This window comes from Nonomuraea sp. NPDC050394 (assembly GCF_044459065.1).
GTDB lineage: Bacteria > Actinomycetota > Actinomycetes > Streptosporangiales > Streptosporangiaceae > Nonomuraea.
Window position 1 is genome coordinate 112,199 of the sequence record NZ_JBITIO010000011.1, and the last position, 57,671, is coordinate 169,869.

Here is a 57,671-nt window from a genome sequence, read left to right on the forward strand (position 1 = left end):
GGCGCCGCCAGGTCCACCAGAACTGCGGGAAGCCGTGCAGCAGCAGGACGAGCGGCCCTTCACCGGCCTCCACGACGTGGAAGCGGGTGCCACCGGCGTGTACGCCGCGGTGCGTCCAGGGTCCCTCGATCTGGACGAACGCCTCGTCAGGTGCCATCTGGCTTCACCGGCTCGCGATGTGTGCCCTCCAGGCCCGCGGTCGGCACCTGGCCGTCGTCCGGGTCCGCGATCTCCTTGAGTCCCTTGATCGAGCGCGCGGTGCGCTTCATGCCGGACAGCCCCTTGAGCCTGCGCATGCCGATGAACACCAGCAGTCCCGCGGCCAGCAGGTAGAAGACGGTCACGATGAGGAAGGCGGCCCACGTCGGCAGCCATTGGTCCAGCACGTACGCGATCGTGAACGAGATCAGGATCAGGCACAGGTGGGCCATGAACGCCGCGGCGGCGAACAGGCCGGCGGCCGTGCCGACACGTTTGGCGTCGAACCTCAGCTCGGCCTTGGCCAGCTCGATCTCCGAGCGGACCAGCGTGGAGATCTGCTGGCTCGCCTGGGCGACGAGAGAGCCCAGGGATTCCTCTTCCGTGGTCTGCTGCATGAACGTCTCCTATCGGGGCCTGGTGGCCATGTCAAACATCATCCAGCGCCCTGCGGCGATTGCGTACCCGGAGGTTGAGGAGCACCGCGGCCAGAACCGAGGCGATGAGGCTGGCCGCGAGGATCCCCGTGGTGACGGCGTCGGCGCGCTGCGGATCGTGTCCGTAGGCAAGGCCGCCGATGAGCAGCGACACCGTGAACCCGATCCCGGCCAGCAGTGACACCGCCGCCATGTCCCGCCAGTGCAGCTCTTCCGACAGTCTCGCCAGGCCGAGCCGTACCGACAGCCAGGCGCCGCCGAAGACCCCGAGGAACTTGCCGAGCACGAGACCCGCCACCACCCCCAGAACTACCCGATCGGAGAAGATACCGCTCATGCTTGACGCGTTGAGTTGCACCCCCGCCGACAGAAAGGCGAAGACCGGGACGGCGAAGCCCGCCGAAAGCGGCCGGATGTAGTGGTCGGCGGCCTCCGACGGGGAGCGTTCCTCGGAGTCGTCCGCCCACACGCGCGTGAGCAGTCCCAGTGCCACGCCGGCGACGGTCGCGTGCACGCCGCTGACCTCGACGAAGTACCACGCCAGCACGGCCAGCGGCAGATAGATCCATACCCCCTTGACCCGCTTGTACTGCAGGAACCCGTACACGCAGATCAGCGCGACCCCGGCCGCCAGCATGATCAGGTCGAGGTTCTCCGTGTAGAAGATCGCGATGATGGAGATCGCGCCGAGGTCGTCGACGACGGCGCTGGTCAGCAGGAACGCCCGCAGGGCCGCGGGCATCGCGCTGGCGGTGACGGCGAGGACGGCCAGGGCGAAGGCGATGTCGGTCGCGGTGGGAATCGCCCATCCTCGCCCGGCCTCGTGCGAACCCCAGCTGACCAGCAGGAAGATGGCCGCCGGAACGATCATGCCGGCGATGGCCGCGATGATCGGCAGGGCCGCCTTGCGCAGGTTGCTGAGCTCGCCGTGGACGAACTCCTCCTTGACCTCCAGCCCCGCCACGAAGAAGAAGATGGTCAGCAGGCCGTTCTGGGCCCATTTGACGAGTTCGAGATCGAGATGGAGCGCCGCCGGTCCGATCTTGGTGTCGCGGAGGGCGGCGTAGCTCTCGTAGGACGTGTTGGCCCAGACGAGCGCGGCCACGGTGGCCACGAGCATGACGATGCCGCCGATCGTCTCGGCGCGCAGCGCTTCGGCGAGCGTGCGGGCGTAGCGGACGGTGGGCCGGAACGGCCAGACCTCGGCGGCGCGGCGCAAGGTGGTTCCCCCTCGGGAGTGGCGGTTTTTGGGGTCGGTTCCCCCTGTCGCCGACCAGACTTCCCGGCACACCCGTGATTAATGTACCCGCATGCAGGAGGAAGGCCCCCATAGGGGCTATGGGGGCCTTCCTCTATCTCTCTGTGCTCAGTCCTCGCTCTTGGCGGAGGGCAGCTTCTCCGAGATGAGGTTCATCACCGTGCTGTCGGCCAGCGTGGTGACGTCGCCGACGCTGCGGTTCTCCGCCACGTCGCGCAGCAGGCGGCGCATGATCTTGCCGGAGCGGGTCTTGGGCAGCTCGGGCACGACCAGGATCTGGCGTGGCTTGGCGATCGGGCCGAGGGTCTTGGCCACGTGGTCGCGCAGTTCGGTGGCGATGTCCGCGCCCTCCTCCGCGGTGCCGCGCAGGATGACGAAGGAGACGATCGCCTGGCCGGTCACCGGGTCGGTGGCGCCCACGACCGCCGCCTCGGCCACCTTCGGGTGGCTGACCAGGGCGGACTCCACCTCCGTGGTGGAGATGTTGTGGCCGGACACGAGCATGACGTCGTCGACCCGGCCGAGCAGCCAGATGTCGCCGTCCTCGTCGCGCTTGGCGCCGTCGCCGGCGAAGTACATGCCGGGGAAGCGCGACCAGTAGGTGTCGACGTAGCGCTCGTCGTCGCCCCAGATCGTGCGCAGCATCGACGGCCACGGCTCGCGGATGGCCAGGTAGCCGCCGCCTCCGTTGGGCACGCTCTGGCCCTGGTCGTCGACCACGTCGGCGACGATTCCCGGCAGCGGGCGCATCGCCGCGCCCGGCTTCGCGCTGGTCACGCCGGGGAGCGGGCTGATCATGACCGCGCCGGTCTCCGTCTGCCACCACGTGTCCACGACGGGGGTACGGCCGGCGCCGATGTGCTCGCGGTACCAGACGTAGGCCTCGGGGTTGATGGGCTCGCCCACGGAGCCGAGGACGCGCAGGGATGACATGTCGAACTTCGCGGGGATGTCGTCGCCCCACTTCATGAACGTCCGGATCGCGGTGGGAGCGGTGTAGAGGATCGTGATCTTGTACTTCTGCACGATCTCCCAGAACCGGCCGCGGTGCGGGGTGTCGGGGGTGCCCTCGTAGATGACGCTGGTGGCGCCGTTGGCCAGCGGGCCGTACACGATGTAGGAGTGCCCGGTCACCCAGCCGATGTCGGCGGTGCACCAATAGATGTCGGTCTCGGGCTTGAGGTCGAAGACCGCGTTGTGGGTCCAGGACGTCTGGGTGAGGTAGCCGCCGGTGGTGTGCAGGATGCCCTTCGGCTTCCCGGTGGTGCCGCTGGTGTAGAGGATGAACAGCGGGTCCTCGGCGTCGTGCGGCTCGGGGGTGTGCCGGTCGCTCTGGCGCTCGACGATGTCGGCCCAGAAGACATCCCGGTCGTACGTGGAAATTTCTTGATTTGTCCGGCGGACGACGAGCACGTGCTCGATCTGCGGGCACTCGGCCACGGCCTCGTCCACGGTCGGCTTGAGCGCGGACGGCGCGCCCCTGCGGTAGCCGCCGTCGGCGGTGATCACAAGCTTGGCGTCCGCGTCGTCGATGCGGCTCTTGAGCGCGCTGGCCGAGAAGCCGCCGAAGACCACCGAGTGGATCGCGCCGATGCGGGCGCAGGCCAGCATCGCGATCGGCAGCTCGGGGATCATCGGCATGTAGATCGCCACGCGGTCGCCCTTGGCGACCCCCAGCTCCTGGAGCGCGTTGGCGGTCTTGTTGACCTCCCGCTGCAGGTCCGCATAAGTGAGGGTACGGCTGTCGCCCTCAGGCTCGCCCTCCCAGTGGTAGGCGACCTTGTCACCCCGCCCGGCCTCCACGTGGCGGTCGACGCAGTTGTAGGCGATGTTCAGCCGGCCGCCGACGAACCATTTCGCGAACGGCGGGTTCCACTCCAGCGTGGTGTCCCAGCGCTTGTCCCAGGTCAGACGGTCTGCCGCACGCTCCCAGAACCCGAGACGGTCGGCCGCCGCCTCGTCGTAAGCGTCGGCGGTCACGTTCGCGGCCGCGGCCAGGTCGGCGGGTGGTGCGAACCTGCGGTTCTCCTGCAGCAGGTTCGACAGCGCCTGGGGCTCGGTGCCAGGGGTTTCCGGGGCCACCTGAGTGCTCCTTCTATGGCCAGATTGGTTAGGTCGTGTCCCACTTCACCAGGTGGCGGGCGGCTCAAGCAAGAGGTCTAGACAGGTCCGTACCGGCCGTGGCGCTTATCGCTCGTCATTACAGTCGCTATTGAACCGTTGTCATCTTGAAATCATAGAATGATGGAACGCGCCAATTTGTCGGGGTTTATGGGCCCCCTCAGCCGCCCCGCGAGTTACCCACAGGTAAGGTCGGACGCGTGAGTGACCCTCTGGCCGCAGTCGCGAAGCTTCCCGGCGTTCCCGAGGCCGTCGACGAGGCCCGTGAAGCCGTCGACCGGCTTTACCGGCATCGAGTGCTGCGCCGGGCCCGTCCCGCGGTGTCCACCGAGTCGTCCCTGCGTGGCGCGCGGGCCTCGGCCGCCCTTGAGGGCGTGGACGTCACGCTGGACGCGCTGCGCCGCGACGAGGTGTCCGACCCGCTCGTGCAGGGCGCGCTGCGGGCTTCGGCGGAGGTCGGCAGGCTGGGCCCGACCTGGCGCAAGGCTCCCCGGCAGGTCATGGCCCGCCTCCACTCGGTGGCCGCGGCCGGTCTCGTCGGCCCGGACGCGCTCGGGCGGCCCTCGGCGGGCGGACCGCGGCTGGACGCCCTCTTCGGCCTGCTGGAGACGCCCACCAAGGCTCCGGCCCTGGTCCTGGCCGCGATCGTGCACGCCGAGCTGGCTGTCCTGCGGCCCTTCGGCAGCGCGGACGGGGTCGTGGCGCGCGCCGCGGAACGGATCACGCTGGTGGAGTTCGGCCTGGACCCGAAGTCGATCGTCGCGGTCGAGGTGGGACACCTTGAGCAGGACTACCAGGCCGGTCTGAAGGCGTACGTGGACGGCGGGGTGGCCGAATGGGTACACCAATGTGCCGCCGCGGTAAGCCTCGGTGTCCGGGAGACGACGGCGATCTGCGAGGCCATGCAACGCGGCTGAACATAGCTGACGGCGCCTCGCTTGTGAGACGCCGTCTGCCGTGCATCACACCGGGTTACCAAGCGTGCACCTCAATTCGTCGGATCGGGTCAAGCCCGTCTCGACGCGCCTCCCGCGGCTGGTCGCGCGTGGGTACCCGGCTGACGCACCCGGACAAGTGGTCCGTGTCCCCTTTCTACGTCGGATTCGCCCTGATGGGAACCCCTGGGACCAAGACCTTTACTGCGGCGTGGGGCATCGGTCCGATCTCTGCCGGCCGTACGGGCGGGGCCGCGGGGTGACCTTCCCGTGATGATCACGCTGAGTGATCTCCTTTATGTGATCGTTAGCTTCCGGGGAAAAAACTTAGCGAAAATGCGAGATTGCTCCTCGACGAAACTCGAGTCGATCGGGCAGCATACGGTGGTATCTCCCGAAACTGGAGCGACTGTGCATGGGTTTGCATTGCAAGTCCCTTGCCATGCTCTGGTTAAGTGTTGAAAGCTTTCTTCTGAAACGGGACCGGCTCTACCCCCCCGGAGCCGGACCGATCAGGCGACCCCCGCTCTCCCCCCCGGCGGGGGTCGCCCCTTTTCCACAGTCGGCGGCTCCGTCCACAGAACCCCGCTCGGCTCCGCGCGCCGCCCGCGCCTCCCCGCATGGTTGTCCTCCCAACCCGCCCCGGGAGGCATCCGATGCACCGTCCCCTGGTCATCACCGAGGACCAAGACCTCCTCGACGACCTCGTCCGCGTGGCCGCCGCGGCCGGAACGCAGCTCGACGTCGCCCACCACCCGGCCGTCGCCCGCCCCTACTGGGGTATCGCCCCGGTGGTCGTGGTCGGCGACGACCTGGCGGGGAAGGTGGCGGAAACCGCCCCGCCCGCGCGCGAACGCGTCTTCCTGGCCGCCCGCGAACCCGCCGACCCCGGAGCCTGGCGCCGCTGCGTGGAAGTGGGCGCCCAGGCCGTCATGGACCTACCGGGCGACGAACGCCGCCTGGTGGAGGAGTTCGCCGAGGCCCTGGAGCCCGCCTCCCGCGCGGGCGTGGTGGCCTGCGTGGTCGGCGGCCGCGGCGGCGCCGGCGCCAGCGTCCTGGCCGCCTGCCTGGCCCTGAAGGCCTCGGCCGACCGCCTCGCCACCCTCCTCGTCGACGCCGACCGGCTCGGTGGCGGCATCGACGCGCTGCTGGGCCGCGAGGAGGCCCCGGGCGCCCGCTGGAGCGACCTGCTGGCCAGAGAGGGGCGCATCAACGCCGGCGCCCTCTCCGCCGCCCTGCCCGCCTTCGGCGACCTGGCCCTGCTGAGCTTCGGAAGAGGACGGGCCGCCCCGGTCCCGCCGGCCGCCATGCGCGCGGTGCTCGAAGCGGGGCGGCGCGGCTTCGACCTCGTCGTGGTCGACCTGCCGCGCCACCTCGACCCCGCCGCCGCGGAAGCCCTGGCCAGGGCCGACACCACGTTCGCCGTCGCCACGGCCGACGTGCGCGGCGTCCTGGCCACCGCCCAGGTCGTGCACGACGTGGCCGAGCACACCGCCGACATCAGGGCCGTGGTCAGGCCGGGCGCCCTCGACGAGCGGGCCGTGGCCCACAGCCTCGACCTCCCGCTCGCCGGCACCCTCCCCGACCATCCGAAGCTCTCGGCCACGCTCAACCGCGGCGAACTCCCGCGCCTGGGCCCGCGCACCGCCCTCGGCGGCCTGTGCGCCACGCTCGTCCACACGCTCGCCCAGGACCGCTGATGGAGTCCCCGCCCGCCGACCTCGTCGAGGCCGTGCGCGCCCGGCTGGCGCGCACCGGCGTCGAGCCGAGCGCCGCCCAGGTCGCGCTCGCGCTGCGTGCCGAGAAGTCCGTGTACGGCGACGCCGAGATCCTGGCCGTCGCCCGCGCCCTGTGCGCGGACCTGATCGGCGCGGGGCCGCTGGAGCCCCTGCTGGCCACGCCCGACGTCACCGACGTCCTGGTCAACGGGCCCCGCGAGGTCTGGGTCGACGACGGCCTGGGGCTGCGCCGTACCCGGGTGGCCTTCGCCGACGACGCCGCCGTGCGCAGGCTGGCCCAGCGCCTGGCCGCCGCGGCCGGCCGCCGGCTGGACGACGCCTGCCCGTACGTGGACGCCCGGCTGGCGGGCGGCGTACGCCTGCATGCTGTGCTGCCGCCCATCGCCTCCGGCGGCACGTGTGTCTCGCTGCGCCTGCCGCCGCGCCGGACGTACACGATGGACGCCCTGGTCCGCGCGGGCACGCTGGCTCCGGAGGCGGCCGCGATCCTGCGCCGCATGGTCGCCGCCCGGCTGGCCTTCCTGGTCACCGGCGGCACCGGCACCGGCAAGACCACGCTCCTGTCCGCGCTGCTGTCACTCGCCGATCCCGGCGAACGCCTGCTGCTGGTCGAAGACTCCGCCGAACTACGCCCCGAACACCCGCACGTGGTGCGGCTGGAGTCGCGCCCGGCCAACCTGGAGGGCGCGGGCGGAATAGGCCTGCGCGACCTCGTACGGCAGGCGCTGCGCATGCGGCCGGATCGCGTGGTGGTGGGCGAGGTCAGGGGCGCCGAGGTCGTCGATCTGCTCGCGGCGCTCAACACCGGGCACGAGGGCGGCTGCGGCACGCTTCACGCGAACGCGGCGGCCGACGTGCCCGCGCGGCTGGAGGCGCTGGGGTGTGCGGCCGGACTGAGCAGGGAGGCCGTCCACAGCCAGCTGGCGGCCGCGCTCGACATGGTCGTGCACCTGGCCAGGAGCCGCGCGGACGGGCGGCGGCGGGTGGCGGAGATCTGCCTGCTGGCCCGGACGCCGTCCGGACTGGTGGAGGCACGCACGGCCATGACGTTCCACGAGGCCGGGGCCGTGGAGCTCGGGCCTGCTTACGGGCGTCTTGAGGAGGCGTTGTGAACGCCCTCGTCGTGGCCGCGATGGCGGCCGGCGGGCTCGTCTGGATGTGGACCGGGTCCCGGCACGCCGCCGAGGTCCGGCTGGCGCGGGTTCTGGGGCGGGGGTCCGGGGCCCGGCTCCGGTGGGAGTGGATCACGCGTCTGGTCCGGCGGCGGCGCCCGGTGGCCGACGAGTGGCATCGGGCCTCCATTGAGCTTTGCCACGCCTTGTCGGCTGAGTTGCTGGCCGGCCGTACGGCGGGGGAGGCGTTGGCGCGGGCCATCGCCTCGGTGGACGTCCCCGGTGACCTGCGCGAGGTGACGGCCGCGGCGCGGGACGGCGGCGACGTCGCCGCCGCCCTGGTCGCCGCCGCTCCCGAACAGGGTGGCGAGGGGTTGCGGCGGCTCGCGGCCTGCTGGAGCGTCGGGGTCGGCGTGGGCGCCGGGATGGCGGCGCTGGTGGAGCGGGTGGCTCACGCGCTACGCGCCGCCCGGGCGCATCGGCAGGACGTGGCCGCCCAGCTGGCCGGGCCGCGTACCACCGCCCGGTTGCTGGCCGGGCTGCCCGTGCTGGGGGTGGGGATGGCGGCCGCGATGGGGATGCGTCCGCTGGACTTCCTGTTCGGTGGGGTGCCTGGGCTCGCCTGCCTGGGGGCGGGGGTCCTGCTCGACCTCGGCGGCCTGTGGTGGACCGGCCGCATGGCCAGGGCCGCGCTCGACTCTTGAGGGAGCTGATCCATGTACGTTCTGGCCGCTCTGTGCGCCGGCGTGGCCGTCTGGGTCTGGGTGCCTCCGGACACGGCCGCTCGCCGGTTGTCGCGCCTGCGTCCTCCCGGTGAGGGCGCGGCGCGTGACCCCGTTGAAGAGGTGCCTGGCCGGCTTGGATCTGAAGAGGTGCCTGGCCGGCTTGGATGTGAAGAGGTGCCTGGCCAGCTTGGATTCACGCCCACGTGGCCACCCGATCGGCGCACGCTCGTGTCCGCCGCCTGCGCGGGGCTGGTGACCGGGCTGGCGATCGGGGGTGTGGTGGGTGTCGTCGCCGGGGTTCTCGCGGCTCTGGGCGCCGGCTGGGCCCTACATCGGCAGGAACCTCCTGCTGCCCGCGTGGATCGCCGGCGGATCGCCGCCGATCTTCCCTTCGCCGTGGATCTGATGGTCGCCTGCCTGCTGGCGGGCCAGCCGGTCAGCACCGCCACGGAGACCGCGGCCGGGGCCGTACCCGGGCCGTTGGCGGCCCGCCTCCTGTGGGTGAGCACGCAGTTGCGTCTGGGGGCGGACGCGGAGCCCACGTGGGCCCATCTGGCCCGTGATCCCGCCACCGCTCATCTGGCCCGTGCCATGACCAGGGCCGCCCTCGGCGGGGCGCCGGTGGCCGACGTTCTCACTCGGCTGGCTGACGACGCGCGGGAGGCCGCTCGTGCGACGTCGCTGGCCGCCGCGCGCAGGGTGGCGGTGAAGGCGGTGGCGCCGCTGGGGCTGTGCTTTCTGCCTGCGTTCGTTCTGCTGGGCGTCATCCCGATCATCGCCGGCCTCGCCTCCACGATCGTCCTGCCCTGATCGTGTCGCACGGTTATCCACAGCTGTGCACATCCTGAGGGCGCCAATCCCCAGAACCTCGTTCGGCCGATCGCCACCCGCCCCCTCTCGGCGACTCTTGGACTCCCGCGCCGGTCAAGCCCCCAGCGCCCAACATCAGGAGGCCCGATGAGCACCACGACCATCCAGCGAGACATCGCCGCCAAACCCCCCGCCCCACCGCACCCCGAGCCCCCCGCCCCACCCCACTCCGAGCCCATCGCCCCACCCCACCCTGAGCCCCCTGCCCCACCCCACTCCGAGCGGATCGCCCCACCCCACACCGAGCCCATCACCTCAACCCACCCCGAGCCCATCGCCCCACTCCACCCCGAACGCCCGGATCCAGATCACCTCGCCTCCGATACACCAGAACCCGATGCCGACCCCACCACGCGGGCGATCCCAGAGCAGGCGCCCCCGTCGGACCTGAAGTCCCGCTACGCGGCCACCAGGTCCGACGCCGGTATGTCCACTGCCGAGTACGCGGTCGGCACCCTCGCCGCCGTGGCCTTCGCCCTCCTGCTCATCAAGGTCATCAACAGCCCCGAGATCCTGGACGCCCTCACCGCCCTGGTCGACCGAGCACTTAACTCGGCCGGATGACGATGCGTACCTGGTGGCGTCCAACGCAAGCGCGGGCCGCCACCCCCTCCGCGTCGAGAGGCTCGGTAACCGCCGAGACCGCCGCCATGCTCCCCGCCCTGATCGTGGTCCTGGCCGCGGCCTTGTGGGCCATCCAGGCGGTCGGCGCCCAGCTGGAATGCGTGGACGCCGCCAGAGCCGCGGCCCGCGCCGCAGCCCGAGGCGAACCACTGGACAAGGTCCAGGAAGCCGCCCGATCAGCCACCCGCCCCGGGGCTCAGGTCCGCGTCACCCGCTCCCGGCAACTGACGAAGGTCGAGATCACCATGGACGTCCGCCCCAGCTGGGCAAGCCGCCTGCCCGCCGTCACGGTGACGGCGTCCGCGACAGCGGGCACCGAACAATGACCGGCGTCCACGGGCCCGGCGCCAATTACCCGGCAGCCAAGGGCGGCCCGCCCCACGACCGAGGCTCGGCCACGATCTGGGGCGTGGCCCTCATGGCGTTGCTCATCTCCGTGGCCATGACCCTGGCCGCTGTCGGCTCCGTCCGTGTGGCCAGGCACCGGGTGTACGGGGCGGCCGACCTGAGCGCTCTGGAGGCGGCCCGTCTGGCTCTGGCCGCCCCGGATCAGGCCTGCGCCCGAGCGGAGAAGGTAGCCATGGCCAACGCCGTACGCCTTACCCGCTGCACCATCACCGACGAAACCGCCGACGTATGGACATCTCTGGAAATCACCCTCCCAGGCGTGGGCAAACGCATCGTCACAGGCCGAGCCCGCGCAGGCCCATCCTGGATCACCTCAGAAGGCGCAACCGACCCATGACACCCGGGCGCCCGTGTCCCTGCCCCACCCCTGGATCCGCTGCTCTCCCGCCTTCCGCCTGCTCGTCCCGGCCCTGCTCGGCTCCGGTGTGTCCGGGCGCCGTGGGTCCTGGACGCCTCGTGACCCACGCCCTGTCCGCATCGCAGCCCGTCACCGCGTCCAAGGCGGGTAAGCGGTGTCAGGCGTGGCTGTGGTCCTGGCTCACGGCTCGGCTGGTGGGCTGCCTCGGAGCGGGGAGCGGGGAGCGGGGAGCGGGGAGCGGGGAGCGGGGAGCGGGGAGCGGGGAGCGGGGAGCGGGGAGCGGGGAGCGGGGAGTTGGGTGTTGAGGTTGGGGTTGGGGGCGGTTGTGGGAGTGGTGGGGTGGTTATGGGTGGGGTTGCGGGGGTTGGTGGGAGGCAGGTCGCAATCGAATCACGACTTCTTGGACGCGGTGTCCAAGAGCGGGATATCTGGCGTAAGGTCGCGCTTACCCTCGGTTCATGCCTTCTGGGATTAGGCCTGGGAACGGCGGATCTCAGTCGCTATGGTCGCCGGGGAACTGGCACTTCCGGCCGCCCCGACAGGCGGCACGAGGCTCTCCTGAAGGGATGCGTCGTGACGGTGGTTGGCAGACTGATGACCGCCACGCTGGTCGTGGCCGGGTCCATCGCGCTTGGCGGCGGTACGGCGCCGGCCCAGGGGCAGACGTTCGTACAGGGTCAAGGGTTCGCCCATGGGCAAGGGAACGCGCAGGGGCAGGACGGGCAGATCACATCGCCTTCCGATGGCCAGGTCGTCAGTGGTGGGTCGGTGCCGGTTTCCGCGCGTACCCGGCTGGCGCAACTGAGCATGGCGCTCTACGTCGAAGGGCCGTCCACGCCTCGGCAGAAGGTAGCCAGTGGGGGCGCGAACCAGACGTTGTCGGGGACCTTCGACGCCGGGGACGTGCCCAACGGGACCTTCACCGTGACGCTCCGGGGTGAGATCAGCGGCAGCACCTATGAGACGAGCACGTTCAAGCTCCGGCGGGCGGCGGCTGCGCCCAGCGGGGTGGATGCCACGTTGCGGGGCGCGGACAAGGTCGTCGTGACCTGGAGCAAGGGCGGGGAGCCCGATCTCCAGTCGTACGAGGTGGCCACCACCCAGTCCGGGATCGTCGGGCGGATGTCGGCCGACGAGGCGTGCGGCGGGGGCACCTGCAAGGCGACGCTGTCCGTGCCGCCCAAGGCCGCGGGGCAGCGGGTGGGGTTCACGGTGAAGGCGTACCGCGGAGACGGTGACGGTGGCTCGATCGGCTCGGGCAACTCGGGCCCGGCGTATGTGAACGTGCCCGCGCCGCCCGCCGCCAAGCCGACCACGAAGAAGGCGACCACCGCCCCCACCACCAAGCCGCAGACCAACAAGAACGGCGTCGACGAACTCCCCACGATCCCGAACAACAAGAAGAAGACCGAGCCCAAGATCACCGGCAGGGTCACCACACCCAAGAACGACACCAAGCTCCCGGCGATGCCGGAGACCGACAAGAACGGCAACCTGCCGCTGCCTACCGCCGACGAACAGGCCAAGGACGACGGGCTCGCACCGGCCGCCGAAGAGAGCCAGGCGCCCGCCGACAGCAAGGTGACGGCGCAGTCGTCGGAGTCCCCGCTGGGCAGCGTGGGGCAGTACGGGCTGTATGTCGCCGGTGGCCTTGTTCTTCTGCTGGTCGCCGTTCACTTCGGCGCATGGGCGCGGCGGCGGTCACTGGCGAACGCGGGCGGTCCGAGCGGAGGGCCTGGCGTGGGGGCCGGTGGGGGCGGGTACGACGGGCCGCCGCCCGGCGACGGCGTTCCGTCCGCCACGACCGCGCCCCGCCGTCCGGCTGTGGTTCTGGCGGTGGCCAAGACCCGTCCGAAGCGCGATCAGCCGGACGTCGCCCCGCCCGGGAGCGCCCCGTCGCGGGTGGCGCCGCAGGTATCCGGCCTGACGAGGACGTCCGGCGCGCCGAGGGCGTCCGGCGTGCCGTCGGGTTCGGCGTCGGCGTCCGGTCAGATGCCCGATGGCCAGGTGCCGGCGCCCGGTCCGGCGGGCGGGGTGGAACCGCCTGCCGCCTTACCGCTGTACCTGAGCGCTGATGACATTCGCACCGCGCAGAACCAGGCCGACGCCGCCCGTCACGAGCCGGTCCGTATCGCTCTGCCCAGTTCGGCGGTGACCGTGATGCCGGAGTCGTCGGTGCCCGCGCCTGCCGTACGGCTTGAGGATCGTTGGGATGACTACCTCCCACCGACTCCGCGGGCGATGGAGGACAGCGGATTCTGGGAGCGTCCCCAGCCGGGCGACTTCTGGACTCCCGACGAACGCACGGAAAGCTGACCCGCCTCGATCCTCCAATGGCCTCTCGTGCCGCCGCCGCTTTTGAAAGGCCCTCTTCTGTTACTGCTGGCCAGCGTGCCCCACCCACCGCGTTTGAAAGGCTCTCTTCTCCTACGGCCGACTTGCCCCACCGCTGCGTTTGAAGGGCCCTCTTCCCTTACGGCCCGCCAGCTTGCCCCACCCACCGCACGGGGCTCGTGGCGTTCCAGGGTGACGGTCGTCGGCCGCGCATGGTCGGCCGCCGCGACGACCGCACTGTGGGCCGGCCGCCGTGGCCCCGGGGATCCAGATCGCCCGCCTTTGATCGCCAACTGGTCCATACCAGAGCACCTTCTGGGCCGACTCCCGGGATTCCGGCCCCGGACCGCACAAGCCGGTGCAGACCCGGCACGCCCAAGCAGCCGTCCAACCGTCAAGCCGTGCAACCGTCAAGCCGTCCGATCGTCAAGCCGTCCGATCGTCAAGCCGTCTAACCGTCAAGGTGTTCAGCCGCCAGGGCGCCAAGGCCGTGGGGTGGCCGGGTTTGCCAGCTCGGTGGGGCGCCATGGTCTCTGGTAGTCGGCCTTGGAGTGTCTGGTCGCTCGGGGCTCGGCACGCTCTGACGGCTGGTCTCGGACCATCTGGACAGGTGGTTGTTCCAGGCCGTCGTTGCGGTGGTCTGGGGTGAACCGGTGGGTTGTTGGCTTGCCGTACTGGATGTGGGGGCTTGTGGGGGTTAGGGGTCCAGGAGGGTGTCCAGGAGGCGGAGGGCGCCGGGTTTGCTTAGGGGTTCGTTGCCGTTTCCGCATTTGGGGGACTGGATGCAGGATGGGCAGCCGCGTTCGCACTCGCAGGAGCGGATGGCTTCGCGGGTGGCGGTGAGCCAGTCTGTCGCTCGGGAGTAGCCGCGTTCGGCGAAGCCTGCGCCGCCCTCGTGGCCGTCGTAGACGAAGACGGTCAGGAGGCCGGTGTCGAAGTGGAGTTCGGTGGATACGCCGCCGATGTCCCAGCGGTCGCAGGTGGCGAACAGCGGGAGCAGGCCGATCGAGGCGTGTTCGGCGGCGTGGGCGGCGCCGGCCAGGTCGAAGCCCTCCTCCGAGAGGGTGGCGATCGTGTCGGCCGGGAGGGTCCACCAGACGGCGCGGGTGCGGAGGGTGCGTGGGGGGAGCTCCAGGGGCTCGTCGCCCAGCATCTCGCCCGTATGGAGGCGGCGCTTCAGGTAGGAGACGACCTGCCGGGTGACCTCCACCTCGCCGAACGTCAGAGTGCCCGGCCCGATGGGGGTGGTGCGCAGGGACTTGAGTACGCGGATCTCGGTGATGTCGCGGGCGAACGTCGAGTAGTCGGGTTCAGCGGCGCCCACCAGGGCCACACCGGCCTCCAGGTCCAGCTCTTCCACCAGGAAAGTCTCGCCCTGGTGGAGGTAGACGGCGCCGGTGTGGACGGTGGTGTGGGCCGAGGGCTCGTCCACCGTGCCCAGCAAGCGGCCGGTTGTGGACTCCACAACCTGGACGGGGGCACCGCCCGCGCCCCTGATGTCGGCCAGGTCGGTGGCGCGTTCGCGTCTGGTCCAGAACCAGCCGGCGGACCTTCTCCGGAGCAGGCCCTGCTCTACGAGGTCGTCCAGGACCGTCGCGGTGGTGTCGCCGAATGTCGCCAGATCGTCCTCCGCCAACGGGATCTCGGCGGCGGCGGCGCAGAGGTGGGGGCCGAGGACGTACGGGTTGTCCGGGTCCAGGACTATGGCCTCCACCGGGCGGCCGAACAGGGCTTCCGGGTGGTGGACCAGGTAGGTGTCCAGGGGGTCGTCGCGGGCGATCAGTACGGCCAGCGCGTCCTGACCGTCACGACCCGCCCGGCCTGCCTGCTGCCACAGGGACGCGCGGGTGCCCGGCCAACCGGCGATCAGCACGGCGTCCAGGCCGGAGACGTCCACGCCGAGTTCGAGGGCGTTGGTGGTGGCCAGGCCAATCAGGGTGCCGGCGCGCAGGGCCTTCTCCAGGAGGCGGCGATCCTCCGAGAGGTACCCGGCGCGGTAGGCGGCCACCTTGCCGGGCAGGCCGGCCAGATCTGCCCATAGGTCGGCGTGGACGGCTTGGGCGTCCGCGGGGTCTGCGGTGTCTTCGGCCGGGAGGCTGCGGGGGGTGCGGGGGGTGCGGTCCGCCGGGTCGTGGGCTGGGTGGCGGGGGAACTCGTGGAGCGGGTTGGCGCTCGTGGTGGCGCCGGTCGGGGCGGTGTTGTCCGGGGTGCCGTTTGTGGGGGTGCGGGCCGGGGCGGTGTCTGGCGAGCCGGTGGCCGGGGCGCCGGTTGTGGGGTTGGGCGCCGCGCGCGTTGCGCCGGGCAGCGCCGTCGGGGTGTTCGCCGCACCGGCGCCGGTGGCCGGGGGTGAGGAGGTGTTGCTTGCGCCGGTCGGGGCGGTGTTGTCCGGGGTGCCGCTCGTGGGGGCGTGGGCCGGGGCGTCGTCGCGTGGGGTCGGAAGGACGTCGCCGGGAGCAACCCGATCGGTGTCGCTTGGGGCCGAGGGTGGTGGGGTGGTCTGCGGATCAGGGTCGGCTGGGGGTGTGGGCGCTGGGATGTCAGGGAGGGTGTCGGCTGGGGGTGTGGGGAGGGGGACGTCAGGGAGGGTGTCGGCTGGGGGCGTGGGTGCGGGGATGCCGGGGAGGGCGCTGGCGGGGAGTGTGGGCGCTGGGGTGGCTGGGAGGGTGTCGGCTGGGGGTGTGGGAGTGGGGAGGTCGGCTGGAGGGGGTGGGAGGGGGATGTCCTGGAGGTTGGGGAGGGAGGCGCCGGGGAGGGGGCCCAGGTGGGCGCCGTGGGGGAGGGTGGCGGCTACGTCGGCCAGCTTGGCGCGGGCCGACAGGGCGACCGTCTCCGCCCCTCGGCGGCTGCGGACGAAGGCGAGGGTTCGGATGTCGGCCAGAACCAGGTCGGCGAGCAGGTCGGCGGTCTCCGCGGTGGCGGTGCGGCGGATCGGGGCGCCGCCCTCGCCCCGTAGATCCGTCAGAGGCGGTTCCCACAGCGCGAACGTGGTCGACCCCTTGGGCGAGGCGTCCAAGGTCACCTCGTCCATCTCAAGCCCCGTCAGCCGCCTCCCGAACGCCGCCGGCTCACTCGCCGTCGCGGAGGCGAGCATGAAGACGGGCGCGGAGCCGTACCGGCCGCACACGCGGCGCAGCCGCCGCAGGATCTGGGCCACGTGGGAGCCGAAGACGCCGCGGTAGCCGTGGCACTCGTCGACGACGATCATGCGCAGGCGGCGGAAGAAGGCGGACCACTGGGCGTGCCGGGGCAGGATGCCGCGGTGGAGCATGTCGGGGTTTGTCAGTACGTAGTTGGCGTGCTGGCGGACCCACGTACGTTCCTCGAAAGGGGTGTCGCCGTCGAAGGTGGCCGGCCGTACCGCGGAGATGCGTAGTTCGCGCACCGAGCGGAGCTGGTCGGCGGCGAGCGCCTTCGTGGGCGTGAGGTAGAGGACGGTGCCGCCGTCGAGGCAGGCGGCGATCGCGGGCGTGAGGTACGCGAGCGACTTCCCGGACGCCGTTCCTGTGGAAATGATCACGTTTCGGCCACGGTGCGCCAGGTCAGCCGCCTCGTACTGGTGGGGCCACAAACCCGTTACGCCCTGGTTCGCCAAGCGCGTAACCAGGAGTTCCGGTGCCCATTTCGGCCATCCCACTTGACCCGCCTGACGTGCTGGAACATGCTCCACATGGGTGACGCGCTCATGACGTGCGGGAACGCCGAGCAGGTGCTGGAGGAGTGGACCTGGCCGGTGTGGGGAGGAAGCGGAGGAAGTCACTGTTTCCAGTCTGGCATCCGTGGGCAAAGTCGCCGGGAATCGTGATTTCGTATAGACACAAGGCAGACGCGTGGTTGAATGCCGCGCGTCAGGGTCCGACAGTCGGGAGCACCGCTCCAGACTGCCAGGCCCGCAAGGGTACTTTCGCAGGCGAGGCGCTGGAGGATCTGTGGATCTGAAGCTGGATCACCACAACGAGGACCGACTCACCATCGTGGAGGTCGAGGGTGAGATCGATGTCTACACCGCGCCCAGATTGCGTGAGCTTCTGATCGACCTGGTCAACAAGGGCAACTTCCACCTTCTCGTGAACATGGAGAAGGTCGACTTCCTGGACTCGACCGGCCTTGGCGTCCTGGTCGGCGGGCTCAAGCGAGTTCGCGCGCACGATGGCTCTCTCGAGCTGGTCTGCACGCAGGAGCGCATCCTGAAGATCTTCCGGATCACCGGTCTGACGAAGGTCTTCGGGATCTACGCTTCGGTCGACGAGGCCAAGGAAGCTCACGGCAAAGACAAGTAGCCATGGCTACCGTCGAGCTGACGTTCAGCGCCCTCCCCGCCCACGTGCGGACCGCCAGGCTGGTCGCCACGGCCATCGCCCGGCGTACCGGCGTGGAGGAGTCGCTGCTTGACGAGGTCAGGCTAGCCGTCGGTGAGGCTTGCTCCCGGGCCGTGGAGGCGCACCGCGCCCACTGCCCGGGAGAGCCGATCCGCATCGAGCTTCGCGATGATTCCGGCCGCTTCGAGGTCACGGTCAGCGACCAGGCCCCGAGCGACGAGATCCAGCAGGAGCAGCCGGTCGATCTGGGCATGCTCTCCGATTCGTTCATGTCGGGTTTCGGCATCGCGGTGATCGCGGGGCTGGCCGACGACGTCGAGGTGTTCCCCAGCCCCAAGGGGATGCGCATCAGGATGAGCTGGCCGGCTTCTCTCAACGGCCGCGCCTCCTGACTCCGGCGCTGCCCTCGAAAAGGGGCACGCTTGCGGAAGTGGCTGCTTGTCCTAAAAGGACACGCCTGTGACAGGGGATGCGCGCCCGCGTCTGTGGTCGCGCGTCCCTGGGGCACATCACCGTCATAGCGGGCACGCTTCTTACAACCCGTCTCCGTGGTGCCGCGTTGGGCTCCGGGCGCGGCGTCTTGAGCGGGCGCGCCCGCGGTGGCACCCCCTGAGGGGCGTCCGTGGTGGGGGGTCCTGCGGGGGACGTGGTGGGCTGCTGAGGGGGAACGTCCGGTTTTCAAGCGACCCGCCCATGGACGGTGCCACGCAACGCGAAGCGGGCCACGCGAGCATGCCCCGGCGAGGCCGGCCGGAGCGCGGGGAGCAGTGGTGGCGGCCGGGCAAGGCAACGGCGGTGGCGGCCGAGTAGGCCAGGGCGAGGCAACGGCGGTGGCGGCGGGCAAGGCGGCGGTGGCGCGGCGGCTGCTGAGGGGGCGTGTCTTGTGGTGCGCCCAGGTGAGTGCGTCGGGAAGATCTGACGTGGAGCGGGCGGCCGCAGAGGGGCGAGCGGGCAGTCGCGGAGGGGCGAGGCGGGTCAGCCGTGGTGGTGTGAGGCGGGCTGGGCGCGCAGATGCGGAGCGGGCGGCCGCAGAGGGGTGAAGCGGGCGGTCTCGGAGGTGTGAGGCGGGACGCCGCGGAAGGGCTCCTTCCGGCAGTACGGCGAAGCCAACCACCCCCATCCGCCGACCATGGCCGGCGGCCTCCAGGGTGACGCTTCTGAACCCGCGCGTGCCCGGCCGCCGCAACGGCGCCCGGCACCCCGCACACGCCCACCCCCATTTAGGACGACACTTTTCAAGAAGTTGTCATGACCGTAAACCGCCAGACATAACCCGAGCCAGTTCCCAAATCGGGTCCCAGTCTGGGGCTTACTGGACGTGGGCATAATTGCCCGCCTCAAGAGCCTTCATATCCGCGGAACCCCTGCGTAGACTCCCCCGCACCGGCCAAGGTGATCCGGCGACACTGCGGACTCAACCGGAAGCGGCACCCATTACCCGGATGGTGCCGCACCAACCGAGAACCTTGCAGCACCGCCCGGGCAGGACGTACCGGTCTTGCCGAGGAGAACGGATGTTTAGGCACTACCTGGCTGCCGAGCCAGCGTCGAATCTGACCCTGAGCGGAAGCAATCTGACCATCGTGGTCGTGGTGGCCGCCGTGGCACTCATCGCATTGGCCGTCGCCGGCGGCCTCGTACGCGAGGTGCTGGCGGCCGACCAAGGCACGGAGCGCATGCAGAACATCGCGCGTGCCGTACAGGAAGGAGCGGCCGCCTATCTGAAGCGGCAGTTCAAGACTCTCGCCATTTTCGTGGTCATCATCCCCATCGTGCTGTGGTTCCTGCCCGGCGCGACGGATGTGAAGATCGGCCGCTCGATCTTCTTCATCGTCGGTGCGGGCTTTTCCGCATTGACGGGATTCATGGGCATGTGGCTGGCCGTACGCGGAAATGTCCGTGTGGCGGCCGCGGCCCGGACGAGCGGCGAGAAGCGCGCCATGCGCATCGCCTTCAGGACCGGCGGCGTGGCCGGCATGTTCACGGTGGGCCTGGGCCTGCTGGGTGCAGCCGTCGTCGTGTTCCTCTACCAGGGTGACGCGCCCGGGGTGCTTGAGGGCTTCGGCTTCGGCGCGGCGCTGCTCGCCATGTTCATGCGGGTCGGCGGCGGCATCTTCACCAAGGCCGCGGACGTCGGCGCCGACCTGGTCGGCAAGGTCGAACAGGGCATCCCGGAGGACGACCCACGCAACCCCGCCACCATCGCCGACAACGTTGGTGACAACGTGGGCGACTGCGCGGGTATGGCGGCCGACCTGTTCGAGTCGTACGCGGTCATGCTGGTCGCCAGCCTGATCCTGGGCAAGGTGGCCTTCGGCGAGCAGGGACTGATCTTCCCGCTCATCGTGCCGATGATCGGTGTCGTCACCGCCATCATCGGCATCTTCGTCACCGGCCTGCGCGACAAGGACCGCAACGGCATGGCGGCCATCAACCGCAGCTTCTTCATCTCCGCCGCGATCTCCGCGGTGCTCGTGGCCGCGGCCGCCTTCTGGTACCTGCCGAGCAGCTTCAGCGGCCTGGCCGGTTCCTCGGTCCAGTCCGACGCCGACCCGCGGATCATCGCGATCGGCGCCGTGCTCGTCGGCCTCGTGCTGGCCAGCGCGATCCAGTTGCTCACCGGCTACTTCACCGAGACCAACCGGCGCCCCGTCCAGGAGATCGCCGAGAGCTCCAGGACCGGCGCGGCGACCGTCATCCTGTCCGGCATCAGTGTCGGCCTGGAGTCCGCGGTCTACTCCGCGCTGATCATCGGTGGCGCCGTCTACGGCGCGTTCCTGCTGGGCTTCGGCAACGTGACCGTGGCGCTGTTCGCGGTCGCGCTGGCCGGAACCGGTCTGCTGACCACCGTGGGCGTCATCGTCTCGATGGACACCTTCGGCCCGGTCTCCGACAACGCGCAGGGCATCGCCGAGATGTCGGGCGACGTCGAGGGGGAGGGCGCCCGCGTCCTGACCAGCCTCGACGCGGTCGGCAACACCACCAAGGCGATCACCAAGGGCATCGCGATCGCCACGGCGGTGCTCGCGGCGACCGCCCTGTTCGGCGCCTTCAAGACCGCCGTCCAGGGCGAACTACCGAACCCGGCCACCTTCGGCCTCGACATCGACCAGCCGAACGTGCTCGTCGGCCTGATCATCGGCGCCGCGGTCGTCTTCCTGTTCTCCGGCCTGGCCATCATGGCCGTCGGACGGGCGGCGATGCGGGTGGTCTACGAGGTCCGCGACCAGTTCCGCAACAACCCCGGCATCATGGACGGCACCGTCAAGCCGGAGTACGGCCGCGTCGTCGACATCTGCACCCGCGACTCGCTGCGCGAGCTGGCCACGCCAGGTCTGCTCGCCGTCATGACCCCGATCGCGGTCGGCTTCGCACTGGGCTACGCGCCGCTGGGCGCGTTCCTGGCCGGCGCGATCGCCTGCGGCACGCTGATGGCGGTCTTCCTGGCCAACTCGGGCGGCGCCTGGGACAACGCCAAGAAGCTCGTCGAGGACGGCCACCACGGCGGCAAGGGCTCGGCGGCGCACGAGGCCACGGTCATCGGCGACACGGTCGGCGACCCGTTCAAGGACACCGCCGGACCGGCCATCAACCCGCTCATCAAGGTCATGAACCTGGTGGCGCTGCTGGTGGCCCCCGCCGTCGTCCTCTACGCGGACAACCCGGCCGTGCGTATCGGCGTGACGACGTTCGCGGTCGTGGTGGTCATCGTGGCCATCGTGATCAGCAAGCGCCGCTCGGTGCCGATCGACTCCACCTCCGACAACGACCGCGACCCGGCGCCGGTGGCGTCGTAGCGGTTCCGCGGTCCCAAGCCCGCCGCTCGTAGGCGGTACTACTCGGAAAGGCGCCCGCTTCCGGCGGGCGCCTTTTCATGTCTCCCCCTCAACCCACCGGCTTCCCGTTACGGCAAGCCGCCGCCCCCACCTCCCGCCGCCGTGGGCGCGCGCCGATCGCCGGGCGCCGCGCACGTCGCACGTGGTCCCCGCCGCCACGACGCCCCGCCGGCCGGTCACCGCGGCCAGGAACCAGGCCCGCGCACGGCACAAGCCGACCCAACGCCGAAGCTGGAACCGGGCGGATGCCGGGGCGGGGTGGTTGGGTGGGAAACTGGGCGGGTGGAAGAGAAGCGGCCCAACGGTGGCAGGACGCTGGCCCTGATTCTGCTGGCCATGGTGGTGATCCTGGGCGTTCTCGTCGGGCTCGCCGTCTGGGCGTCGAGAGGGTGAGCGGCGTGCGTACGCTCATCGTGCTGAGGCATGCCAAGGCCGCCCAGGTCCCGGGGCTGGCGGATCGGGATCGGCCGCTCACCGAGCGGGGCGAGCGGGACGCCGGGCGGGCCGGTGACGAGATCCGGGCCTTGGGGTATGAGCCCGACCTGGTGCTCTGTTCGCCGTCCCTGCGCACGCGGCGTACGGCGGAGCTGGCTTTCCCCGAGCGGAGCGTCAGCTTTGAGCGGGACATCTACGAGGCCTACGCCGATGAGTTGCTGGCGCTGGTGCGGCTGCAGGATCCGGAGGCGCGGACGCTGGTTCTGTGCGGGCACAATCCGGGGGTTCATGAGCTGGCGCTCGGGCTGGCGGGTGGGGACTACGGCTTTCGGCCTGGGTCGTTCGCGGTGATCGAGACGGCTTCGGCCTGGGTAGATCTCTGGCCGGGGGAGGGACGCCTGGTCACGCGCTGGGATCCCAAGCAGGCCTAGGAGCTACACCGGGGGCGGATCCATGCGGGGGGCCGTTCGTTCGCTGAGGCGTGGTTTCGAGCTGCCCGCCCGTCCGCCGTGGGGCTACGGGCTGCTGTGCGGGGTGGCGATCGCGCTTCCGCTGGTGATCGGGACCGTGGCCGGGGCGCCGCACGCGGGCGGGCTGGCCGCTCTGGGCGCCTATTTCACGGCTTTTGGGGATGCCTACGGGAAGCCGTACGGGCAGCGTGCCCGGAATCTCGCCATCAAGGTGGGGTTGATCGCGGCGGGGTTCTGGCTCGGGACGTTGATCGCGCCGCAGCCGTGGTGGGCGGTCGCCGTGATCGGGCTGGTGGCGGCGGCCGGCGGGCAGTGGCGGACCGTGGGGATGCCGCCGGTGCTGGCCGTGGTCACGGGGTTCTATCTGATCCCCCGGGCGGGGTTCGACGGGGCGTTGATGGTCGGGCTCGGCGGGATCGAGTTCTGCGTGCTCGCGCTCGCGCTGTGGCCCGTGCGACGGCTCGATCCGCTGAAGGACGCCTTCGACGAGGCGGTCGAGGCGCTGGCGGGCATGCTGGACGGGCTCGGGCGGTCCGAGGAGGACTGGTCCGAGCTGCGGGAGCGCGGGTCCCAGGCGCTGGACGACGCCGGTACCGCCTCCGCCGCGTACCGCGGTGGGGAGGATCTCGATCGATCGCCGGACGCTTACGTGCAGACGCTGGTGCGGGTCTTCCACGAGACGGTGGCGTTGCGGGCGTTCCGGGCGGAGGCGGGTGCGGAACGGCAGGAGATCGACAAGGTCGTCGCGGCGCTGACGGCCGCGTTGCGGCAGGTGGCCGCGGGCAGCGCCGCGGGTGTGCCGGTCGCGATGGCGGCCACGGCCGAGTTCGCCGAGCACATCTCGCGGCTGCGGGCGCGGGAGCTGTCCGACCCGGAGTCGCTGCGGACCGTCGCGCTCCTCGGCCAGGTACGGCGCTGCCTCGACCGGATCGCCGTGGCGGTGCGGACGATCGGGGTGTTCACCAGCGAGGGCATCCAGGCTCCTGCCCGGTTGCCGCGGTTCACCTGGCAGCTCAAGTTCGGTGACGAACCCGAGCACGCAGGGCGGCTCGGCATCGCGGTGGCCGCGTCGATGGCGCTGATGGTGGGCATGCACGAGCACTACGGCAAGTGGTTCGTGTTCACGGTGATGATGGGCCTGCGTTCCACCTATGGCGACACCGTGGACCGGGTGGTGCTCCGGGTCGCCGGGACCGTGGTCGGCGCCGGTGCCGCGGCACTGGTGCTGGCGGCGGTGCCGAGCGCGTACACGATCGTGGCGACGGTGCTGGTGTTCGGGACGCTCGGGTTCGCGCTGCGTGAGGTCAGCTACGGGTACTGGACGGTGTTCGCGACGCCGCTGGCGCTGCTGCTGACGGACTTCTCGACCCGCCTGGACTGGGAGGCCGCCGGAACCCGCCTCGTACTGACCGCGGGCGGCGGCGTGCTCGCGCTGGTCGCCGCCCGCCTGCTGTGGCCGCGCGGCGAGGCGAGCGGGATCAAGGACCTGACCGTGGACCTCCTGACCGAGCACGCCGCGGTCATCCGCGCCCTGGCCGAGCGCGACCTCGACGCCATGTCCGAGCGCACCGAGGCCGCCGGCCAGGCCGCCGACCGGCTCGGCGAGTCGCTGGACCGGCTGGAGAAGGAACCTCACGGCAAGGCGCCCGAGGAACTACGCGGCGCCCTCACCCTGTCCAGGAAGCTGCGCGACGACGCGCTGTTGCTGGCCGCGGTGCTGCGGGGTTCGGAGGTGGGCTCGGACGCCACCACCGCCGTGCTCGACGCGGTGGCCGACCGGCTGGTGGCGAGCGCGCGGGCCGTACGGGACAACACGCGGCCTCCGGAGGAGGACGCCTACGGCGATGGGCTGGACGAGGTGGCCAGCCACGTCGACGAGTTGCTGGAGGAGGCAGCCGAGGGCGAGCCTTCCTCGGTACGGCGGGCGTTGCGCCACGCGGTCACCGCCCACCCGGCGCTGCGCACCCTGAACACCGACGCCCTCGACCTGGCCCGATCGGTCACCCGGCGCTGAGCCGACGCGGTCAGTTCGGCGCCAGGACGTTGTCCTCGGCGTCGGCGGCCTCGACCTCGTCGCGGGAGATGCCGAGGAGGTAGAGGATCACGTCCAGGTACGGGGAGTTGACGGCGGTGTCGGCGGCCTGGCGGACGACGGGCTTGGCGTTGAAGGCGATGCCCAGCCCGGCGGTGGCGATCATGTCGAGGTCGTTGGCGCCGTCGCCGATCGCGACCGTCTGGCTGATCGCGATGCCGGCCTCGCGGGCGAAGCGCTCCAGCGCGCGCGCCTTGCCGGGACGGTCGACGATCTCGCCGACGACCCGGCCGGTGAGGTGGCCGTCGACGACTTCGAGGACGTTCGCCGCCGAGTAGTCGATGCCGAGGTCCGACACCAGCGAGTCGGTGATCTGGGTGAAGCCGCCGCTGACGATCGCGAAGCGGTAGTCGAGGCGCTTGAGCGTGCGCACCAGTGTCCGGGCGCCCGCGGTCAGGACGACCTCCTGGCGCACCTGCTCGAACACCGACGCCGGCAGCCCCTCCAGCAACGCCACCCGGCGGCGCAGCGACTCGGCGAAGTCCAGCTCGCCGCGCATCGCCTCTTCGGTGACCCGCGCCACCTCGTCCAGGCAGCCCGCGTGGGCGGCCAGCAGCTCGATGACCTCGCCCTGGATGAGCGTGGAGTCGACGTCCATGACGATGAGCCGCTTGGCCCGCCGGGACAGGCCGGTGCGCTGGACGGCCACGTCCACTTGCTGGGCGGCGGCCTCGGCGGCCAGTTCGACGCGCAGCGCGTCGGGGTCGGCGCCGGACACGGACAGTTCGATACAGGTGACCGGCCACTGGGCCAGGCGCTCGATGCGGTCGATGTTGGCGCCCGCGGCCGCGATCCTGCCGGCGATGCCGGCGATGGCGGCGGGGGGGAGCGAGGGTCCGAGCACGCTGACCGACAGACGGCCGCGGCGGCGCTGCTCTTTGGTGAGGGAGCCGGTGGAGAGCTCGACCTCCAGACCGAGGTCCTCCGCGGTGCGCTCGACGGCGGTCCACATGGCGCCGAGCGTGCTGCCGGTGCCGGTGGAGGGGCCGCCGACGTAGGCGACGAGCACGCCGAGGGTGAGGCGGCCGCGGATGACGACCTGTTCGATGTCGGAGACGGTGACCGGGAAGCCGGCCAGGACGGAGAACAGGCGGCTGGTGACACCGGGCCGGTCGGGGCCGGTGAGCGTGATCAGGAGGGTGCGCTGGTCCACTTGAGCCACGGTACTGCGCCGGATCGCCTGCTCTCGCACCGGCCCGACATTCGGCTTCACACCCCGCCGTTTCCGTTACGGCAAGCCGCCGCCCCCACCTCCCGCCGCCGTGGGCGCGCGCCGATCGCCGGGCGCCGCGCACGTCGCACGTGGTCCCCGCCGCCACGACGCCCCGCCGGCCGGTCACCGCGGCCCAAGGCGAACCCCGGTCGGCCCGGGGTTCGCGTGGGAGCGACCTAGCGGACGATCTTGGTCTTGACCTTCTTGCCGTAGAACCAGGACTTGAAGCCGCCGACCCGGTCGATCTCCTCCTTGTCCATGTTCTCCATGCCGATTGGGATGTCGTACACCAGCGCCCCGAGCTGGGCGGTGGCCGTGCCGCGGGTGCCCTTCTTCAGGGTGACCTGGATGTCGAGCCAGTCCTTGTCACCCTTCTCCAGCTCCCAGGACCCCCAGCACCAGAACCCGGTCGGGTCCCAGTCGCACTGGGTGCCCTTGGGGCCGTTGTAGCGCAGGCCGTTGACGATGCCCTTGGGCAGCTTGCCGCCGACCCAGTAGTAGTCGGCCTGGTGGGGGCCGGTGTTCAGCACGTCGATCCGGTAGTGGATCTTGCCGCCGCGCTTCACCGTCTTGGGCGCCTTGACGCCCACCTTCATGATCGAGTAAGGCTGGTCCGCGGCCTTGGTGGCGACGGTGGTGGCCGTGGCGGCGGTGCCGGCGACCGCCGGGACGGCCGGAAGGATCATGGCCCCCGCGACGAGCGTGAAGGTGGCTACCTTCGTGATGGAGTTGCGCATGCAGCTGTCTCCGTGAGGAAAGTGGGACGAGGAAAACCCCCCGTGAACGTCGGCTTTTCCTATCACGCAGGCAAAATCCATGTAAAGCAATTACTTCTGAATCAAGTGCACATCACCAAACTCATGCCACAAATACCCCTCCCGAAGCGCCTCCGCGTACGCCTCCGCCAGCGTCTCCCGGCCCGCGAACGCCGTCAGCATCAGCAGGTGGCTCGACCTCGGCTCGTGCAGCCCGGTGATGAGCCCGGTGACCGCACGGGGCGGCGTGTCGGGAGTGACCAGGTGCCTGGTCCATCCGTTCGACGCCCTGACCAGCCCATCGGCACCGGTCGCCGTCTCCAGCGCCCGTACGACGGTCGTGCCGACGGCGACCACGCGCCCGCCGGCGCGCCTCGTGAGGTTAACCAGGCGCGCCGTGTGCTCGGGCACGTCGTAGCGCTCGGCGTAGGGCGGCTCGTCCTTCTCCGGGGAGGCGACGCCCGTGTGCAGGGTGATCGGCGTGACTCCCACACCCCGTGACACGAGCGCCGTCACCAGCTCCGCCGTGAACGGCCGTCCCGCGCTCGGCATCTCCGCGCTGCCCGGCACGGTGCCGAACACGGTCTGGTAGTCGGCCAGTGGCCAGTCCCGGTCCACGTAGGAGTAGCGGATCGGCACGCCCTTCCTGGCCAGGTACTTCTCCACGTCCTGGTCGAGCCGCGCCCGCCACAGCCGCGGGGTCTCGCGTTCGATCAGCCTGAGCGTCGCGTTGCCCGGCAGCGGCAGCCATTCGCCCGGCTCGCCCCCGCCGTAGGGCTCGGACGCCTTCGCGGTACGGCGCCGCAGCTCCACCAGCCACGTCCCGTCCTCGCGGGCGGTGGAGAAGTGCACCGAGAGCCGGTCGAGCCGCACCGCCGCGGGAAGCGTGGCCGAGTTGTTGACCACCACGAGGTCGCCGGGATCCAGTTGTCCGGGCAGGTCGCCGAACGGGTGATGGGTGTGCGTATCGCCCCGGCTCACCAGCAGGCGTACCCCGTCGCGGGACAGGCCGCGGGCCTCGGGCGGCGCGTGGGCCTCCAGCGCGGCGGGAAGCCGGAAGTCGAGACCCGATGGCCCGCCGTCCAGGATGGCGGTCATTGCAGGTTCACCCGCCCGCTGGCCGGGCGGCGCTTGATGAGGTCGTGCAGGGCGATCGCGACCCGCGCCGGGTCGGCGGCGCCCGCGGCCTCGTCGGCTCCCACGGCGTCGGCCAGCATCCGGGTGTTCATCTCACCCGGATCGGCCCACCAGACGGCGACGTCGGGCTCTTCGGCGGCCAGGACGTTCGAGAGCTGCTCCAGGGCCGCCTTGGTGGCTCCGTAGCCGCCCCAGCCCTCGTAGGCGCCGGTGGCCGCGTCGGAGGTGATGTTCACGATCGCGCCCCTGGCGGCCCTGAGCGCCGGAATGGTCGCCTGGATGAGGGAGAGCGGGGCGATCACGTTGGTCTCCAGCAGGACGCGGAACGCCTCCAGCGGATACCCCGCGATCTTCGGCAGCGGTGTGGCGCCGAGTCCGCTGGCGTTGTTGACCAGCAGGTCCAGCGAGGGGGCCGCCTTGGCCAGCCGTTCGCGATGCTCGGCTTCCGCCACGTCGCCGGGGATCGCGGTGGCGCCGATCTCGGCGGCGACCTTCTCCAGATCGTCGGCGCCGCGCGCGGTGAGGACGAGGTTCCATCCCGCACCTGCCAGGGACCTCGCGAGGGCGAGGCCGAGACCGCGGGAAGCGCCGGTGATGAGTGCGGTGTTCGTCATGGTTCGACGCTAGAAAGGCGCGGCCCGCCGTACATCGGGCTGAAGTCCCGCCCGGGACTGGGCACATCGACCTAGGACCATAGAGTGGTCGGGTGACCCCCGATCGCGACGAGATATTGCAGGCCGTGAGCTCGGCCGTGCTGGCGGTCACCCGTCACCTGTCGGTGCGCGAGGTGCTGCAGGTCATCGTGCGCTCGGCGCAACGCCTGCTCGACGCCCGCTACGCCGCGCTCGGCGTGCCCGACGAGGACGGCTCGTTCGCCGAGTTCGTCGCCGAGGGACTGACCGACAAGCAGTGGGACGCGATCGGCCCGCTGCCCCGCCAGCATGGCATGCTCGGCGCGATGCTCCGGGAGGGGACCCCCGCGAGGCTGCCCGACCTGCGCGAGGACCCCAGGTTCGAGTACTGGCCGAAGGCGCACCCGGTCATGAAGGACTTCCTCGGCGTCCCGATCCGCGACGGCGACGAGGTCCTCGGCATCATCTTCCTCGCCAACAAGCGCACCCCCGGCGGTTTCACCCAGGACGACCAGGACCTGCTCACGCTGTTCGCCGCGCACGCCGCGATCGCGCTCACCAACGCCAGGCTGTACGAGCAGGGCCGCGAGCTGGCCCTCGTCGAAGAGCGCAACCGCATGGCCCGCGAACTCCACGACGCGGTCACCCAGAAGCTGTTCTCGCTGCGCCTGACCGCCCAGGCCGCGGCCACGATGCTGCGCACCGACCCCGACAGGGCCGCCGCCGAGCTCGAACACGTCCAGAAGCTGGCCGGTGAGGCCATGGCCGAGCTCCGGGCGGTCATCGTGGAGATGCGCCCGGCCGAGCTCGACCGCCACGGCCTGGGCGAGACGCTGCGCAAGCACGTCCGCATGCTCGACCGGCTGCAGTCCGCTGCCATCACGTTCGACAGCGACGAGCTCCCGCCGCTGGACCCGGCGGTCGAGGTGGTGGTGCTGCGCGTGGCCCAGGAGTCGCTGCACAACGCGTTGCGCCACTCGGGGGCCACCCAGGTGTGGGTGCGGCTGGCGTACGAGGGTGGCAAGCTGGCCCTCTCGGTGGCCGACAACGGCACCGGCTTCGACCAGGCCGGCTCCAGAGGGCTCGGGCTGGCATCCATGAAGGACCGGGCGGAGTCGGTCGGCGGCACGCTGACCGTCGGCTCGTCCCGGGACGAGGGGACCACGGTCCTGGTGGAGGTGGGGATTTGATCAAGGTGCTGATCGCCGACGACCATCCGGTGGTACGGCAGGGCCTGCGCACCTTCCTCGACCTCCAGGAGGACATCACGGTCGTGGGCGAGGCCGGAGACGGGCAGGAGGCGGTCGAACTGGTCGGCGAGCTCAAGCCGGACGTGCTGCTGCTCGACCTCAAGATGCCGGTGCTCGGCGGGCTCGGCGCGCTGGAACGCCTGACCGGTTCCGCGACGCGGATCGTGGTGCTCACCTCGGTCAGCGACCGCTCCGACGTCGGCCCGGCCATGCGGGCGGGGGCGGCCGGCTTCCTGTACAAGGACGTGGACCCGTCGGCGCTGGTGCAGGCGGTCCGGGCGGTGCACGGCGGCCAGGTGCTGCTGGCCCCCGAGGCGGCCGAGGCCATGCTCGGCGCGGGCCCTCCCGAGGTGCACGTCCCCGGTCCGGTCCAGCTGACCGAGCGCGAACGCGAGGTTCTCACGCTGATCGCCGCCGGACGTTCCAACCGGGAGATCGCGCGGGCGCTGACGGTGGCGGAGAAGACGGTCAAGACACACGTGTCGAACGTGCTCATGAAACTCGGCGTCCAGGACCGCACCCAGGCCGCTCTCTACGCCGTCCGCCACGGCCTCGCCTGACCCACCCCAACCACCCGGCCGCCCCGTCCCACCACAACCACCCGGTCGCCCGTCCCGCCGGACGCGCGCCAAGGACCCGGTTGCCGCCGTCGGCCGCCCCTGTCACCCGCCGCGTCGTCATCGCCGGATCCGTCCCGGCCATCCGGCCAGACCTCCTTGCCGGGCCCGCGGCTCGTGCACGTCTCGCCGGTCCGCGTGAGGATGAGGGCAGGTCTCGCGCCGGGAAACGACAGCCCCGTGCCCGGTGACCGGGCGCCGTCGCGGCGCCCGGCTCCGTGCGGGTCTCGTGGCGTCTTCCTGGAGGCCGCCGGCCACGGTCGGCGGGTGGCGGCTCGGTCGGCTTGCCGTAAAAGAAGGTGACGCCCTTGCGGCCTAGGTGTCCTTCTTCTTGTTGGACTCTTCGTGCACCACCGGCGGGTTGTAGTCCTTGACCACCGGCGGCGGCGTCCAGCCGCGCGTGGGCCGCTTGGGCGGCCAGACGATCTTGGTCTTGGTGGTCTTGAGCCACTTCCAGCCCTTGATGCCGATGCGCTCAAGCTCTTCCTCGTCGATGTTCTCCGCGCCCAGCGGCACATCGAAGGCGATCACGCCGAGCTTGGCCACGGCGGTGCCCTTGGTGTTCTTCTTGAGCGTCACCTGGAAGTTCAGCCATTCGGAGTCACCGACTTCGAGGGCGTAGCGGCCCCAGCACCAGAAATATCGGCCTTCCCAGTTGCACTTGGTGCCCTTGGCGGCGCTCCACCGCAGCGTCGGCACGACGCCCTTGGGGACCTGGCCGCCGACCCAGAAGTAGTCGGCGTAGTGGGGGCCGAGGTTCTTGGCCTTGATCTTGTAGAGGATCTTTCCGCCACGCTTGGTGCGGGTGCTGTATTTGACGCTGACCTTGAAGTTCGAGTACGGCGCGCGGGCGGTTTGGGAAACAATGGTGGCTTTTGAGGTTGCTTGGGCGGGTATGGCGGTCAATCCGGTGACGGCCAGGCTCGCGCCTAAGAGCATGCTGAGAGACTTGCGCATATGCGGCTCCCCCTACGGTGCTGGAAATCCCAGATTCTTCAGCTGAATATTGCCGAGGGCAAATATCCCACAAAGAGTGATGATCTTTCGTGATCTGGCGGTGCTTGCGCGGGTTTGGGGTTGCTGGCCAGGCTTGTCGTGGGGGTTTCTGCGTAAGGGGGAGGGATACGTGCCGGATTTACACCCCTTGCAGCAGGGTGATCCAGTATCGCTGGGGAACTATCGGCTCTTGGGCCGGGTGGGCAAAGGCGCGCAGGGAATCGTTTTCCAGGGGCAGGGCCCCGACGGGCAGATGGTCGCCATCAAACTGCTCAACACCCGGCTCGACCGTCCGGGCATCGACGGCGAGCGGTTCATGCGCGAGGTGGCCGCCGCCCGCCGCGTCGCGCAGTTCTGCACCGCGCAGGTCATCGGGGCCAACATGGATGGCGAATGGCCGTACATCGTCTCCGAGCTGGTCGACGGCGTCTCGCTGCAGCGGGTCGTCCAGACCGAGGGGCCACGCCGGGGCGGCGCGCTCTACCGGCTGGCCGTCGGCACCGTCACCGCGCTGGCCGCCATCCACCGGGCCGGCATCGTCCACCGCGACTTCAAGCCCAGCAACGTGCTCATCGGCAGCGACGGGCCCCGGGTGATCGACTTCGGCATCGCCAGGGCACTGGACTCGGCGATCACGATCAGCAGCGGGGTCGTGGGCACGCCCGCGTACATGTCGCCCGAGCAGATCTCCGGCGGGCGCGTGGGACCGGCCGGCGACATGTTCAGCTGGGCGCTGACGATGACCTTCGCGGCCACCGGGCGGCCCGCGTTCGGCCAGGACAGCCTGCCCGCCGTCATCTACCGGGTGATGAACGAGGAAGCCGACCTCTCCGCCCTTCCCGACAACCTCCGCGCGATCGTGCGCTCCTGCCTCAGCAAGCGCGCCGACGAACGCCCGACGGCCGCCGACACCCTCTTCGCCCTCCTGGAGAACCAGGGCCCCATCCCGGAGCGCGACGCCGACGTGGCGATGACCACGGGCTCCCAGGTCGCCGCCGACCCGCCCTCCATCCCGCCCGCCGACCCGACCCCGCCCGCCCATCAGGCACAGGGCCCCGCGGGGTTCCCGCCGCCCGTGGCGCCGACCGGATGGGCCAACCCCTCCGGCGTGTACGGCCGGCCGTACACGCAGCCGGCCACGCAATCGGCCCCGCCCCCGCAGCACCAGAACGCGCTCGGGCACCCAAGCCCGCCACAGCCTCCGGGCGACAACGACGCGTTCTTCAAGGGCGTCCCCCAGAACCCGGACCCACCCCGGCGCGGACGCGCCGGCCTGGTCACCGCCGCCCTGGTGATCGCCCTGGCCTTGAGCGCGACGTTGCTGGTCGTGGTGCCGAGGCTGTTCACCTCCGGCGAGGGCGGGCCGGACAAGCAGAGCGTCGCGGGCGTCACCACCTCGATCACCCCGACGCCCACCCCGTCCCCAACGCCAACCCCGACGCCGACACCGATTCCCACGCCACCGCCCCAGGTGGTCGTCCAGCCCCCCGCCCTGGGCAAGCAGGACGGCAAGTCGCTCAAGGGCCACTCCAAGGCCGTCCAGACCGTCTCCGCGATCACCATCTCCGGCAAGCTGATGCTCGTCTCCGGCGGCCAGGACGGCCAGGTGCGGATCTGGAACGCCAAGGACCACAAGTACGTGGCCAGGCTGAGGGGCCACAGCCAGGAGGTGTACGCCGTCGCCTGCCTGACCATGGGCAAGACGCCGATGGCCGTCTCCGGCGGGTACGACGGCACGGTCCGACTCTGGAACCTCAAGACCCGCAAGGGCAAGGTCCTCGGCTACCACGGCGACTCCGTCTACGCGGTCGCGGTCGGCAAGGCGGGCGGCAAGTGGGTCGCGGTGAGCGGCGACGCGAACGGCATGCTGAAGTTCTGGGACCTGGGCAAGAAGAAGCAGGTAGGCAAGACCGTCCGCGCACACTCCCGATCGGTCAACTGGCTGGGCGTGGGCCGCGTCGGCGCACGCGTGGTCGCGGTCTCGGCCGGTGAGGACAGGACGCTGCGGCTGTGGGATCTGGCCAAGCGCAAGAAGTACGGCAAGCCGTACAAGGGTCACACCAAGGGCGTCTACTCGATCGCGATGGGCGCGCTGGACGGCCGCCCGGTGGTGGCCTCGGGCGGCAAGGACAACAAGATCCGCCTCTGGGACCCGAAGACCGGCAAGTCCATCGGCAAGCCGATGACCGGGCACAAGAAGATCGTCTATTCGCTGTCGTTCGGCGTGGTCGGCGAGCGGGTGGTGCTGGTCTCGGGCAGTACCGACGGCACGATGCGGCTGTGGGATCCCCAGACCCGCAAGCCGCTCGGCAAGCCGGTGAAAGCCCACAAGAAGGGCGTCCTGCTGGTCGCCGTGGTGACGATGTCGGGCAGGCCGGCCATCGTCACCGCCGGCAAGGACAAGCAGATCCGGTTCTGGAAGCTCACGGGTTCCTGATCGGCTCGAAGATCGCGTGGTGGGCGGCCACGGTGGCCCGCCGTACCGCGTGGTCGAGCCGGCGCAGAGCCGCGGACCTGGTCGCCATCTGCGCGGAGGTCAGCCCGAGGCCCTCGTCGGCCAGCCGGAGCATCACCGCCAGCCGCGCGGCCAGCGCGGACACGCGGTGGGCGCGGCCCGGATAGCCGGGCGCGAGTTCGCCGCCCGCGCGCTCCAACTGGCCGGGATGGGCCTGGCCCGGCCCTTCGACCGAGGTGAGCGCCTCGGTGGCCGCCCGGATGGCCTCGGCCAGATCGCGCTCGGCCTCGGCCACGGAGGGCAGGTCGGCGCGGACCGGCCCGGCCGGGTGCACCGTGAACGCGGTGCCCTGGTAGGACGAACCGCGCAGGTCGGGTTCCGGCACCAGGCCGACGTTCCGCCCGGCGAGTACGGCTATCGCCGCCTGCCCGGCGTCCACCGCGGCGGCGTTGAAGTCGGGCGGCCCCGACAGCCCCAGCGGGTCGCCGGGGGCGGGGAGGGCCAGCCGTACCTCATGGAGACCTTGCGAGCGCAGGTCGGCGAGGTGCACACGAAGGGGCACGGTGGCGATCAACGTGGGTCCTGCGACGGACTCCACCTGGTCGGCGGCCTCGTCGAGGCCCACGTGACCGGCCAGCCAGGCGTTGCCCCAGGCCACGAGTGCGGGGGAGACAGGTGATTCAGCGCGCACTGATCCACGATATGTGCTCGCCCTGCAATAGGTTTGTCCCGTGCGTTCCGGCAACCGGGACAATCGGGCGCGAGGAGGTATCGGGGATGGGCGGTCAGGTGCTGCGGCTACAGGATGTCGCCGTCAGACGCGACGGCGCGGCTCTCCTGCGTGGCATCGACTGGACGGTCAACGAGGACGAGCGCTGGGTGGTCATCGGGCCGAACGGCGCGGGCAAGACCACGCTGCTGCAGGTGGCGGCGACGCTGCTGTATCCGAGTGAGGGTCTGGTCGAGGTTCTGGGCGAGCGGCTGGGGCAGGCCGACGTCTTCGACCTGCGTCCGCGGATCGGGCTGGCCAGCGCGGCGCTGGCAGAGCGCATCCCGGCCGAGGAGAAGGTCATCGACCTGGTGCTGACCGCGTCGTACGCGATCCTGGGCCGCTGGACGGAGGAGTACGACTCCAACGACGTCACCCGCGCGGTCGAGCTGATCGACATGATGGGCGCCGCCCATCTGATCAGGCGCAGGTTCGGCACGCTGTCGGAAGGCGAGCGCAAGCGGGTGCAGATCGCCCGCGCGCTGATGCCGGACCCCGAGATGCTGCTGCTGGACGAGCCGGCCGCCGGGCTCGACCTGGGCGGGCGCGAGGACCTGGTGCGCCGGTTGTCGCTGCTGGCCGGGGATCAGCGCTCGCCGACTCTGGTGCTGGTCACGCACCACGTCGAGGAGGTGCCGAGCGGGTTCACGCACGGGCTGCTGCTGAAGCACGGCTCGGTGGTGGCACAGGGGCCGCTCGACGTGGTCATGACCGCCGACAACCTCTCCCGCACCTTCGGCGTGCCGCTGTCGCTGGACCGCAGTGCCGAGGGCCGCTGGTATGCGCGAGCGCACTAGATCGTATTTGTACGGTTACCGACCGCCTCTGTACAAAACCAAATAGGATCTCCGTGGTCGGGACCCCCACGACTTCCGGAGCGTGCCATGGCCACGGAGCTCATCGTCATCCTTGTCGTGGTCGTGCTGGTGGGGCTGGCCCTGTACCGGACGGTCCGGATCATCGGGCAGGCGACCGCGGCGATCGTCGAACGGCTCGGCCGCTACCACCGCACGCTGGGTCCGGGCCTCAACCTCGTGATGCCGTTCATCGACCGGATCAGAGACGAGATCGACCTGCGCGAGCAGGTGGTCTCCTTCCCGCCCCAGCCGGTGATCACCTCCGACAACCTGGTCGTCTCCATCGACACCGTCATCTACTTCCAGGTCACCAACCCCAAGGCGGCCACCTACGAGATCGCCAACTTCATCGTCGCCGTCGAGCAGCTGACCGTCACCACGCTCAGGAACGTGGTCGGCGGCATGGACCTCGAAAGCACGCTGACCTCCCGCGAGGAGATCAACACCGCGCTGCGCGGCGTGCTCGACGATGCCACCGGCAAGTGGGGCATCCGGGTCAACCGGGTCGAGCTCAAGGCGATCGACCCTCCCTCCTCCATCCAGGACTCGATGGAGAAGCAGATGCGCGCCGACCGTGACAAGCGCGCCGCCGTGCTGGCCGCGGAAGGCCAGCGGCAGGCGGCGATCCTGACCGCCGAGGGGGAGAAGCAGGCGGCGGTGCTGCGGGCGCGCGGCGAGGCGGAGGCGGCCGTGCTGCGCGCGCAGGCCGAGGCAGAGGCGCAGGCGATGCGGGCCAAGGGCCAGGCCGACGCGATCGGCATGGTGTTCAAGGCCATCCACGAGGGCAATCCCGACCAGCGGCTGCTGGCCTATCAGTACCTGCAGATGCTGCCCGAGATCGCCAAGGGCGACGCCAACAAGTTGTGGATCGTGCCGTCGGAGATGGGCAAGGTGCTTGAGGGGCTCGGCGGCCTGTTCGGCCCGCCGAAGGACCCGGCGTAAAGAGATATCTCCCAGGTCTCTAAGCTCGGGAAACGAGTTCTGAGCGAGGAGGGGCAGTGACGCCGTGGGAGGTGGCCGCGGTGTGCGCGGCCGGGGTCGGGGCCGGAGCCATCAACGCGGTGGTGGGGTCGGGGTCGCTGATCACCTTCCCCGCGCTGGTGGCGGTGGGCGTGGATCCGGTCGTGGCCAACGTCTCCAACAGCATCGGCCTGGTGCCGGGCTCCTTCACCGGTGCCTACGGCTACCGCGCCGAGCTGTCCGGGCAGCGTGAGCGGCTGGTCAAGCTGGGCACGGCCTCGCTGATCGGCTCGCTCGCAGGCGGCCTGCTGCTGCTCTGGCTGGACCCGGACGTCTTCCAGATCGTGGTGCCGATCCTGATCGGGCTGGCCTGCGTGCTCGTCGTCATCCAGCCCAAGCTGAACGGCTGGCTGTCGGCCCGGCGTGAGCACGCGCACCCCGACGGCGGCGTCGTCCTCTGGCTGGGCGTCCTGGGCGCGGGCGTCTACGGCGGCTACTTCGGCGCGGCCCAGGGCGTGCTGCTCATCGGCCTGCTCGGCAGCTTCCTCACCGACGGCCTGCAGCGGGTCAACGCCGCCAAGAACGTCCTGTCCCTGATCGTGAACGGCGCCGCCGCCGTCCTGTTCATCCTGGTCGCCGAGGTCGACTGGTGGGCCGTGGCCGGGATCGCCGTGGGCGCCACGATCGGCGGCTACATCGGCGCCAAGGCCGGCAGGAAGATCCCCGCTCCGGTGCTGCGCGGCATCATCGTCTGTGTCGGAATCGCGGCGATTATCAAACTAGTGTACGGATAAAAATAGGTCTTTCTGGGTATAAATCCAGACATGAAGGGTGACTGGGTAGAGATCGTCATCGATGCCGGGGGAACCCCGCGAACCTACGAAGTCAAGGCCACCCGCGCCGGCCGCAGGGTCGAGGTGGCCACCCGCCGAGGTCTGGTCGAAGTCAGCGAGGTGACCAGGAGCGGCAGTGCCGTACGCACCGCCCGGTTCATGTCCAGCCGCATCCTCGCCCTGGTCGAGCACCCCGCCGATCAGCGGAAGGCGTCCGCGTGATCGCGCGCCCACTCCCGGAACGACCGCGGCTCCCGGCCGGTCAGCACCCGCACGGTGTTGGTGACCGGCTCCGGTGAGTCCACGAACTCGCCCCACGCCTTGAGCTCCGCGTCCACGTACTCCTCGTCCCCCCAGGCCCTCAGCAGTTCCGGCCGCGCCAGTTCGGGCGCCAGATCCTCCCACCGCACCTCCCGCCCTGCGGCCTCGCCGAGGATGCGCACCTGCTCGACCTGGGTGAGCGCCTCGGGCCCGCTGAGCGCGTAACGCACGCCGCCGTGCCCGGCCGAGGCCAGCACGTGCGTGGCGACCGCCGCCACGTCCTTCTCGTGGATCAAGGACCTCCTGGCCATCCCGTACGGCCGGCGTACCACCCCGCTTTTCACCTGCTCGGCCATGGCCAGGGTGCCGGCCGCCAGGCCGCCGGGCCGAAGGAACGTCCAGGCCGGCCCGGCGTGCTCGATCAGCCGCTCGATGTCCGCGTGAAAGGTGGGGGTCTGGGATGAGAGGTAGACCACGCGCCGCGCGTACCTGGCGATCAGCTCGATCACCGGCGCAGCGCGCTTCGCGTTCAGGGCCGGCCACACGAGGAACACCGTCTCCACCCCGTCGAGCCGGGGTTCGAGGCGCACCGGATCGAGCAGATCGGCGTCTTCGCCGGGCAGTCCCCGCACGGGTACTCCAGCCGCGCTCAGCGAGGCGAAGACGTGCCGGCCGATGTCGCCGGAGGCCCCGGTCACCAGAATCTCGCACATGGATCGACGGTAGAACCTCAAGCAAGCTTTACGTCAACCTCCCGGGCGTACCTGGATGGTCCCGTCACGCCTGATCCGGGTCTCGAACGTGGGCGCGGGGGCGGTCGCCGGGCCGTGCTTGACGGTGCCGTCGCCGAGGCGGAAGGTGCTGCCGTGCCAGGGGCAGACCACGCAGGCCTCGCCGTCCTCCACGACCAGGCGGCCCTGGTGCAGCGGTCCGGCCAGGTGCGGGCAGCGGTCGGCCAGCACGGTCACCGACTCGCCGGTGCGCAGCACGAACAACTGGATGTAGCCGAGCCGGCGCGCGACCGGCCGCCCGCTCGGCAGGTCCTTGAGCAGGCAGAGGTCGTGCCAGCCGAGCGGCACCAGATGGGAGACCTGCGGCGCGTGGTTGGCGCCCGCCGCCTGCCGGTAGGCCAGATGGCCGCCCAGGTAGCCGCCCACGCCCGCCGCGCCCAGCCCGAGAAACGACAGGACCCGCCCGCCGCGATCGTGGCCGCGCAGCCGGGCCAGCAGCGAGGCGGAGAACAACCCGAGCGCGCCGACGTTGGCCAGCAGGTGCACGAACCCCACCCGCTGCTGCTCCCGGTGCAGCGAGGACCAGTCGGTGAGCCCCGCGGCGGCGGTCGGCACCGCGCCCGCGATGCCGGCCGCCAGCAGCAGCCGGACCGCCCGCCGGTCGGCGCCGGCCACGTCCAGGACGCTCGCCGACAGCCAGCAGCCGAGCGTCGCCGTGGCCAGCGGAGGGTGCAGCGGCTTGCCCGTGGGCACGCCGTGCAGCAGATCGCGCAGCCGCCCGGGGCGGACCTTCTCGCGTACGGTCTTGGCCAGCACCCGGATCGGCTCGTCCAGGGCTCTGGTTTTCTCCAGCCGGTCGGCCAGGTCGACCGGCCCCACGAAACGCCGCAAGTGCCGACGTCTCGCGCGTACTGTCTCTTTCACGACAAGTGCCCTACCCCGGGCATGGGCCGGTCACTCAGACAGGTGCCCTCTGGCGACCGAGAGCTCCACCAACTCCAGCGCGTACACGCCCAGCGACGCCGAGCCCTCCTCGATGATGCGCACCTTCTCCCGCACCTGTGACGCCTTCACCTTGAACAGCGGCCAGGTGCCGCCCTCGGTGTGGTGGTTGGCCAGGATCGGCGCGAACCGGTCGAGCGCCTTGGCGAAGCGCGACTCCACCGTCTGCCTGGCCTCGAACTCCTCCCACAGCGCCCGCATCTCCGCCCCCTGCTCACCCGGCAGCATGGAGAAGATCCGGTCGGCGGCGGCCCGCTCGGCGCCGGCCTGCGCCGCCACCGCCTCGGCGTCGTAGATGAAGGTGTCACCCGCGTCGATCTCGACCAGGTCATGGACGAGCAGCATCGCGACCACGCGCTGGATGTCGGTGCCCGCCGGGGCGTGCTCTCCCAAGATCATGGCCAGGAGTCCGACATACCAGGAGTGCTCTGCGTCGTTCTCCCTCCGCGAACCATCCATGAGATGGTTGCGGCGGATCACCCGCTTCAGCTTGTCGATCTCGACGGCGAAGGCGATCTGGGCGTTCAGGCGGTCCTCTTCTGGCGCGATAGTCACGCGCGACACCCTAATGTGCGGTGATCACACCGGTTGGCAAAATCGTGACCGGAACCCCGTTGAACACTGCGTTTCCGGACGGCAAATCCACGGTGGACTCGTCGGTGAGCTTGTTCGCGCTCACTCCCGGGTGCTCGGCCGCCACGCTCTGTGCGCTGCCCGCGTGCCCCCAGCCGTGCGGCAGGCTGACGACGCCCGGCATGATCGTGTCGGTCGGCTCCAGCGGCACGGTCAGCTCACCGGTCGCCGACCTGACCGTGGCGTGGCCGTCCAGGCCCAGCCGGTCCACGTCCGCCGGGTTGATCTGCAGCGTGCACTGGTTGCTCCCGCCGACCAGCGGCGCGACGTTGTGCATCCAGCTGTTGTTCGAGCGCAGGTGCCGGCGCCCGATCAGCAGGAAGCCCGGCGGCTCGTCGCCCAGGCCGTCGCGCAGCCGTTCCACGTCGTCGATGAGCTGTGGCGGCGCCAGCTCGACCCGCCCCGACGCGGTCGTCAGCAACTCGGGCAGCCGGGGCTCCAGCGGACCGAGGTCCAGGCCGTGCGGGTTGTCGAGCAGCTTGCGCAGCGACAGCTCGCCGCGCCCCGACCACTCGCCGTAGGGGCCGAGCCGCAGCATCATGTCCAGCCGCCGCTCGGCGCCGGACTCGCCGTCGAGCAGCGCCGCCAGCTCGCCGGCGTCCCTGCCCTCCACACCGGATCCCGGCGTGGATACCGCCTTCTCCAACGTCTGCCCGATGATGAACGCGTCCAGATCCCCGTCCAGCCCCGAGGCGATCACCGCCAGCCTGGCCAGGATCATGCCCTCGGAGGGCCGGTCGGCCAGCGGCAGCAGCGGCCGCGAGTAACGCGTGTAGTTGCGCACCGCGAACCCGAGCAGCGCGAAGTCGTAGTGCCCCGCCTGCAGCACCCTCGGCGGCGGCAAGATGACGTGCGCGTGCCTGGTCGTCTCGTTCAGATACGGATCCACGCTCACCATGAACGCGAGATCGCCCAGCGCCCCGTCCAGCCGCCCGCCGTTCGGCGCGGACAGCACCGGGTTGCCGGCGACCGTCACCATGCAGCGGATCTGGCCCTGCCCCGGCGTCTCGATCTCGTCCGCGAGCGTCGCGACGGGCAGCTCGCCGTTCGCCTCCGGCAGGTCCCTGACGCGACTGCGCCACCTTCCCGTCTGGTACGGCTTGCGCCGCCGCCCGCCCTCCGTGGCCGGCATCGGGAACATGACTCCGCCGGGCCGGTCGAGGTTGCCGGTCAGCACGTTGACCACGTCCACCAGCCATTGGGCCAGCGTGCCGAACTCGGCCGTGCACGTGCCGATGCGCGCGTAGACCGCGGCTGTGGGGGCTCCGGCCAGCTCGCGGGCCAGCCGTACGATCACCTCGGCGGGAACGCCCGTGCGGTGGGCCACGACGTCGGGGGCGAAGTGCTTGGCCGCCTGGGTGAGCTCGGCCAGCCCGTTGATCTCCTGCCGCACGTCGGTCAGGCCCTCGGCCAGCAGCGTGTGGACGATGCCGAACAGGAGGTAGGCGTCGGTGCCGGGGCGGATGAACACGTGCTCGTCGGCCAGTGCCGCCGTCCTGGTGCGGCGCGGGTCGACGACGACCAGGCGGCCGCCGCGCCCGCGCAGCGCCTTGAGACGGCCGGGGAAGTCCGGGGCGGTGCAGAGGGAGCCGTTGGAGTCGAGGGGGTTGGCGCCGAGCATGAGCAGGTAGTCGGTGCGGTCGAGGTCGGGCACCGGGATGCTGAGCGGGTGGCCGAACATCAGCCCGCTGGCCACGTGTTTGGGCATCTGGTCGGCGGTGCTGGCGGAGAAGACGTTGCGGGTGCCGAGCGCCCGGATCATCGGCGCGGCGTAAAGGGCTCCCGCCATCGTGTGGGCGTTGGGGTTGCCCAGGTAGACGCCGAACGCCTCGCGCCCGTGTGCCGCGGTGACCCTGGAGAAACCCTCCTGAACCGCCGCGAACGCCTCGTCCCAGCCGACCTCCCGCCACAGCTCGCCCTCGCGGACCAGCGGCCGGGTCAGCCGGTCCGGGTCCTCGTCCAGCTTGCCCAGGCTCGCGCCCTTGGGGCAGATGAAGCCCTTGCTGAACGGGTCCTCCTTGTCACCGCGCACGCTCGTCACGTGCCCGCCGTCGTCGAGGGTCAGGGTCAGGCCGCAGACGGCTTCGCAGAGCGGGCAGGTACGGTGCACGGTCGTCATGAGCACTCCTGAGTTCGCTATCCAGACTCATCTTGACCTTTTGCCGTCCCGTCGTGAAGACCCCAACTCGTGACAGCGAAAGCCCCACAAAACCCTGGGTGGGCTTTGTGGGGCGGAAGCCCCGGAGCCCCCGCGGTCTCCGGGGCTTGCTTGGTGATTCAGCCCGCGAGGGGCAGGAGGAGCGTCTCGGGAAGATCAGGCGGCTCCTCGACGTCGGGCCTGAGGCTGACCCAGGCCCTGCGGCCGTAGAAACGGTCCAGCCCGGGGGAGGCGGCGCCCTCGACCCCGTCCCTGCGTACGGTCTCCACGATGAGCAGGCTGGCCCACTTGCGGTGCCGGAAGACCCGCGAGCTGCGCGCCCAGCAGGCCGCCGCGATCTCCTCGGCGTAGGCCTCGAACTCCTCGGCGGAGATTCCGGCCCTGGTCATGATGAGCGCCTTCTCGCCGGTGACGGTCGGCGTGATCCACAGGACCAGGGGGATGCGGCCCGACCTGGTGTGCATGGTGGTCTCCAGGCAGGTCCGCTGCAGGCGGTGCCGGGTGACCAGGCACCAGAAGTGGCCGACGAACCAGCCGCGCCCGTAACGGGTGGCGGCCGGGACGGAGACCGCGCTGCTCAGCATGATGAAGGGGAGCCAGACCCCGTCCTGGGCGGCGGCGACCACCGCCAGGACGAACAGGGCGAGCGCGGCGATCAGCAGGAGCTCGGTGCGGACGCGCCACAGGGCGGTGAGGATGCCGGGGCGACCTGCCGGAGGAAGGTCCTCGTATCCCGGGTAGATCTGGTTCCTGGGGTTCCTGGGGGACATCTAGGACACCTCCTCGGGAACTTTGGTCGTGACCTTCAGCTGGTCGAAGCGTGGGTCACGGTAGCAACGTGCTCCGAATCCGGTCCTTGCCACGGTCCAGCCTCGCCGGTGGGCGAATTCGTCTGGCTCCATACAGATTTCCCGGTCGGCCCACGCGATGAGTTCCTGGATCCGGGACTTGATTCGGCTCAGGCCCTTGGTACCTTGTGAGTACATAGAAGACCCCTTTCGCGGCATTACTCGAGGTGGCTTCTTTCGCCGGGCCGAGTGCTGCAGCCGGGTCGTCGCAGGGTGGCAGCCCTTGAGCGGCGGGTTGGCGGTCAGCTTCGGTCCGGCATTTCTGTGCTCGAACGAGCTACGACGCGGCGCTACTTGCGTTCGGTGTCCTTCCGGCAAACGGCCTCCCTGGTGTTGTTGCACGTATCCGGGACGGCGACGTTGCCGGTGGAGCGGCCTATGCCGCACGCGTTCAGCGGGAGATGCGGGGTATGCGGCCGTATGTCCATGTCGGCCTCCCTTTTCCCTCGTCATCTCCTCCTGGCCTGATCGTCCTCCCGGGCCGTGCTTGCTGCAATACTTCAAGCAAGAGAAGATTTACATTTCTTCGCATCTTGCTTCCCGGCTTGCGGTGCAACTTGCATCAGAACTGTCAGGGGCTTGCCAGGTGCACTCCGGGGAGCACCAGCGAAGGTTCTTGCCTCCACCGTCCTCCCGTGGAACTCTTTGAGCAAGCCCAAGTGGCACTACACGTGCAAGTTGCAGTGTAAGATTGGGTGAACGGCCCAGAAACCCGGGCTCCAAACGGTCCTTTACCGCTACACCTTCATTCCCGATGAGGAGAGTGGACGGTGCCATCAGAGCAGGGCAGCCCGACTGTCCGCAGGCTCAGGCTAGGCCAGGAGCTGCGCCTCCTTCGTGAGCGCCGAAAGCTGACCGGGGCCAAGACCGCCGAGCGCCTCGGCTGGTCGCCCAGCAAGGTGTCGAGGATCGAGTCCTCCAAGACCATGCCAAGCACCGAGGACATCGAAGCGATGGCCCGGTTGTTCAAGGTCGACGATGAGAAACTCGACGAACTGCTGGGGCTCCTAAGGGATGCCGACCAGCGCGGCTGGTGGGAGGATTACGAGGACGCCCTGCCCTCGGAGTACACGACATTCCTGGGGCTGGAAGCAGAGGCCACCGCTCATCGCGGCTGGGAACCCCAGCTGGTGCCGGGCCTGCTGCAGACCGAGGACTACGCCAGGGAAGTCATCCTGGCGACCCGGGGCATCGCGCGGATCACGCACAGCGGTGTCCGCAGCCGTGTCGAGGCCCGCCTCGACCGGCAGCAGCGTGTCCTGCACAGATCCGATCCGGCCGAGGTCTCCGTCGTGCTGGACGAATCCGTGCTCACGCGGCGTTTCGGAGAGCCCTCGGTGATGCGTGAGCAGCTCGGACACCTCCTGGAGATGTCCCTGCTTCCTCACGTGAATGTTCAGGTGTTGCCCTTGGACGGCGAGCACCCGGTCAACACCGGCGCCTTCGTCCATCTGAAGTTCGTGGACCTCGACGATGCTGTTTACTTGGAGCTGCTCTACGGGGCTCGTTTCGTGGAAGCGCTGGACCTCGTGGCTGACTACGAGCAGGCATTTGAGCATCTTCGAGCCACAGCCCTGTCCGAGGACGAATCTCGGGTACTGGTCCAACGCAAGATCATGCAGTGGCGGTAGGGCCACTAAAGCGCAATCAACACCAAAGGGGCTGTTGAAGCGCTATTCAGGATAAGGAACAACCAATGGACGTCACGCCCGCCTGGCGGAAGAGCCGTTTCTGCAACGGCAATTCCGCGTGTGTTGAATTCGCTCGTCTGGCCGACGGAAACGTCGCGCTGAGGGACAGCAAGGAGCAGGACGGACCGGTCCTGGTCTTCACTCCTGAGGAGTGGGACGCCTTCACCCTCGGTGTCCGTGCCGGCGAATTCGACATCGACACGCTCGCCGTAGGCGCATAGATCAGAGCGGCCCGTGCACGTTGCTGACCACAACTTACAGGACCGCTCCGATAAGGGCTCTGACCAGCCCATTCGTTGTCTCCGACCAGCCCTGCACGAAGACGAAGATAATCATGGCACAACCAAGGTCATCTATGGCAATGGGTGCTGGTGATCTGTTGCCAAGCTTCCACCCGGATGGCCACGCGAACCCCTGACCGCCGCCACCATGCCCGCGCCCTGGTGGCAGGCGAGGAAACACCTACGCGGCCCGAGCCCCACATCGTGGCGCTCCAACCCCTTGCTTCTCGCGTGTTGCCTTTGCGTCTTGCCCTGTTGCTTCTTGCCTCTTGCCTCGCTCGCGAGCCTGCGCGCCGTCGCACGTCCTCGCGTACCCCTCGTGACGAACGCGGGCCTATCCATGACATCTGCGCGCTCTTCCGTCCCGCACCGCCACCCACCCCCGAGACCACCCCAGGCCCCCCGCCACCCCACGACTCCACCAACCCCCCACAAGCCCTGACCCCAGCCACCCCGTTGGGGCACGCAACCGGGCGTTTGCCTGTCCCGCGGGGATCGCATTGCCAGGGCTACGGGGCTGCCTTGCCAGCGATGGCCACCTCCGCGAGACGACACCTCGCCACGGACGGCGCGCCCGCCAGAGACCCCGGCGCCGCGCGAGAGCGCCACCCCGCGCCACACAGAGCCGCCTGCCAGTGCGTCACCTGCGCCACGGGGAGCCGCCTGCCGCCCAACCGCCGCGCCCCGGCCTTCCGCCGTTATAAGGCCGTCCGGCTGTCGCGCGTCCGGCCTTCCGTCTGGGGGCGGGCGTCCCGCCGGCGTGTCCCCGGCCGCCTTATGCCGTCTGGGGGGCGTCCGGCTGTCGTGCGACCTCCTGGGCGCCCGTTGGGGCGGCGTCGATGCGCCCATCTGGTGGCGGGTGCGCCCATGTGGTGCCGGTGCGTCCATGTCGTGCCGCGCGCCGGGGTTCTGGTCTGGGGGCAGGCGGGAGCGCCCGGAGGCGGGGGCGCGACCGGGGAGGAGGCCGTTGCTCCGGGGGTCAGGACACCAGGGCGTCCAGGTCGTCTTCCGGGAGGCCCAGGTCCACCCTGATGCGGTAGCGCGTGCGGAGGAGGGCGACGTGTTCTGGGTCGTCCTTGTCGCACGACAGCACCGCCTGCGTCGCCCACTCCAGGCCGCCCCTCAGGTCGCCATAGGCCACCAGGGTTTCGGCGATGTTGTGGGCGGTGGCCGGCTGGATCGCCGGTTCGGCGCGCAGGGCTTCGATGATCTCGCGGGCCTCGTCGGGACGCTCCAGTTCGAAGAGCGTGTCGGCGATCCCGGCGCGCGGATCGATACTGGCCTCGCCGCCGTCTTCCAGCGCGCGCTGAAAACAGTCCATCGCGCGCGCCGGCTGACCGGCCGCGCGCCACTCCTCAGCCGCAAGGACCAGGATGGACGCTCGGGAGACGTCGCCCTCGGAGTACTCATGGGCAAGATCGTCGAGCTGCCTGGCCAGCGAGCTGTGGTCGTCTGCCAGGAGGGCCCGCTCCAGCAGGCGATCAAGGTGCTCACGGGTCACATACGCCACACCGCCGAGACTACCGAGCGACCAGGTGTCTTTGCTGGGCAATACGCAGGGCGAGACACGCACAGATTGAGTAACGCCTGGTACAACTCTGGTCACAGCCCGCGTGTTGTCCCAGGCGGCAGGGCATATAGCCGTCGCGCGAACCGCGACGGAGGGGGCTGTGATGGGCTTGTCCAAGCAGGTGACCTTCTCGCTGGCGTGTGCGGTGGTGCTGTCCGCGCTCATCCCCGGAGCCGCCGGCTATCTGTCCGCCCGCGTCGAGTCGATCGAGGCGGCCGAGCGCAAGCTGCATGCCCAGGAGGCGCGGCTGAACGCCCGGCTTGCCCGCGAGACCAGACCGGTCTCCTACCCGGCGCCGTGCGAGGTCCAGCCTGCCAGGCCGATCCGCGAGCAGCCGGCTCCGGCGGCCTTCGTTCCGGCCCCGGAGTACAAGCCCGACTTCAAGCCGAGAAAGCGCGAACGCCAGCCCGTGGTACCGCCGCCCGCGTGGCTACCCGAGTGAACCACCCCGGTCAGTCGGGCCGAGCCGCGCCGACGGGTGACCAGCCGCGAGACGGGTGAACATCGCTGAAGGTGCCCTGCGGCGCCGAGGGGCGACCGCACCACCGAGAAGGTGAGCGACGCCGGCCGATCCCCTGAGGGTGAGCTGTCTCGCGAGGGGAAGCCCCGGGGGCGGGAGTGAGCGGGCCTGAGAGGGTGAGCCACTCCGAGCGGTGGGACCGCTCCGAGCCGTGGGACTGGTCTGAAGCGGGGGGACCGGTCTGAGGGGTGGGACCGCTCCGAAAGGGTCCACGTGAGGGTGGGCGCTTGTTGGTGACCATGTGGAAGCGGCCCGCGTGTCCGGTCCCCCGGGCGGTGAGTTAACTGTCGCCCGGGGGTGACAGGTGGCGGAGTTGGCGGGAGAGGTAGCCGCGGACCATCTGCTTGGCCGCGTCGATCAGCTCCGGTGACCCCTTGGGGTCGCGGCGGAAGGCCAGCTTGAGCACCGCGTCTCCGGCCTCCACCGCCACCAGCACCCCGATGTCCAGTTCGTCGCTGTCGGCCAGGCCGTACTCCTTGAGCAGGAGGCCGCGCAGCCGTCCGGCGATGACCGCGTTGTTGTCGATGTCGACGTCGAGCAGGTTGAGGTCGACGGCGTCACCGAAGTGCAGGCTCTTGAAGCCTGGAACGGTCCTGTGCATGTCGACGTACTCGTCGATGATCGCGTCGACCGCCTCCCACCAGCCGCGGTAGTCCTCCTCCATGAACCTGCGGCCCACCCTGGAGACGAACTGCTCCACGTTGCGCCTGGTCAGCTCCTGGGTGATGGCCCGCTTGTCGGGGAAGAACTGGTAGACCGAGCCGATCGCGACTCCGGCGCGTTCGGCGATGCGGGTGGTGGAGAGCGCTTCGTAGCCGATCTCGTCGAGCAGCGCCGCGCACGCGTCGAGCATCCGCTCCACCCGGCGTGTGCTTCGTCGCTGGGTGGGCTTACGGCGCAGCGGCTGGGGCTGCGAACAGTCGTCGTCGTCAATTTCGGGGGTGGACACGAAATCCATCTTCCCCCGAAGCGGGCGATCGTTACCGTCCAACGACGGGATTTCTCACGACACCGGATAACCGGGCGAAAGCCCGCATCGCCGAGGGCGAGATCCGCGACATCGCATATCCGATTTTCCCCTCCGCATTGACCGGGACAACCGCCTCATTTCGGTGTACGGCCCGCAGGATGTGCGCCGCCACCCGCTCCGGCGGATACCCACGCCGCTGGAGCCCCAGCTCGGCCAGCTCCCGCAGGTCGGACCCGACATAGGTGGCGTTGCGGGCGATGGCCGTGGACACGAAGCCGGGGCAGACCGTGGTCACGCCGATGCCGTGGCCGGCCAGCTCGGCCCGCAGGCAGTCGCCGAGCATCTTCACCGCCGCCTTGGACGTCGAGTACGCCGGCAGTTCCCGCGTCGCCACGAAGGCGGCCAGCGAGGCGATGTTGACGATGTGGCCGCCCTCGCCGCGTTCGGCCATCTGGCGGGCGAAGAGCCGGCAGCCGTGAATGACGCCCCAGAGATTCACGTCGAGCGTGCGCCGCCAATCGTCGAGGGAATGGTCAAGGAACGGCCCGGCCACCGCGATTCCCGCATTGTTCACCACCACATCCGGCACGCCATACTGTGCCGCGATATTTCCGGCGAACTCCTCCATGGCCGTGGTTGAGGCGACATCGAGTTGGACGGCGTGAGCCGTACGGCGGAAATCTTTGCCGATGTCCTCCGCGACCCGCATGGCCGCCTCCCGGTCGAGGTCGGCGCAGACCACCTCGGCGCCGTGCGCGGCGAAGGCGCGTGCGGTCGCCCGCCCGATGCCGCTGCCGGCGCCCGTGATCACGACCAGGCGGTCCTGGTAGGCGCCGCGGCCCTCGCGCACGCGGTCGCGGCGCAGTGAGCGGGTCGAGGCGCCGCCGTCGACGTGCGCGGCGAACTCGGCGATCATCCTGGCCACGGCCTCGGGGTGGCTGCGCTGCGCCCAGTGCCCGGCCGCCAGCCTGCGGTGCCAGAACTCCGGCGCCCACTGGCGCATCGACGCCAGCAGCTTGGGCGAGACGAAGATGTCGCGGCTGGTCTCGATGAGCTGGACCGGCACCTCGACGCCGGGGTCGGCGGGGGCGCGCAGGCGGGTGAAGAAGTTCTGGCGGTAGAGGGCCAGGCCGTTGTGGCCGTCGCGCTTCAGGGTGCCGGCCGGATGTCCCGGCCTCGGCTCGATGCCCTCGGCCAGGCGCATCGAACGGGCCAGCGCGCGGGGCAGCGGGCCACGCCAGGCCAGTTCGGGCAGGACGGGGAGCTGGAAGGCGCCGATGTACCAGGACCTGGCGAGCTGACCGGCGACCTCGCGGCGGCCGCCGTAGCGCAGGAAGTGGGCGGCCTGGTCGAGGCCGGGACCGCCGAAGGTGGTGAAGGAGGCGGCGCGCTCGCGGATGCCGGGGCGGCCGATCGCCTCCCAGCACTGCAGCGAGCCCCAGTCGTGCCCGACCAGATGGACCCGCGGCTTGCCGATCTCGTCGAGCACCGCGCCGAGGTCGGCGGCCAGGTGGTCGAAGGAGTAGTGCCGCCGGTCGTACGGCGCGCCGGACTGCCCGGCGCCGCGCACGTCGTAGCGGACCACGTGATAGCGGTCGCCGAGCAGCCCGGCGACCTCGTCCCAGACGCGGTGGGTGTCGGGGTAGCCGTGGACGAGCAGGATCGTGGGGTTCTCCCGCTCGCCTTCCTCGAAGAGCGCGAGCCGTACATCACCAGACGGTATTAGACGCACGGTCCAATGATTAACGGGCGGACAGTCCTGTGCAAGAGCGGAGCGCCTTCCAGCTTGTGACGGCCTGGGTGCGGGCGGTGCCGGTCAGGGGGATGGGGGTGCCGCCCTGGATGTTGGCGGGGGTCCATTGGTCCTTGATGACCTTGCGGCCGTTGATCGTCAGGGTGAGGACGCCGCTGGGGCTGTTGCCGTACCAGAGGAAGTTGCCCAGGCCGTAGTTGACGTAGGACCGGCCGAGGTAGCCGCTTCCGAGCAGGACGTGGGCGTGGCCGCCGACGATCACGTCGGCCCCGGCCTTGACCAGTTTGGGGGCCAGCGAGCGTTGCGCGGGGTTCGGGCAGGTCATGCGCTCGGTGCCCCAGTGGAGGTAGACGATCACGGTGTCGGAGGTACGGCGGGCCTTCCTGACCTCCTGGATCAGCCGTTCCTCGTTCTTGGCCGAGGCCAGGCCGCCCTGGCTGTCGGTGGCGGTCCAGGCCTGGATGAACTCGGCGTCCAGCACCTGGGTGGCGCCGATGATCGAGACGCGGTTGCCGTTCACCTTGGTACGCCACGGCTTGTAGGCGGCATCCTCGTTCCCGCCGATGCCCACGACCGGGTACTTCGAGCGCTTGATCGCGGCCAGCGAGTCGGCCAGGCCGGTCTGCATGTAGTCCATGCCGTGGTTGTTGGCCATGCTGACCACGTCGATCCCGGCCGCCTTCAGCGCGGAGAACGCGGTGATCGGCGCCCGGAAGGTGAACTGCTTGCCCGGCGCCTTGGTCCCGCCGGTCGTGATCGCCGTCTCCAGGTTGACCATGGCCAGGTCGGCCCGGCTCAGCACCCTGGCGATCGGGCCGAACGCGGTGCGCGGGTCACTGTCCAGTCGGGCGCGTAAGACGCCCTCGAAGTGCACGTCCCCACCGAAGGAGATCGTGTACGGCTCCCGCTCGGCGGCGGTCTTGGTCGGCACCTCGGGGGAGGTCGGCATCGACTTGCGCGCGGGGGACTTCTCCGGCTCCGACTGGGCTGCAGAGCATGCGGCCAAGGTGACGGCCACGGCTAATGCCAGAAAGGCAGGGCTGCGTCTCATCTATGGCGTCTCATCTATGGCGTCTCCACTATGGGCTACTTCTCCTCGATCCCACACTTCAGGGATTGAGCATGCCATGTCAGACGGATTCGCGGGTGTGTGCGGTCAACCACACCACTCCGGAGCGGGTTGCCTCGTTCGCGGGGGTATAGATGATCATGCGGGTTTCGGTCGCCGCGTCGCAGCTGAAGTTGGTGGTGGTGAAGTGGAGCTCGCCGACGGCGTCGTTGACGAAGACCTTGTCGCGGTGTCCGGGGTCGGCCACGTCCTGTCGCGCCCACATCCGGGCGAACTCCGGGCTGGCCGCGACCAGCTTCTCGGCGAACTCCTTCCAGCAGGGGTCGTGCGCGTGCCTGCTGTAGGAGCCGCGGAAGATGGCGGCCGCCCGTGCCAGCTCCTCCTCGCGGTTGACCAGCCGGGTGAACAGGTCGTCGCGGGTGAAGATCAGCCACAGGGAGTTCGGCTCGCTGTCCGCGATCTCGGGGAAGATCGCGGCGTACGCGGCGTTCCAGGCGAGGATGTCGTGCCGGCTGGTGATGATGCAGGCGGCCATCGGGCTGAGCTGGTCGAGGATCTGGCGCATCTCCGGAGTGACCCGGCCGGAGTCGGCGACGGGTACCGGGTCCTGGTGCCCGGCCAGCCGGAACAGGTGCAGGCGCTCTGCGGGGTCGAGCTGGAGGGTGCGGGCGACGGCCTCCAGCACCTGGATGCTGGCGTTGATCGGCCGTCCCTGCTCCAGCCACGTGTACCAGGTCACGCCCACCCCGGCGAGCTGCGCGACCTCCTCGCGGCGCAGGCCGGGCGTACGCCGGCGGGTGCCGGGCGGCAGACCGGCCATGTCGGGGGTGATGCGCTCGCGGCGGCTGCGGAGGTAGGCGGCGAGGTCGGTGCGCTTCATAGCCAGGTACCTCTAATACCAGGATAAATGGGCTCTCGTTACTGGTATCCAGTCTGTCGCAATCTGGTACTCATGACTACTGCCACCCTTGCCCCCCAACAGGAAAGGACGAAGACCAGCGGAATCCTCCTGGCGATCATCCTCGTCGGGCAGTTCCTGGCCATCCTGAACGTCAACATCGTCAACGTCGCCATCCCGACCATCGAGCGGGACCTGCACTCCTCCGGCGCGGGCCTGCAGATGATCGTGGCGGGCTACACCATCGTCTACGCCGTCCTGCTGATCACCGGCGCGCGGGTCGGCGACCTGTTCGGCTACCGCAACACCTTCCTGGCCGGGCTGGCCTTCTTCACCCTCACCACGCTGGGCTCCGGGCTGGCGCCCACCACCGGATGGCTCGTGGTGTTCCGGTTCGCGCAGGGCGCCGGGGCCGCGCTGATGATGCCCCAGGTGCTCACGCTCATCCAGCGCAACTACCACGGCGTGGCCAGAGGCCGGGCGATGGGCCTGTGGTCGGCCGTCGTCAGCGGCGGCATCGTGGTCGGCCAGGCGCTGGGCGGCATCATGCTCGGGCTCGGCCTGGGCTGGCGCGTGCTGTTCCTGGTGATGGTCCCGATCGGGGCCGTTCTGCTGATCGCCGGGCTGCGGGTGCTGCCGTCCGACGGGGGTGGCGGACGTACCGGTCTCGACCCGATCGGGCTCGTCACGCTGTCGGTGGCCGTCCTGTTGTTCGTGGTGCCGCTGGTGCTCGGCCGCGATCTGGGCTGGCCGGTGTGGGGCTGGATCTCGATCGGTCTCAGCGCCGTGGTCTTCTATGTCTTCGTCCGCGTGGAGCGCTGGGTGTCGGGCCGCGGGGGGCGGCCCTTGGTGGACGCCTCCGTCCTGCGGGCGCCGGGCATGCGGCCGGGGCTCGGCGTGCTGTTGTTCGGGCCAGCCACGTGGGGCGCCTTCCTGTTCACCTCGGCGCTGCACCTGCAGGGTGAACTTCGCCTGACGCCGTTGCAGTCGGGGCTGATGCTGGTGCCGTGCGCGGTGGCGTTCGCGGGGGTCGGGCTGCTGTGGCCGCGGCTGCCGGCGAAGCTGCAGCGGACGCTGGTGCCGTTCGGGTACGTGGTGGCGGCGCCCGCATACTTCGGGCTCGGGCTGGCCAGCGGGGGCGGCTGGCCGTACGCGGTGCTGAGCGCGCTGATCGGCGGCGGGCTGGGCGTGCAGATCGCGGTGACCAATCTGGCCACGCAGTCGGTGTCGGACGAGTTCGCCGCCGACGCCAGCGGCGCGCTGCTCACGGTGATGCAGCTCGGCCAGGTGATCGGGGTGGCGACCGTGGGGACGTTGTTCATGGCGCAGGGCGAGGGGGCCACGGCGGTGGCGCTGGCGGGGCTGGCCGTACTGGCCGGCTTGTCCTCTCTTTTCCTCGTCAGACCAAAACTTGGATGACTCGTTTACTTGAATCATTCGTGTTAAGGGCATAGGTTGCGAGGAGAGGGGGACCCGTCAGGGTCCTCGTCCATGTCCGGAATTCGGGAGGACCTCGCGATGACCACCAGGCCAATCAGCACCGACGACGCCGGTATCCCCGCGCCGAGCGACGAGCACTCGCTCTCCGTCGGACCGAACGGCCCCCTGCTGCTTCAGGATCACTACCTGATCCAGAAGATGGCGCACTTCAACCGCGAACGTGTCCCGGAAAGAGTGGTGCACGCCAAGGGCGGCGGCGCCCACGGCGTCCTGCGCATCACCGAGGACGTCAGCCAGTTCACCAAGGCCAAGCTGTTCCAGAAGGGCAAGGAGACGCCGCTCTTCCTGCGCTTCTCGACCGTGGCCGGTGAGCTGGGCTCGGCCGACACCGCCCGCGACCCCCGCGGCTTCGCGATCAAGTTCTACACCGAGGACGGCAACTACGACCTCGTCGGCAACAACACGCCGATCTTCTTCATCCGCGACCCGCAGAAGTTCTCGGACTTCATCCACAGCCAGAAGCGCCGCGCCGACAACCACCTGCGCGACAACAACATGCAGTGGGACTTCTGGACGCTCTCGCCGGAGTCGGCGCACCAGGTCACGTTCCTCATGAGCGACCGCGGCACCCCGGCGAGCTGGCGGAACATGCACGGCTTCGGCTCGCACACGTTCCTGTGGTACAACGCCGCGGGCGAGAAGTTCTGGGTCAAGTACCACTTCAAGACCGACCAGGGCATCAAGAACCTCACCGCGGCCGAGGCCGACGCGATGGCCTCCGCCGACCCCGACCACCACATCCGCGACCTGCACACGGCGATCAGGGCGGGCGAGCACCCGTCGTGGACGGTGAACGTGCAGGTCATGCCGTTCGAGGCGGCGGCCGACTACCGGTTCAACCCGTTCGACCTGACCAAGGTGTGGCCGCACGGCGACTACCCCGAGATCACGATCGGCACGATGACCCTGAACCGGAACCCGGACAACTACTTCGCCGAGGTCGAGCAGGCCGCGTTCGAGCCGTCCAACCTGGTGCCGGGCATCGACACCTCGCCGGACAAGATGCTCCAGGGCCGCCTGTTCTCCTACCCCGACACCCACCGGTACCGGATCGGGCCGAACTACCTGCAACTGCCGATCAACGCGCCGGCCGTACCGGTGAACAGCTACAACTTCGACGGGCCGATGACCTTCCGCAACCAGCAGGACCCCGTCTACGCGCCCAACAGCGTGAACGGCCCGGCCGCGCACCCGTCCCCGTACGCCGGATCGGACTACCAGGTCGCCGGCGAGATCATCCGCTCGGCCTACACGCTGCACGCCGAGGACGACGACTACGGCCAGCCGCGCGCCCTGTGGGAGAACGTGCTGTCGGCCACCGACCGCGAGCACCTGGTCGGCAACATCGTCGGTCACGCCTCCGCGCCCGAGGTCACCGCGGAGATGAAGAAGCGCGTCGTGGAGTACTGGAGCAACGTCCACAAGGACCTCGGCCAGGGCGTCTCCCAGGGCCTCGGCCTGTCCTGACCCCGGCACGAGCGAAGGGCCGCGACCTGGCAGGTCGCGGCCCCTTCTCATGGCTCGCGGACGGCGGGCGCGCGCCGCCCGCGCGGTCAGCTCAGCCTGAGACCGTTGAGCAGGTCGGCGATCCCCCCGGTCACCGGCTCGCTCTCGGGCACCGGCACCGCCTCCAGCGCCTTGTCAGGCGTTTCGGGCAGCTTGCCGGTGATCTCGTCCGTCACGGTCTCAGCCGGCTGCGGCAGGGCGATCGGGGCTTCCACGCCGGCCACCAGGCCGGACGCGTCGGGCAGCGCGGGCACCTCGCCCTCGACCGGCACCGGCGGCAGCGCCGCCAGCGTGCCGGGGATCGCCGGGGTGTTGGGCAGACCCGGCAGATCGGGCGCGGTGGGCACGTCCAGCACGCTCCTCAGGCCTGACACACCCGGCGAGCCGGTGGGCATCGACGGCGCGCCGGCGGCCGCGGCAACACCGCCCAGGTCCGCCAGGCTCAGTACCGCCGACGCCTTCGACAGGCCCGGCAGGCCCGCCTTCCTGGCCAGCGTCTCGGCGGACATCGCCAGATCGCTGTCCTTGGGCGCGGTCATCTTGTCGCCGTAGTTGCCGCTCATCCGCAGGTCGAGCAGTTCCTCGCAGACCGAGGCCACCGTGGTGGGCGCCCGCAGGGCGGCGACCCTGTCGGCGCAGTAGTCCGCCCCCAGCGCGGGGCCCGCGACCAGCCAGCTCACTCCCGTGGTCAGAGTGGCCACCGCAAGGATGCTTCGGATGCTCCGAGATGACACTTCACGTCCCCCTGATCGTTTTTGGTGATCCGACGAACGCTGAAGCTAGTCACGCGGCCGGGACAGGGAGAGGTGCTTGCCCGAAGGGTGGGCCAGACCTTACCCGGCCGCCCCGGCCGGAGATCGGCTTTGACCTCAGGCGGCGCGCTCCACGGTGAGCTCGTCGTCGCCCAGGTCCACCCGGACCGTGTCGCCGTCGGTGACCGCCCCGGCCAGTACTTCCCTGGCCAGCTTGTCGCCGATCGCCGACTGCACCAGCCGCCGCAACGGCCGGGCCCCGTACATGGGGTCGTAGCCGGTGAGCGTGAGCCACTCGCGGGCCGCCGCGGTGACGTCGAGGGTGATGCGCCGGTCGGCCAGGCGATGGGCGAGCCGGTCGATCTGCAGGTCGACGATCCGGCCCAGCTCTTCCGAGCCGAGCGCGTCGAACAGGATCACGTCGTCCAGCCGGTTGAGGAACTCCGGCTTGAACGCGTTGCGCACCGCGCCCATCACGGCCTCGCGCTTGGCGCCGTTCTCCAGCTTGGGATCGACGAGGAACTGCGAGCCGATGTTGGAGGTCAGGATGAGGATCGCGTTGCGGAAGTCGACCGTGCGCCCCTGCCCGTCGGTCAGCCGGCCGTCGTCGAGCACCTGCAGGAGGATGTCGAAGACCTCGGGGTGCGCCTTCTCGACCTCGTCGAGCAGCACCACGGTGTACGGCCGCCGCCGCACCGCCTCGGTGAGCTGCCCGCCCTCCTCGTAGCCGACGTATCCCGGAGGCGCGCCGACCAGCCGGGCCACGCTGTGCTTCTCGGAGTACTCGCTCATGTCGATCCGGGTCATGGCCCGTTCGTCGTCGAACAGGAACTCCGCCAGCGCCTTGGCCAGTTCGGTCTTGCCGACGCCCGTCGGGCCCAGGAACATGAACGATCCCGTGGGCCGGTCGGGGTCGGAGATGCCGGCGCGGCTGCGCCGTACGGCGTCGGAGACGGCCTGGACGGCCTGGGCCTGTCCGATGAGGCGGCGGCCGAGCTCCTCCTCCATGCGCAGCAGCTTGGCGGTCTCGGCCTCCAGCAGGCGTCCGGCCGGGATGCCGGTCCAGGAGGAGATGACCTCGGCGATGTCGTCGGCGCCGACCTCCTCCTTGACCATCGGCTGGGACTCGGCCTCCTGGGCGGCGGCGCCGGCGATCTCCAGCTCCTTCTCCAGCCGCGGGACCTCGTCGTAGAGCAGCTTGGAGGCCTCGGCGTAGTTGCCGTCGCGCTGGAAGCGCTCGGCGGTGCTGCGGGCCTCGTCGAGCTGCTTCTTCAGGTCGCCGAGCTTGTTGAGCCCGGCCTTCTCCCGCTCCCAGCGGCCGACCAGGGCGTTGAGCTCCTCCTGGCGGTCGGCCAGTTCCTTGCGCAGGCGCTCCAGGCGCTGCTGGCTGGCCTCGTCGGTCTCCTTGGAGAGCGCGAGCTCCTCCATCTTCATGCGGTCGACGTTGCGCTGGAGCTGGTCGATCTCGACGGGCCGCGAGTCGATCTCCATGCGGAGCCGGGAGGCGGCCTCGTCGACCAGGTCGATGGCCTTGTCGGGCAGGAAGCGGTTGGTGATGTAGCGGTCGGACAGCGCGGCGGCGGCGACCAGCGCGCTGTCGGCGATCACGACCTGGTGGTGTGCCTCGTAGCGGCCCTTCAGGCCGCGCAGGATCGCGATGGTGTCCTCGACGGTCGGCTCGCCGACGTAGACCTGCTGGAAGCGCCGCTCCAGCGCCGGGTCCTTCTCAATGCGCTCGCGGTACTCGTCGAGCGTGGTCGCGCCGATCATCCGCAGCTCGCCGCGGGCCAGCATCGGCTTGAGCATGTTGCCCGCGTCCATGGCGCCCTCGGCAGCTCCGGCGCCGACGACCGTGTGGAGCTCGTCGATGAAGGTCACGACCTGCCCGTCGCTCTCCTTGATCTCGGAGAGCACGGCCTTGAGCCGCTCCTCGAACTCGCCCCGGTACTTGGCCCCGGCGACCATCGCGCCCAGGTCGAGCGAGATCAGCCTCTTGTTGCGCAGCGACTCGGGCACGTCACCGGCCACGATGCGCTGGGCCAGCCCCTCGACGACGGCGGTCTTGCCCACGCCGGGCTCGCCGATCAGGACCGGGTTGTTCTTGGTACGCCGGGAGAGCACCTGGACGACGCGCCGGATCTCCGAGTCGCGGCCGATGACCGGGTCGAGCTTGCCGGTGCGGGCCCGCTCGGTCAGGTCGACGCCGTACTTCTCCAGCGCCTTGTAGGTGTCTTCCGGAGTCTCGCTGGTGACGCGGGCGTTGCCGCGTACCTTCTCGAAGGCGTCGAGCAGCGCCTCGGGCGTGGCGCCCTGCGCCCTGAGCAGGTCGGCGGCCTGGCCGCCGTCGGCGGCGAGCGCGACGAGCAGGTGCTCGGTGGAGACGTACTCGTCCTCAAGCCGCTTGGCGCGCTGCGCGGCCGTGTTGATCACGGTGAGGAGCTGGCGCGAGCTCGACGGCGCCGACACCGTGGCGCCCTGCGCCTTCGGCAGCGCCGCGAGCAGTTCCTCCGACTTCGCGCGGATCGCCTTCCAGTCGGCTCCGACGGCCTCCAGCAGAGGTACGGCGGTGCCGCCCGTCTGGGCCAGCAGCGTGGTCAGCAGGTGAGCCGGGGCGATCTCCGGATTGCCTTCCGCGGCGGCGCGCCGCATGGCCCCCGACAGCGCCTCCTGGCTCTTCTGGGTGAGCTTGTAGTCCATGTGTTCTTACGCCCCCGGTGGCAGCTCGTAGCGGATCAACGCCCTCACCATCTGCATCTCGGCCCTGAGCCGGTGAACCTCCTCACGCA

General features: G+C 70.3%; 50 protein-coding genes (2 of these 50 running past the window's edge). 26 read left to right on the top strand and 24 right to left on the bottom strand.

Annotated features, from left to right (window positions below; all coding sequences use genetic code 11):
- The 4 genes from ACIBKY_RS35735 to acs all read right to left on the bottom strand — a co-directional run.
- On the bottom strand, positions 1–157 hold the beginning of the coding sequence (locus ACIBKY_RS35735; RefSeq protein ID WP_397103786.1) for an alpha/beta fold hydrolase. The gene continues 758 nt to the left of window position 1, outside the view; the window shows 157 of its 915 coding nt (coding positions 1–157); it begins with the start codon at positions 155–157; the stop codon falls past the left edge of the window.
- Complete coding sequence (locus ACIBKY_RS35740; protein WP_397103788.1) at positions 147–596, bottom strand: phage holin family protein; 450 nt, start codon at positions 594–596, stop codon at positions 147–149. The genes ACIBKY_RS35735 and ACIBKY_RS35740 overlap by 11 nt, the downstream gene beginning before the upstream one ends.
- Positions 597–627: 31 nt before the next feature.
- On the bottom strand, positions 628–1,854 hold the full coding sequence (gene nhaA / locus ACIBKY_RS35745) for a Na+/H+ antiporter NhaA (RefSeq protein ID WP_397103790.1): 1,227 nt from the start codon (positions 1,852–1,854) through the stop codon (positions 628–630).
- Positions 1,855–2,001: 147 nt separating this feature from the next.
- A complete protein-coding gene (gene acs / locus ACIBKY_RS35750) occupies positions 2,002–3,975 on the bottom strand; it encodes an acetate--CoA ligase (protein ID WP_397103792.1) in 1,974 nt (657 codons plus the stop codon).
- A 239-nt stretch (positions 3,976–4,214) separates the two neighbouring features.
- On the opposite strand from acs, the gene ACIBKY_RS35755 reads away from it, so the two are divergent.
- The 9 genes from ACIBKY_RS35755 to ACIBKY_RS35795 all read left to right on the top strand — a co-directional run bounded on the left by ACIBKY_RS35755 (position 4,215) and on the right by ACIBKY_RS35795 (position 13,101).
- A complete protein-coding gene (locus ACIBKY_RS35755; protein WP_397103793.1) occupies positions 4,215–4,931 on the top strand; it encodes an oxidoreductase in 717 nt (238 codons plus the stop codon).
- 674 nt (positions 4,932–5,605) lie between these two features.
- On the top strand, positions 5,606–6,649 hold the full coding sequence (ssd, locus tag ACIBKY_RS35760; protein ID WP_397103795.1) for a septum site-determining protein Ssd: 1,044 nt from the start codon (positions 5,606–5,608) through the stop codon (positions 6,647–6,649).
- Entirely contained in the window at positions 6,649–7,800 is a 1,152-nt protein-coding gene (locus ACIBKY_RS35765) for a TadA family conjugal transfer-associated ATPase (protein WP_397103797.1), read from the top strand. Before ssd ends, ACIBKY_RS35765 begins: the two co-directional genes overlap by 1 nt.
- On the top strand, positions 7,797–8,504 hold the full coding sequence (locus tag ACIBKY_RS35770) for a type II secretion system F family protein (protein ID WP_397103799.1): 708 nt from the start codon (positions 7,797–7,799) through the stop codon (positions 8,502–8,504). Before ACIBKY_RS35765 ends, ACIBKY_RS35770 begins: the two co-directional genes overlap by 4 nt.
- Before the next feature lie 195 nt (positions 8,505–8,699).
- A complete protein-coding gene (locus tag ACIBKY_RS35775) occupies positions 8,700–9,335 on the top strand; it encodes a type II secretion system F family protein (RefSeq protein WP_397103801.1) in 636 nt (211 codons plus the stop codon).
- 147 nt (positions 9,336–9,482) lie between these two features.
- A complete protein-coding gene (locus ACIBKY_RS35780) occupies positions 9,483–9,959 on the top strand; it encodes a DUF4244 domain-containing protein (protein WP_397103803.1) in 477 nt (158 codons plus the stop codon).
- A complete protein-coding gene (locus tag ACIBKY_RS35785) occupies positions 9,956–10,345 on the top strand; it encodes a TadE family type IV pilus minor pilin (protein ID WP_397103804.1) in 390 nt (129 codons plus the stop codon). Before ACIBKY_RS35780 ends, ACIBKY_RS35785 begins: the two co-directional genes overlap by 4 nt.
- A complete protein-coding gene (locus ACIBKY_RS35790; RefSeq protein ID WP_397103806.1) occupies positions 10,342–10,764 on the top strand; it encodes an Rv3654c family TadE-like protein in 423 nt (140 codons plus the stop codon). The genes ACIBKY_RS35785 and ACIBKY_RS35790 overlap by 4 nt, the downstream gene beginning before the upstream one ends.
- 594 nt (positions 10,765–11,358) lie before the next feature.
- Entirely contained in the window at positions 11,359–13,101 is a 1,743-nt protein-coding gene (locus ACIBKY_RS35795; RefSeq protein ID WP_397103808.1) for a hypothetical protein, read from the top strand.
- Positions 13,102–13,816: 715 nt separating this feature from the next.
- On the opposite strand, the gene ACIBKY_RS35800 is transcribed toward ACIBKY_RS35795, so the two are convergent.
- Positions 13,817–16,636: a DEAD/DEAH box helicase gene (locus ACIBKY_RS35800; protein WP_397103810.1), complete on the bottom strand. Its 2,820-nt coding sequence runs from the start codon at positions 16,634–16,636 to the stop codon at positions 13,817–13,819.
- Positions 16,637–17,045: 409 nt separating this feature from the next.
- Here ACIBKY_RS35800 and ACIBKY_RS35805 point away from each other — a divergent pair, with 409 nt between their 5' ends.
- The 5 genes from ACIBKY_RS35805 to ACIBKY_RS35825 all read left to right on the top strand — a co-directional run bounded on the left by ACIBKY_RS35805 (position 17,046) and on the right by ACIBKY_RS35825 (position 24,190).
- On the top strand, positions 17,046–17,396 hold the full coding sequence (locus tag ACIBKY_RS35805) for an STAS domain-containing protein (protein WP_020542579.1): 351 nt from the start codon (positions 17,046–17,048) through the stop codon (positions 17,394–17,396).
- Positions 17,397–17,398: 2 nt separating this feature from the next.
- Entirely contained in the window at positions 17,399–17,827 is a 429-nt protein-coding gene (locus ACIBKY_RS35810) for an ATP-binding protein (RefSeq protein WP_379611337.1), read from the top strand.
- Between the two features lie 1,122 nt (positions 17,828–18,949).
- Complete coding sequence (locus ACIBKY_RS35815; protein WP_397103812.1) at positions 18,950–21,232, top strand: sodium-translocating pyrophosphatase; 2,283 nt, start codon at positions 18,950–18,952, stop codon at positions 21,230–21,232.
- A gap of 437 nt (positions 21,233–21,669) precedes the next feature.
- Entirely contained in the window at positions 21,670–22,137 is a 468-nt protein-coding gene (locus ACIBKY_RS35820; RefSeq protein ID WP_397103814.1) for a SixA phosphatase family protein, read from the top strand.
- 22 nt (positions 22,138–22,159) lie between these two features.
- A complete protein-coding gene (locus ACIBKY_RS35825; protein WP_397103816.1) occupies positions 22,160–24,190 on the top strand; it encodes an FUSC family protein in 2,031 nt (676 codons plus the stop codon).
- 10 nt (positions 24,191–24,200) lie between these two features.
- On the opposite strand, the gene serB is transcribed toward ACIBKY_RS35825, so the two are convergent.
- The 4 genes from serB to ACIBKY_RS35845 all read right to left on the bottom strand — a co-directional run bounded on the left by serB (position 24,201) and on the right by ACIBKY_RS35845 (position 27,987).
- Positions 24,201–25,421 (bottom strand): phosphoserine phosphatase SerB, encoded by a 1,221-nt coding sequence (gene serB, locus ACIBKY_RS35830; protein WP_397103818.1) that lies wholly within the window; start codon positions 25,419–25,421, stop codon positions 24,201–24,203.
- A 236-nt stretch (positions 25,422–25,657) separates the two neighbouring features.
- Complete coding sequence (locus ACIBKY_RS35835) at positions 25,658–26,218, bottom strand: hypothetical protein (protein ID WP_397103820.1); 561 nt, start codon at positions 26,216–26,218, stop codon at positions 25,658–25,660.
- A gap of 90 nt (positions 26,219–26,308) precedes the next feature.
- Entirely contained in the window at positions 26,309–27,334 is a 1,026-nt protein-coding gene (locus ACIBKY_RS35840; protein ID WP_397103822.1) for an S-adenosylmethionine:tRNA ribosyltransferase-isomerase, read from the bottom strand.
- Positions 27,331–27,987: an SDR family NAD(P)-dependent oxidoreductase gene (locus ACIBKY_RS35845; protein WP_397103824.1), complete on the bottom strand. Its 657-nt coding sequence runs from the start codon at positions 27,985–27,987 to the stop codon at positions 27,331–27,333. Before ACIBKY_RS35845 ends, ACIBKY_RS35840 begins: the two co-directional genes overlap by 4 nt.
- 92 nt (positions 27,988–28,079) lie before the next feature.
- Between ACIBKY_RS35845 and ACIBKY_RS35850 the strand changes: the two genes are divergently transcribed.
- Positions 28,080–29,195, top strand: a complete 1,116-nt coding sequence (locus ACIBKY_RS35850; protein WP_397103826.1) for a GAF domain-containing protein — start codon at positions 28,080–28,082, stop codon at positions 29,193–29,195.
- Positions 29,192–29,815 carry a response regulator gene (locus tag ACIBKY_RS35855; protein ID WP_397103828.1) on the top strand — a complete coding sequence of 208 codons (624 nt, stop codon included), beginning with the start codon at positions 29,192–29,194 and terminating at the stop codon, positions 29,813–29,815. Before ACIBKY_RS35850 ends, ACIBKY_RS35855 begins: the two co-directional genes overlap by 4 nt.
- 372 nt (positions 29,816–30,187) lie before the next feature.
- Here the strand turns inward: ACIBKY_RS35855 and ACIBKY_RS35860 are convergent, their stop codons facing one another.
- Complete coding sequence (locus tag ACIBKY_RS35860; protein ID WP_397103830.1) at positions 30,188–30,829, bottom strand: hypothetical protein; 642 nt, start codon at positions 30,827–30,829, stop codon at positions 30,188–30,190.
- A gap of 229 nt (positions 30,830–31,058) precedes the next feature.
- Between ACIBKY_RS35860 and ACIBKY_RS35865 the strand changes: the two genes are divergently transcribed.
- Positions 31,059–33,305 carry a protein kinase gene (locus ACIBKY_RS35865; protein ID WP_397103832.1) on the top strand — a complete coding sequence of 749 codons (2,247 nt, stop codon included), beginning with the start codon at positions 31,059–31,061 and terminating at the stop codon, positions 33,303–33,305.
- Here the strand turns inward: ACIBKY_RS35865 and ACIBKY_RS35870 are convergent.
- Positions 33,292–34,014: a hypothetical protein gene (locus ACIBKY_RS35870; RefSeq protein WP_397103834.1), complete on the bottom strand. Its 723-nt coding sequence runs from the start codon at positions 34,012–34,014 to the stop codon at positions 33,292–33,294. The genes ACIBKY_RS35865 and ACIBKY_RS35870 overlap by 14 nt on opposite strands.
- An 86-nt stretch (positions 34,015–34,100) precedes the next feature.
- On the opposite strand from ACIBKY_RS35870, the gene ACIBKY_RS35875 reads away from it, so the two are divergent.
- The 4 genes from ACIBKY_RS35875 to ACIBKY_RS35890 all read left to right on the top strand — a co-directional run bounded on the left by ACIBKY_RS35875 (position 34,101) and on the right by ACIBKY_RS35890 (position 36,964).
- Positions 34,101–34,889, top strand: a complete 789-nt coding sequence (locus tag ACIBKY_RS35875) for an ABC transporter ATP-binding protein (RefSeq protein WP_397103836.1) — start codon at positions 34,101–34,103, stop codon at positions 34,887–34,889.
- 87 nt (positions 34,890–34,976) lie between these two features.
- The gene (locus ACIBKY_RS35880) at positions 34,977–35,891 is read left to right on the top strand and encodes an SPFH domain-containing protein (RefSeq protein ID WP_397103838.1); all 915 of its coding nucleotides are present in this window, start codon (positions 34,977–34,979) and stop codon (positions 35,889–35,891) included.
- A 56-nt stretch (positions 35,892–35,947) separates the two neighbouring features.
- A complete protein-coding gene (locus tag ACIBKY_RS35885; RefSeq protein WP_397103840.1) occupies positions 35,948–36,703 on the top strand; it encodes a sulfite exporter TauE/SafE family protein in 756 nt (251 codons plus the stop codon).
- Positions 36,704–36,733: 30 nt separating this feature from the next.
- Complete coding sequence (locus ACIBKY_RS35890; RefSeq protein ID WP_184958722.1) at positions 36,734–36,964, top strand: hypothetical protein; 231 nt, start codon at positions 36,734–36,736, stop codon at positions 36,962–36,964.
- On the opposite strand, the gene ACIBKY_RS35895 is transcribed toward ACIBKY_RS35890, so the two are convergent.
- The 5 genes from ACIBKY_RS35895 to ACIBKY_RS35915 form a co-directional block, all read right to left on the bottom strand.
- Entirely contained in the window at positions 36,943–37,716 is a 774-nt protein-coding gene (locus tag ACIBKY_RS35895; protein WP_397103842.1) for a nucleoside-diphosphate sugar epimerase, read from the bottom strand. The genes ACIBKY_RS35890 and ACIBKY_RS35895 overlap by 22 nt on opposite strands.
- A 33-nt stretch (positions 37,717–37,749) precedes the next feature.
- The gene (locus tag ACIBKY_RS35900) at positions 37,750–38,625 is read right to left on the bottom strand and encodes a Rieske 2Fe-2S domain-containing protein (protein ID WP_379611355.1); all 876 of its coding nucleotides are present in this window, start codon (positions 38,623–38,625) and stop codon (positions 37,750–37,752) included.
- Positions 38,626–38,688: 63 nt separating this feature from the next.
- Positions 38,689–39,300, bottom strand: coding sequence for an HD family hydrolase (locus ACIBKY_RS35905; protein WP_379611356.1), 612 nt, complete (start codon positions 39,298–39,300; stop codon positions 38,689–38,691).
- A gap of 1 nt (position 39,301) precedes the next feature.
- Complete coding sequence (locus tag ACIBKY_RS35910; RefSeq protein ID WP_397103844.1) at positions 39,302–41,488, bottom strand: molybdopterin-dependent oxidoreductase; 2,187 nt, start codon at positions 41,486–41,488, stop codon at positions 39,302–39,304.
- Positions 41,489–41,646: 158 nt separating this feature from the next.
- Positions 41,647–42,297, bottom strand: coding sequence for a hypothetical protein (locus ACIBKY_RS35915; RefSeq protein ID WP_397103846.1), 651 nt, complete (start codon positions 42,295–42,297; stop codon positions 41,647–41,649).
- A gap of 848 nt (positions 42,298–43,145) precedes the next feature.
- On the opposite strand from ACIBKY_RS35915, the gene ACIBKY_RS35920 reads away from it, so the two are divergent.
- On the top strand, positions 43,146–44,006 hold the full coding sequence (locus ACIBKY_RS35920) for a helix-turn-helix domain-containing protein (RefSeq protein ID WP_379611359.1): 861 nt from the start codon (positions 43,146–43,148) through the stop codon (positions 44,004–44,006).
- 65 nt (positions 44,007–44,071) lie between these two features.
- Positions 44,072–44,287 (top strand): DUF397 domain-containing protein, encoded by a 216-nt coding sequence (locus ACIBKY_RS35925; protein ID WP_184958714.1) that lies wholly within the window; start codon positions 44,072–44,074, stop codon positions 44,285–44,287.
- A gap of 1,039 nt (positions 44,288–45,326) precedes the next feature.
- On the opposite strand, the gene ACIBKY_RS35930 is transcribed toward ACIBKY_RS35925, so the two are convergent.
- On the bottom strand, positions 45,327–45,857 hold the full coding sequence (locus ACIBKY_RS35930) for a tetratricopeptide repeat protein (RefSeq protein WP_379611360.1): 531 nt from the start codon (positions 45,855–45,857) through the stop codon (positions 45,327–45,329).
- Positions 45,858–46,017: 160 nt separating this feature from the next.
- Here ACIBKY_RS35930 and ACIBKY_RS35935 point away from each other — a divergent pair, with 160 nt between their 5' ends.
- Positions 46,018–46,359: a hypothetical protein gene (locus ACIBKY_RS35935; RefSeq protein ID WP_379638194.1), complete on the top strand. Its 342-nt coding sequence runs from the start codon at positions 46,018–46,020 to the stop codon at positions 46,357–46,359.
- A 358-nt stretch (positions 46,360–46,717) separates the two neighbouring features.
- Here the strand turns inward: ACIBKY_RS35935 and ACIBKY_RS35940 are convergent, their stop codons facing one another.
- From ACIBKY_RS35940 to ACIBKY_RS35955, 4 genes are all read right to left on the bottom strand, one after another.
- Positions 46,718–47,386 carry a TetR family transcriptional regulator gene (locus tag ACIBKY_RS35940; protein WP_397103849.1) on the bottom strand — a complete coding sequence of 223 codons (669 nt, stop codon included), beginning with the start codon at positions 47,384–47,386 and terminating at the stop codon, positions 46,718–46,720.
- A 31-nt stretch (positions 47,387–47,417) separates the two neighbouring features.
- Positions 47,418–49,139, bottom strand: a complete 1,722-nt coding sequence (locus ACIBKY_RS35945; RefSeq protein ID WP_397103851.1) for an SDR family oxidoreductase — start codon at positions 49,137–49,139, stop codon at positions 47,418–47,420.
- Between the two features lie 10 nt (positions 49,140–49,149).
- Complete coding sequence (locus tag ACIBKY_RS35950; protein WP_397103853.1) at positions 49,150–50,211, bottom strand: CapA family protein; 1,062 nt, start codon at positions 50,209–50,211, stop codon at positions 49,150–49,152.
- A gap of 79 nt (positions 50,212–50,290) precedes the next feature.
- Positions 50,291–51,109, bottom strand: a complete 819-nt coding sequence (locus ACIBKY_RS35955; protein WP_397103855.1) for a helix-turn-helix transcriptional regulator — start codon at positions 51,107–51,109, stop codon at positions 50,291–50,293.
- A gap of 72 nt (positions 51,110–51,181) precedes the next feature.
- Here ACIBKY_RS35955 and ACIBKY_RS35960 point away from each other — a divergent pair, with 72 nt between their 5' ends.
- Together ACIBKY_RS35960 and ACIBKY_RS35965 are read left to right on the top strand one after the other, a co-directional pair.
- A complete protein-coding gene (locus tag ACIBKY_RS35960) occupies positions 51,182–52,546 on the top strand; it encodes an MFS transporter (protein WP_397103857.1) in 1,365 nt (454 codons plus the stop codon).
- Positions 52,547–52,645: 99 nt separating this feature from the next.
- Entirely contained in the window at positions 52,646–54,094 is a 1,449-nt protein-coding gene (locus tag ACIBKY_RS35965; protein ID WP_397103859.1) for a catalase, read from the top strand.
- 86 nt (positions 54,095–54,180) lie between these two features.
- Here ACIBKY_RS35965 and ACIBKY_RS35970 read toward each other — a convergent pair whose 3' ends face one another.
- The 3 genes from ACIBKY_RS35970 to ACIBKY_RS35980 form a co-directional block, all read right to left on the bottom strand.
- Entirely contained in the window at positions 54,181–54,834 is a 654-nt protein-coding gene (locus ACIBKY_RS35970; protein WP_397103861.1) for a hypothetical protein, read from the bottom strand.
- Positions 54,835–55,002: 168 nt separating this feature from the next.
- The gene (clpB, locus tag ACIBKY_RS35975; protein ID WP_397103863.1) at positions 55,003–57,582 is read right to left on the bottom strand and encodes an ATP-dependent chaperone ClpB; all 2,580 of its coding nucleotides are present in this window, start codon (positions 57,580–57,582) and stop codon (positions 55,003–55,005) included.
- Between the two features lie 6 nt (positions 57,583–57,588).
- A protein-coding gene (locus ACIBKY_RS35980) for a heat shock protein transcriptional repressor HspR (protein WP_184958700.1) crosses the window boundary here: on the bottom strand, positions 57,589–57,671 show its 3' end. 268 nt of this gene lie beyond the right edge of the window; the window shows 83 of its 351 coding nt (coding positions 269–351); the start codon falls outside the window, past its right edge; the stop codon is at positions 57,589–57,591.

Excerpts from the sequence above, each read along its gene's own strand:
- ACIBKY_RS35810 (WP_379611337.1), top strand. The coding sequence starts at position 17,399 with ATGGCTACCGTCGAGCTGACGTTCAGCGCCCTCCCCGCCCACGTGCGG.
- ACIBKY_RS35955 (WP_397103855.1), bottom strand. The coding sequence starts at position 51,109 with ATGAAGCGCACCGACCTCGCCGCCTACCTCCGCAGCCGCCGCGAGCGC.
- ACIBKY_RS35915 (WP_397103846.1), bottom strand. The coding sequence starts at position 42,297 with ATGTCCCCCAGGAACCCCAGGAACCAGATCTACCCGGGATACGAGGAC.
- ACIBKY_RS35875 (WP_397103836.1), top strand. The coding sequence starts at position 34,101 with ATGGGCGGTCAGGTGCTGCGGCTACAGGATGTCGCCGTCAGACGCGAC.
- ACIBKY_RS35825 (WP_397103816.1), top strand. The coding sequence starts at position 22,160 with ATGCGGGGGGCCGTTCGTTCGCTGAGGCGTGGTTTCGAGCTGCCCGCC.
- ACIBKY_RS35890 (WP_184958722.1), top strand. The coding sequence starts at position 36,734 with ATGAAGGGTGACTGGGTAGAGATCGTCATCGATGCCGGGGGAACCCCG.
- ACIBKY_RS35965 (WP_397103859.1), top strand. The coding sequence starts at position 52,646 with ATGACCACCAGGCCAATCAGCACCGACGACGCCGGTATCCCCGCGCCG.
- clpB (WP_397103863.1), bottom strand. The coding sequence starts at position 57,582 with ATGGACTACAAGCTCACCCAGAAGAGCCAGGAGGCGCTGTCGGGGGCC.
- ACIBKY_RS35815 (WP_397103812.1), top strand. The coding sequence starts at position 18,950 with ATGTTTAGGCACTACCTGGCTGCCGAGCCAGCGTCGAATCTGACCCTG.
- ACIBKY_RS35880 (WP_397103838.1), top strand. The coding sequence starts at position 34,977 with ATGGCCACGGAGCTCATCGTCATCCTTGTCGTGGTCGTGCTGGTGGGG.
- ssd (WP_397103795.1), top strand. The coding sequence starts at position 5,606 with ATGCACCGTCCCCTGGTCATCACCGAGGACCAAGACCTCCTCGACGAC.
- ACIBKY_RS35925 (WP_184958714.1), top strand. The coding sequence starts at position 44,072 with ATGGACGTCACGCCCGCCTGGCGGAAGAGCCGTTTCTGCAACGGCAAT.
- ACIBKY_RS35785 (WP_397103804.1), top strand. The coding sequence starts at position 9,956 with ATGACGATGCGTACCTGGTGGCGTCCAACGCAAGCGCGGGCCGCCACC.
- ACIBKY_RS35835 (WP_397103820.1), bottom strand. The coding sequence starts at position 26,218 with ATGCGCAACTCCATCACGAAGGTAGCCACCTTCACGCTCGTCGCGGGG.
- ACIBKY_RS35895 (WP_397103842.1), bottom strand. The coding sequence starts at position 37,716 with ATGTGCGAGATTCTGGTGACCGGGGCCTCCGGCGACATCGGCCGGCAC.
- ACIBKY_RS35780 (WP_397103803.1), top strand. The coding sequence starts at position 9,483 with ATGAGCACCACGACCATCCAGCGAGACATCGCCGCCAAACCCCCCGCC.
- ACIBKY_RS35910 (WP_397103844.1), bottom strand. The coding sequence starts at position 41,488 with ATGACGACCGTGCACCGTACCTGCCCGCTCTGCGAAGCCGTCTGCGGC.
- ACIBKY_RS35840 (WP_397103822.1), bottom strand. The coding sequence starts at position 27,334 with ATGACCGCCATCCTGGACGGCGGGCCATCGGGTCTCGACTTCCGGCTT.
- ACIBKY_RS35960 (WP_397103857.1), top strand. The coding sequence starts at position 51,182 with ATGACTACTGCCACCCTTGCCCCCCAACAGGAAAGGACGAAGACCAGC.
- ACIBKY_RS35845 (WP_397103824.1), bottom strand. The coding sequence starts at position 27,987 with ATGACGAACACCGCACTCATCACCGGCGCTTCCCGCGGTCTCGGCCTC.
- ACIBKY_RS35860 (WP_397103830.1), bottom strand. The coding sequence starts at position 30,829 with ATGCGCAAGTCTCTCAGCATGCTCTTAGGCGCGAGCCTGGCCGTCACC.
- ACIBKY_RS35740 (WP_397103788.1), bottom strand. The coding sequence starts at position 596 with ATGCAGCAGACCACGGAAGAGGAATCCCTGGGCTCTCTCGTCGCCCAG.
- ACIBKY_RS35765 (WP_397103797.1), top strand. The coding sequence starts at position 6,649 with ATGGAGTCCCCGCCCGCCGACCTCGTCGAGGCCGTGCGCGCCCGGCTG.
- ACIBKY_RS35950 (WP_397103853.1), bottom strand. The coding sequence starts at position 50,211 with ATGAGACGCAGCCCTGCCTTTCTGGCATTAGCCGTGGCCGTCACCTTG.
- ACIBKY_RS35790 (WP_397103806.1), top strand. The coding sequence starts at position 10,342 with ATGACCGGCGTCCACGGGCCCGGCGCCAATTACCCGGCAGCCAAGGGC.